General features: G+C 71.5%; 58 protein-coding genes and 1 pseudogene (1 of these 59 cut by a window edge). 35 read left to right on the top strand and 24 right to left on the bottom strand.

The annotated features are described in order from the left end of the window. Window positions 1-169: the beginning of a ferrochelatase gene (locus FLW16_RS11210; RefSeq protein ID WP_142559939.1), read on the bottom strand. It extends 818 nt beyond the left edge of the window; 169 of the gene's 987 nt are visible here — the first part of the coding sequence; it begins with the start codon at window positions 167-169; its stop codon lies beyond the left edge, outside the window. A 117-nt stretch (window positions 170-286) separates the two neighbouring features. Between FLW16_RS11210 and FLW16_RS11205 the strand changes: the two genes are divergently transcribed. The 3 genes from FLW16_RS11205 to FLW16_RS43585 all read left to right on the top strand — a co-directional run bounded on the left by FLW16_RS11205 (window position 287) and on the right by FLW16_RS43585 (window position 3,460). Further along, on the top strand, window positions 287-2,233 hold the full coding sequence (locus FLW16_RS11205; RefSeq protein ID WP_142560168.1) for a S9 family peptidase: 1,947 nt from the start codon (window positions 287-289) through the stop codon (window positions 2,231-2,233). 112 nt (window positions 2,234-2,345) lie between these two features. Beyond that, a complete protein-coding gene (locus FLW16_RS11200; protein ID WP_142559938.1) occupies window positions 2,346-3,167 on the top strand; it encodes an inositol monophosphatase family protein in 822 nt (273 codons plus the stop codon). A gap of 116 nt (window positions 3,168-3,283) precedes the next feature. Further along, on the top strand, window positions 3,284-3,460 hold the full coding sequence (locus FLW16_RS43585; protein WP_185949364.1) for a hypothetical protein: 177 nt from the start codon (window positions 3,284-3,286) through the stop codon (window positions 3,458-3,460). 119 nt (window positions 3,461-3,579) lie between these two features. Here FLW16_RS43585 and FLW16_RS43580 read toward each other — a convergent pair whose 3' ends face one another. Next, a complete protein-coding gene (locus FLW16_RS43580) occupies window positions 3,580-3,744 on the bottom strand; it encodes a hypothetical protein (RefSeq protein ID WP_167530612.1) in 165 nt (54 codons plus the stop codon). Window positions 3,745-3,985: 241 nt separating this feature from the next. Here FLW16_RS43580 and FLW16_RS11195 point away from each other — a divergent pair, with 241 nt between their 5' ends. The 5 genes from FLW16_RS11195 (at window position 3,986) to FLW16_RS11175 (ending at window position 9,270) form a co-directional block, all read left to right on the top strand. Beyond that, window positions 3,986-4,639 (top strand): response regulator transcription factor, encoded by a 654-nt coding sequence (locus FLW16_RS11195; RefSeq protein WP_142559937.1) that lies wholly within the window; start codon window positions 3,986-3,988, stop codon window positions 4,637-4,639. 39 nt (window positions 4,640-4,678) lie between these two features. Continuing rightward, complete coding sequence (locus FLW16_RS11190) at window positions 4,679-6,133, top strand: cell wall metabolism sensor histidine kinase WalK (protein WP_260615166.1); 1,455 nt, start codon at window positions 4,679-4,681, stop codon at window positions 6,131-6,133. 258 nt (window positions 6,134-6,391) lie between these two features. Beyond that, window positions 6,392-6,691, top strand: coding sequence for a DUF4193 domain-containing protein (locus FLW16_RS11185; RefSeq protein ID WP_030454398.1), 300 nt, complete (start codon window positions 6,392-6,394; stop codon window positions 6,689-6,691). A gap of 19 nt (window positions 6,692-6,710) precedes the next feature. Then, window positions 6,711-7,463 carry a hypothetical protein gene (locus FLW16_RS11180; RefSeq protein WP_260615164.1) on the top strand — a complete coding sequence of 251 codons (753 nt, stop codon included), beginning with the start codon at window positions 6,711-6,713 and terminating at the stop codon, window positions 7,461-7,463. A 409-nt stretch (window positions 7,464-7,872) separates the two neighbouring features. Continuing rightward, window positions 7,873-9,270 carry a trehalose-6-phosphate synthase gene (locus FLW16_RS11175; protein WP_142559936.1) on the top strand — a complete coding sequence of 466 codons (1,398 nt, stop codon included), beginning with the start codon at window positions 7,873-7,875 and terminating at the stop codon, window positions 9,268-9,270. Here the strand turns inward: FLW16_RS11175 and FLW16_RS11170 are convergent. Beyond that, the gene (locus tag FLW16_RS11170) at window positions 9,260-9,577 is read right to left on the bottom strand and encodes a DUF4235 domain-containing protein (protein WP_185949363.1); all 318 of its coding nucleotides are present in this window, start codon (window positions 9,575-9,577) and stop codon (window positions 9,260-9,262) included. The genes FLW16_RS11175 and FLW16_RS11170 overlap by 11 nt on opposite strands. 69 nt (window positions 9,578-9,646) lie before the next feature. On the opposite strand from FLW16_RS11170, the gene valS reads away from it, so the two are divergent. The 6 genes from valS to FLW16_RS11140 all read left to right on the top strand — a co-directional run bounded on the left by valS (window position 9,647) and on the right by FLW16_RS11140 (window position 16,136). Next, entirely contained in the window at window positions 9,647-12,181 is a 2,535-nt protein-coding gene (valS, locus tag FLW16_RS11165; protein ID WP_260615163.1) for a valine--tRNA ligase, read from the top strand. 251 nt (window positions 12,182-12,432) lie between these two features. Continuing rightward, on the top strand, window positions 12,433-13,668 hold the full coding sequence (locus FLW16_RS11160) for an AI-2E family transporter (protein WP_142559935.1): 1,236 nt from the start codon (window positions 12,433-12,435) through the stop codon (window positions 13,666-13,668). A 49-nt stretch (window positions 13,669-13,717) separates the two neighbouring features. Further along, window positions 13,718-14,155, top strand: a complete 438-nt coding sequence (dut, locus tag FLW16_RS11155) for a dUTP diphosphatase (RefSeq protein ID WP_030505484.1) — start codon at window positions 13,718-13,720, stop codon at window positions 14,153-14,155. 48 nt (window positions 14,156-14,203) lie between these two features. Beyond that, the gene (locus FLW16_RS11150) at window positions 14,204-14,884 is read left to right on the top strand and encodes a DUF3710 domain-containing protein (protein ID WP_142559934.1); all 681 of its coding nucleotides are present in this window, start codon (window positions 14,204-14,206) and stop codon (window positions 14,882-14,884) included. 174 nt (window positions 14,885-15,058) lie between these two features. Then, window positions 15,059-15,451: an OB-fold nucleic acid binding domain-containing protein gene (locus FLW16_RS11145; protein ID WP_030505482.1), complete on the top strand. Its 393-nt coding sequence runs from the start codon at window positions 15,059-15,061 to the stop codon at window positions 15,449-15,451. Window positions 15,452-15,467: 16 nt separating this feature from the next. Then, window positions 15,468-16,136: a DUF3159 domain-containing protein gene (locus tag FLW16_RS11140; RefSeq protein WP_142559933.1), complete on the top strand. Its 669-nt coding sequence runs from the start codon at window positions 15,468-15,470 to the stop codon at window positions 16,134-16,136. A gap of 60 nt (window positions 16,137-16,196) precedes the next feature. Here FLW16_RS11140 and FLW16_RS11135 read toward each other — a convergent pair whose 3' ends face one another. After that, window positions 16,197-16,865: a TrkA family potassium uptake protein gene (locus FLW16_RS11135; protein ID WP_142559932.1), complete on the bottom strand. Its 669-nt coding sequence runs from the start codon at window positions 16,863-16,865 to the stop codon at window positions 16,197-16,199. Then, entirely contained in the window at window positions 16,865-17,533 is a 669-nt protein-coding gene (locus FLW16_RS11130; protein WP_142559931.1) for a TrkA family potassium uptake protein, read from the bottom strand. Before FLW16_RS11130 ends, FLW16_RS11135 begins: the two co-directional genes overlap by 1 nt. 106 nt (window positions 17,534-17,639) lie before the next feature. On the opposite strand from FLW16_RS11130, the gene FLW16_RS11125 reads away from it, so the two are divergent. After that, window positions 17,640-19,682, top strand: a complete 2,043-nt coding sequence (locus FLW16_RS11125; protein WP_142559930.1) for an APC family permease — start codon at window positions 17,640-17,642, stop codon at window positions 19,680-19,682. Beyond that, window positions 19,679-20,947, top strand: coding sequence for a class I SAM-dependent RNA methyltransferase (locus FLW16_RS11120; RefSeq protein WP_260615161.1), 1,269 nt, complete (start codon window positions 19,679-19,681; stop codon window positions 20,945-20,947). Before FLW16_RS11125 ends, FLW16_RS11120 begins: the two co-directional genes overlap by 4 nt. Window positions 20,948-20,960: 13 nt before the next feature. Here the strand turns inward: FLW16_RS11120 and FLW16_RS11115 are convergent, their stop codons facing one another. Beyond that, entirely contained in the window at window positions 20,961-21,509 is a 549-nt protein-coding gene (locus tag FLW16_RS11115) for a TetR/AcrR family transcriptional regulator (protein WP_142559929.1), read from the bottom strand. A gap of 197 nt (window positions 21,510-21,706) precedes the next feature. Continuing rightward, window positions 21,707-22,576 (bottom strand): LysR family transcriptional regulator, encoded by an 870-nt coding sequence (locus FLW16_RS11110; RefSeq protein WP_142559928.1) that lies wholly within the window; start codon window positions 22,574-22,576, stop codon window positions 21,707-21,709. A 70-nt stretch (window positions 22,577-22,646) separates the two neighbouring features. Between FLW16_RS11110 and FLW16_RS11105 the strand changes: the two genes are divergently transcribed. The 3 genes from FLW16_RS11105 to FLW16_RS11095 are packed head-to-tail and all read left to right on the top strand — an operon-like array spanning window position 22,647 to window position 24,722. Beyond that, entirely contained in the window at window positions 22,647-23,063 is a 417-nt protein-coding gene (locus tag FLW16_RS11105) for an ester cyclase (RefSeq protein WP_142559927.1), read from the top strand. Further along, window positions 23,053-23,811, top strand: coding sequence for an SDR family NAD(P)-dependent oxidoreductase (locus FLW16_RS11100; RefSeq protein ID WP_142559926.1), 759 nt, complete (start codon window positions 23,053-23,055; stop codon window positions 23,809-23,811). Before FLW16_RS11105 ends, FLW16_RS11100 begins: the two co-directional genes overlap by 11 nt. Before the next feature lie 2 nt (window positions 23,812-23,813). After that, window positions 23,814-24,722, top strand: coding sequence for a S9 family peptidase (locus FLW16_RS11095; RefSeq protein WP_221891019.1), 909 nt, complete (start codon window positions 23,814-23,816; stop codon window positions 24,720-24,722). Window positions 24,723-24,726: 4 nt separating this feature from the next. Here FLW16_RS11095 and FLW16_RS11090 read toward each other — a convergent pair whose 3' ends face one another. Continuing rightward, window positions 24,727-25,884 carry a hypothetical protein gene (locus FLW16_RS11090; RefSeq protein ID WP_142559925.1) on the bottom strand — a complete coding sequence of 386 codons (1,158 nt, stop codon included), beginning with the start codon at window positions 25,882-25,884 and terminating at the stop codon, window positions 24,727-24,729. 92 nt (window positions 25,885-25,976) lie between these two features. On the opposite strand from FLW16_RS11090, the gene FLW16_RS11085 reads away from it, so the two are divergent. The 3 genes from FLW16_RS11085 (at window position 25,977) to FLW16_RS11075 (ending at window position 30,906) form a co-directional block, all read left to right on the top strand. Further along, a complete protein-coding gene (locus FLW16_RS11085) occupies window positions 25,977-26,894 on the top strand; it encodes an LLM class F420-dependent oxidoreductase (protein ID WP_142559924.1) in 918 nt (305 codons plus the stop codon). 83 nt (window positions 26,895-26,977) lie between these two features. Further along, window positions 26,978-28,423, top strand: coding sequence for a 3' terminal RNA ribose 2'-O-methyltransferase Hen1 (locus tag FLW16_RS11080; protein ID WP_142559923.1), 1,446 nt, complete (start codon window positions 26,978-26,980; stop codon window positions 28,421-28,423). Further along, window positions 28,420-30,906, top strand: a complete 2,487-nt coding sequence (locus tag FLW16_RS11075) for a polynucleotide kinase-phosphatase (protein ID WP_142559922.1) — start codon at window positions 28,420-28,422, stop codon at window positions 30,904-30,906. Before FLW16_RS11080 ends, FLW16_RS11075 begins: the two co-directional genes overlap by 4 nt. Before the next feature lie 121 nt (window positions 30,907-31,027). Here the strand turns inward: FLW16_RS11075 and FLW16_RS11070 are convergent, their stop codons facing one another. Next, on the bottom strand, window positions 31,028-32,515 hold the full coding sequence (locus tag FLW16_RS11070) for an MDR family MFS transporter (RefSeq protein ID WP_142560161.1): 1,488 nt from the start codon (window positions 32,513-32,515) through the stop codon (window positions 31,028-31,030). A gap of 198 nt (window positions 32,516-32,713) precedes the next feature. On the opposite strand from FLW16_RS11070, the gene FLW16_RS11065 reads away from it, so the two are divergent. Then, window positions 32,714-33,310, top strand: coding sequence for a TetR/AcrR family transcriptional regulator (locus FLW16_RS11065; protein WP_142559921.1), 597 nt, complete (start codon window positions 32,714-32,716; stop codon window positions 33,308-33,310). A 46-nt stretch (window positions 33,311-33,356) separates the two neighbouring features. On the opposite strand, the gene FLW16_RS11060 is transcribed toward FLW16_RS11065, so the two are convergent. Next, entirely contained in the window at window positions 33,357-33,929 is a 573-nt protein-coding gene (locus tag FLW16_RS11060; RefSeq protein ID WP_142559920.1) for a TetR/AcrR family transcriptional regulator, read from the bottom strand. A gap of 88 nt (window positions 33,930-34,017) precedes the next feature. On the opposite strand from FLW16_RS11060, the gene FLW16_RS11055 reads away from it, so the two are divergent. From FLW16_RS11055 to mug, 3 genes are read left to right on the top strand one after another with little or no spacing between them, the layout of a single operon-like run. Then, window positions 34,018-34,389, top strand: coding sequence for a DUF4267 domain-containing protein (locus FLW16_RS11055; RefSeq protein ID WP_142559919.1), 372 nt, complete (start codon window positions 34,018-34,020; stop codon window positions 34,387-34,389). A gap of 42 nt (window positions 34,390-34,431) precedes the next feature. Then, entirely contained in the window at window positions 34,432-34,605 is a 174-nt protein-coding gene (locus FLW16_RS11050) for a hypothetical protein (RefSeq protein ID WP_221891018.1), read from the top strand. A 9-nt stretch (window positions 34,606-34,614) separates the two neighbouring features. Next, window positions 34,615-35,154, top strand: coding sequence for a G/U mismatch-specific DNA glycosylase (mug, locus tag FLW16_RS11045; RefSeq protein WP_142559918.1), 540 nt, complete (start codon window positions 34,615-34,617; stop codon window positions 35,152-35,154). 18 nt (window positions 35,155-35,172) lie between these two features. Here the strand turns inward: mug and FLW16_RS11040 are convergent, their stop codons facing one another. Then, window positions 35,173-36,141, bottom strand: a complete 969-nt coding sequence (locus FLW16_RS11040) for an alpha/beta hydrolase (protein ID WP_142559917.1) — start codon at window positions 36,139-36,141, stop codon at window positions 35,173-35,175. Window positions 36,142-36,251: 110 nt separating this feature from the next. On the opposite strand from FLW16_RS11040, the gene FLW16_RS11035 reads away from it, so the two are divergent. Beyond that, window positions 36,252-36,695, top strand: a complete 444-nt coding sequence (locus FLW16_RS11035; RefSeq protein WP_142559916.1) for a MarR family winged helix-turn-helix transcriptional regulator — start codon at window positions 36,252-36,254, stop codon at window positions 36,693-36,695. Window positions 36,696-36,726: 31 nt separating this feature from the next. Here FLW16_RS11035 and FLW16_RS11030 read toward each other — a convergent pair whose 3' ends face one another. The 8 genes from FLW16_RS11030 to FLW16_RS11005 all read right to left on the bottom strand — a co-directional run bounded on the left by FLW16_RS11030 (window position 36,727) and on the right by FLW16_RS11005 (window position 42,704). Continuing rightward, window positions 36,727-37,356: a DUF6879 family protein gene (locus tag FLW16_RS11030; protein ID WP_142559915.1), complete on the bottom strand. Its 630-nt coding sequence runs from the start codon at window positions 37,354-37,356 to the stop codon at window positions 36,727-36,729. 104 nt (window positions 37,357-37,460) lie between these two features. After that, window positions 37,461-37,589: a hypothetical protein gene (locus tag FLW16_RS45100; protein WP_260615157.1), complete on the bottom strand. Its 129-nt coding sequence runs from the start codon at window positions 37,587-37,589 to the stop codon at window positions 37,461-37,463. A gap of 80 nt (window positions 37,590-37,669) precedes the next feature. After that, on the bottom strand, window positions 37,670-38,308 hold the full coding sequence (locus tag FLW16_RS11025; protein WP_142559914.1) for a DUF6879 family protein: 639 nt from the start codon (window positions 38,306-38,308) through the stop codon (window positions 37,670-37,672). Then, complete coding sequence (locus FLW16_RS11020; protein WP_142559913.1) at window positions 38,283-39,497, bottom strand: hypothetical protein; 1,215 nt, start codon at window positions 39,495-39,497, stop codon at window positions 38,283-38,285. The genes FLW16_RS11025 and FLW16_RS11020 overlap by 26 nt, the downstream gene beginning before the upstream one ends. Before the next feature lie 369 nt (window positions 39,498-39,866). Further along, entirely contained in the window at window positions 39,867-39,992 is a 126-nt protein-coding gene (locus tag FLW16_RS45095) for a hypothetical protein (protein ID WP_256863343.1), read from the bottom strand. A gap of 80 nt (window positions 39,993-40,072) precedes the next feature. After that, complete coding sequence (locus FLW16_RS11015; protein ID WP_142559912.1) at window positions 40,073-41,182, bottom strand: ThiF family adenylyltransferase; 1,110 nt, start codon at window positions 41,180-41,182, stop codon at window positions 40,073-40,075. 86 nt (window positions 41,183-41,268) lie between these two features. After that, complete coding sequence (locus tag FLW16_RS11010; RefSeq protein WP_185949361.1) at window positions 41,269-41,967, bottom strand: DUF1707 domain-containing protein; 699 nt, start codon at window positions 41,965-41,967, stop codon at window positions 41,269-41,271. Window positions 41,968-41,969: 2 nt separating this feature from the next. Then, window positions 41,970-42,704, bottom strand: a complete 735-nt coding sequence (locus FLW16_RS11005) for a PadR family transcriptional regulator (protein WP_142559910.1) — start codon at window positions 42,702-42,704, stop codon at window positions 41,970-41,972. A gap of 371 nt (window positions 42,705-43,075) precedes the next feature. Here FLW16_RS11005 and FLW16_RS11000 point away from each other — a divergent pair, with 371 nt between their 5' ends. Together FLW16_RS11000 and FLW16_RS10995 are read left to right on the top strand one after the other, a co-directional pair. Then, window positions 43,076-43,798 (top strand): metal-dependent hydrolase, encoded by a 723-nt coding sequence (locus tag FLW16_RS11000; RefSeq protein ID WP_142559909.1) that lies wholly within the window; start codon window positions 43,076-43,078, stop codon window positions 43,796-43,798. A gap of 253 nt (window positions 43,799-44,051) precedes the next feature. After that, window positions 44,052-46,826 carry an aconitate hydratase gene (locus FLW16_RS10995; RefSeq protein WP_142559908.1) on the top strand — a complete coding sequence of 925 codons (2,775 nt, stop codon included), beginning with the start codon at window positions 44,052-44,054 and terminating at the stop codon, window positions 46,824-46,826. A 70-nt stretch (window positions 46,827-46,896) separates the two neighbouring features. Here FLW16_RS10995 and FLW16_RS10990 read toward each other — a convergent pair whose 3' ends face one another. Continuing rightward, window positions 46,897-47,229, bottom strand: a complete 333-nt coding sequence (locus FLW16_RS10990; RefSeq protein WP_142559907.1) for a type II toxin-antitoxin system PemK/MazF family toxin — start codon at window positions 47,227-47,229, stop codon at window positions 46,897-46,899. Next, window positions 47,219-47,545: a ribbon-helix-helix protein, CopG family gene (locus tag FLW16_RS10985; protein ID WP_142559906.1), complete on the bottom strand. Its 327-nt coding sequence runs from the start codon at window positions 47,543-47,545 to the stop codon at window positions 47,219-47,221. The genes FLW16_RS10990 and FLW16_RS10985 overlap by 11 nt, the downstream gene beginning before the upstream one ends. A gap of 177 nt (window positions 47,546-47,722) precedes the next feature. On the opposite strand from FLW16_RS10985, the gene FLW16_RS10980 reads away from it, so the two are divergent. Further along, window positions 47,723-48,448 (top strand): sulfite exporter TauE/SafE family protein, encoded by a 726-nt coding sequence (locus FLW16_RS10980; RefSeq protein ID WP_142559905.1) that lies wholly within the window; start codon window positions 47,723-47,725, stop codon window positions 48,446-48,448. A gap of 79 nt (window positions 48,449-48,527) precedes the next feature. Continuing rightward, complete coding sequence (locus FLW16_RS10975; RefSeq protein ID WP_142559904.1) at window positions 48,528-48,806, top strand: hypothetical protein; 279 nt, start codon at window positions 48,528-48,530, stop codon at window positions 48,804-48,806. 25 nt (window positions 48,807-48,831) lie between these two features. Here FLW16_RS10975 and FLW16_RS10970 read toward each other — a convergent pair whose 3' ends face one another. The 3 genes and pseudogenes from FLW16_RS10970 to FLW16_RS45085 form a co-directional block, all read right to left on the bottom strand. Beyond that, complete coding sequence (locus tag FLW16_RS10970) at window positions 48,832-49,080, bottom strand: hypothetical protein (RefSeq protein ID WP_142559903.1); 249 nt, start codon at window positions 49,078-49,080, stop codon at window positions 48,832-48,834. Next, entirely contained in the window at window positions 49,077-49,358 is a 282-nt protein-coding gene (locus FLW16_RS45090) for a hypothetical protein (protein WP_260615200.1), read from the bottom strand. Before FLW16_RS45090 ends, FLW16_RS10970 begins: the two co-directional genes overlap by 4 nt. A 23-nt stretch (window positions 49,359-49,381) precedes the next feature. Further along, window positions 49,382-49,765: pseudogene (locus tag FLW16_RS45085) on the bottom strand (ATP-binding cassette domain-containing protein); the annotation flags it as partial. Between the two features lie 379 nt (window positions 49,766-50,144). Between FLW16_RS45085 and FLW16_RS10960 the strand changes: the two are divergent. The 4 genes from FLW16_RS10960 to FLW16_RS10945 all read left to right on the top strand — a co-directional run bounded on the left by FLW16_RS10960 (window position 50,145) and on the right by FLW16_RS10945 (window position 54,782). Further along, window positions 50,145-51,266: a sugar ABC transporter substrate-binding protein gene (locus tag FLW16_RS10960; RefSeq protein WP_142559901.1), complete on the top strand. Its 1,122-nt coding sequence runs from the start codon at window positions 50,145-50,147 to the stop codon at window positions 51,264-51,266. 207 nt (window positions 51,267-51,473) lie between these two features. Beyond that, complete coding sequence (locus tag FLW16_RS10955) at window positions 51,474-52,250, top strand: ATP-binding cassette domain-containing protein (protein WP_142559900.1); 777 nt, start codon at window positions 51,474-51,476, stop codon at window positions 52,248-52,250. Continuing rightward, entirely contained in the window at window positions 52,247-53,494 is a 1,248-nt protein-coding gene (locus FLW16_RS10950) for a sugar ABC transporter permease (RefSeq protein WP_142559899.1), read from the top strand. Before FLW16_RS10955 ends, FLW16_RS10950 begins: the two co-directional genes overlap by 4 nt. Window positions 53,495-53,576: 82 nt before the next feature. After that, window positions 53,577-54,782, top strand: a complete 1,206-nt coding sequence (locus FLW16_RS10945; protein WP_142559898.1) for an ROK family transcriptional regulator — start codon at window positions 53,577-53,579, stop codon at window positions 54,780-54,782. Window positions 54,783-54,913 lie beyond the last annotated feature (131 nt).

The raw sequence follows: 54,913 nt of genomic DNA, 5'->3' as shown, positions 1-54,913 counted from the left end.
GGCTGATCCCGCCGAACCCCTGGTAGTGCGCCTCGACCTCCAGCAGCCGCTCGCGCGGCACGCCCCGGCCGCGCACGACGTTCTCCAGGAACGGCATGACGTCCTCGGGTTTCTCCGGCCCTCCGAAGGAGACGACCAGCAGGGCGTCGTATCCGTTGGTGCTCCCCATGCGCCACACCTTACGCGGACGGTACGACGGTTCCGCCCGCGCCTGTATGGCTTGGGCGGTGCGCGCGTCAGCGAGTAGGTTCGAGCGGTGAGCCAATTTCCGGACATCCGCGAGTACATGGCCCTGCCGCGCGTGAACGCCCTGCGGCTGTCGCCCGACGGGACCCGGCTCGTGTCCGTGGTCCAGTCGCTCAACTCCGACGGCAAGTCGTACGGCACCGCGCTGTGGGAGATCCCCCAGGACCCCGGAGGCGAGCCCCGCCGGCTGACCCGGTCGGCGAAGGGAGAGGCGGGGGCCGAGTTCGCCCCCGACGGGACCCTGTTCTTCGTCTCCCGGCGGCCCGACGAGACGGCGAAGGAGAGCGGCGGCGACACGGCCGCCCTGTGGCTGCTGCCCGAGCGCGGCGAGCCGGTGCGCGTCGCCACCCGCCCCGGCGGGATCGGCGGCGTCCGGGCGGCCGGCGGCACGGTCGTCTACGCCTCCGAGGTGCTGCCCGGCGACGCCGCCACCGAGGAGGAGCGCCGCAAGGCCCGCGACGAGGCCGGGGTCAGCGCGATCCTGCACGAGGGCTACCCGGTGCGCTACTGGGACCACGACCTCGGCCCGGCGCAGACCAGGTTCTTCGCCGGCCGCGCCGCGCGCGAGGGCCTGGAGGACGTGCGGGACCTCACGCCGGAGCCCGGCGGCGCGCTGGACGAGCACCTGTCGTTCGACGTCACCCCGGACGGGGAGACCGTGGTCACGACCTGGCGGGTTGCGCTCCCGAACGGCGACGTCCGCTGGGACCTGGTCGCCGTGGACGTCGCGGACGGGTCGCGGCGCACGCTCGCGACGTCCGAGGGGCACGACTTCGCCGGGCCGGTCACGGTGTCGCCCGACGGGCGGCACGTCGCCTGCCTGCGTGAGCACCACGGCACCGAGGAGACGCCGATCGCGCTCGACCTGTGGGTGGTCGACCTGTCCACCGGTGAGGGGCGCGCGGTCGCCGGGGAGGTCTTCCCCGCCTCGGTCGCGTGGGCGCCCTCCTCGCGGGAGCTGTTCTTCGCCGCCGACCACCGGGGCCGCCGGCCGATCTTCCGCGCCACCCTGGACGGCGCGGTCACCGGGCTGACCTCGGACGACGGCGCGTACGCCGAGCTGTGCCCGGCCCCCGACGGCTCGGTCTACGCCCTGCGTGGCGCGATCGACTCGCCGCCGCGTCCGGTGCGTGTGGCCGCCGACGGGTCGGTCACCACGCTGCCCTCGCCCACGCCGCCGCTCGACCTGCCCGGCACGCTGACCGAGGTGACCGCGACGGCCGAGGACGGGACCGAGATCCGGGGCTGGCTGGTCGTCCCCGCGGACGCGACCGCCGAGGACCCGGCGCCGTTCCTGCTGTGGATCCACGGCGGCCCGGTGTCGAGCTGGAACGACTGGAGCTGGCGCTGGAACCCCTGGATCATGGCCAGGCACGGCTACGCGGTGCTGTTGCCCGATCCCTGCCTGTCCACCGGGTATGGCCAGGACATGCTCCAGCGGGGCTGGGGCGACTGGGGACCGGTGACCCACGCCGACCTCATGGCGATCACGGACGAGTGCCTCAAGCGGCCGGAGATCGACGAGCAGCGGACGGCGGCGATGGGCGGCTCGTTCGGCGGCTACATGGCGAACTGGGTCGCCGGGCACACCGACAGGTTCCGGGCCGTCGTGACGCACGCCTCGCTGTGGAACCTGGAGCAGTTCGCGGGCACCACCGACGGCGCGAACTTCTGGCAGCGCGAGTTCGGCGCCCTCGGGTCCGCCCGCTACGCCCGGCTGTCGCCCCACCGGTCGCTCGGCGATATCAGGACGCCGATGCTGGTGATCCACGGCGACAAGGACTACCGCGTGCCGATCGGCGAGGGCCTGCGGCTGTGGTGGGACCTCCAGCGCTCGGGGGTCGAGTCGAAGTTCCTCTACTTCCCCGACGAGAACCACTGGGTGCTCAAGCCCGGCAACGCCGTCGCCTGGTACGAGACCGTCCTGGCCTTCCTGGCGCAGCACGTCCTGGGCGAGGAGTGGACCCGGCCACCGTCCCTCAGCTGACGGGTGAATGGCGGTACATCCTGGTTTGGGAGGATGTCATCCGTGCGGCCGACGCCCGAGCCGGGCGCCGGCCGCTTCGGTGTGAGCACGTACGAGGAGGGGGCAGGCCAGGATGGACGAGCGGGAGTACCGGCATGACCGGGCGCGGGTGGAGGAGCTGCTGGAGCTGGCGACCGGCATAGCGGAGGAGGCCGGCCAGATGCTCCTCGCCAAGCGGCCCGCGCGGCCCGAGGTGCTCGCCACCAAGTCGAGCCCCACCGACGTCGTCACCGCGCTCGACCGGGCCGCGGAGGAACTGATCCGCGCCAGGATCGCCGAGGCCAGGCCGCACGACGCGGTCCTCGGCGAGGAGGGCGGCGACACCCCCGGCGAGGGCGGCGTCCGGTGGGTCGTCGACCCCATCGACGGCACGGTCAACTTCCTGTACGGCCTGCCGGACTGGGCGGTCAGCATCGGCGTCGAGGTGGACGGCGAGATCGTCGCCGGAGTGGTGCACAACGTGCCGCGCGGCGAGTTGTTCACCGCGTCGAAGGGCGGCGGCGCCTGGCTGAGGGGCGAGCGGCTGCGCTGCAACACCGGCGTTCCGCTGGCCAAGGCCCTCGTCGCCACCGGGTTCGGCTACGCGGCGGGGCGGCGCCGGGTGCAGGCCGAGGTGCTGGCGCAGGTGGTGCCCCAGGTCAGGGACATCCGGCGCGGCGGCTCCTGCGCGGTCGATCTCTGCTCGGTCGCCGCGGGCCGCGTCGACGCCTACTACGAGCGCGGCGCCAACTACTGGGACCACGCGGCGGCCGGCCTGATCGCCGCGGAGGCCGGAGCCCGCCTCGGCGGCCTGAACGGCAGGCCGGTCAGTCCCGACATGGCGCTGTGCGCGGCCCCGGGGCTCTTCGAGGAACTGCACGACCTGCTCGTCCCCCTCGACCCCGAGCGCGACTGAGGACCCCGACCGCGACCGGGGCCTCCGCGCGCGCGAGGGTGATTGCCCTGGTCACGGCGGCATGCCCGGCCGCCTCGCGGGTACGCGGCGCGAGACGACGGGAGAAGGAGCAGAACATGACCGTTCCCGAAGAGAACGCCCCCAAGACCGATCAGAACGACCAGGCCCTGTCACGGCAGGCCGCGCCCGCCCGGGAGGGCGACTCGCGACACGAACCTCAGGACACCGAGATGGCCGCCAAGCTCAAGGAGGCCATGTCCGAGGCCGACGTGGACCGCGACGACTTCGCCTGACAGAGCCTTGGGGCCGGTGAGTTCGCGCAGAGTTCGCGAAGAGTTCGCGCCGGCTTCGCCTTACGTACAGGCGAGGGGGCCCGCCGTACGGCGGGCCCCCTCGTCAGTGTCGGTTCCGGTCAGCGCTGGATGTCGATGCCGTGATCCTCGGCGAGGCGGTGCAGGTCCTCGATCTCGGCGGTGAGGGTGTCGGCGAGGAAGTCGTCCCCGCTCGTGGTGGCCTCTTCAAGACCCTTGTAGGCCTGGTCGAGCCTGGTTTCGATCGTGGTCGTGAACTCGCCCATCTCACCTTCTTTCTCAGGGGGCGAAACGTGTCACGGGGGGCTCGGCACGAATCCTGCGGAGAGGAGCGCCCTTCCCCGGCACACGACAATGGAGGGTGTCACGGGCCTTACCCATGTCCGGGTCGGACGTAAACCTGTGAATTTCTGTGCTCTACGTCACGTAGAGCGCCGGAACCGCTTACCGGCGGCTTACGTCGAATATGGCCACAATGAGGGGCGTCGTACCAGCTAGGAGGACTTGATGCGCGTGCTTGTGGTGGAGGACGAGCGGGTGCTCGCGGACGCGATCGCAACCGGCCTCCGCCGGGAGGCGATGGCCGTGGACGTCGCCTACGACGGCGCCGCCGCCTTGGAGAAGACCGGCTACATCGACTACGACGTGATCGTGCTCGACCGCGACCTGCCCAAGGTGCACGGCGACGAGGTGGCCCGCCGCCTGGTCGCCCAGCGGTCGGCCTCGCGGATCATCATGCTGACCGCCGCGGGCGACGTGGACGACAAGGTCGAGGGGCTGGAGCTGGGCGCCGACGACTATCTGGCCAAGCCGTTCGTGTTCATGGAGCTTGTGGCCCGGGTGCGCGCGCTCGGCCGCAGGTCCGCGCCGCCGCTGCCGCCCGTGCTCGAACGCGCCGGCATCCGCCTCGACCCCGGCAAACGCCAGGTGACGAGGGACGGGGTCGAGGTCCACCTCACCAAGAAGGAGTTCGCGGTGCTGGAGGAGCTGATGCGGGCCGAGGGCGCCGTCGTCAGCCAGGAGGACCTGCTCGACAAGGCGTGGGACGAGAACATCGACCCGTTCACCAACGTGGTCAGGGTGACCATGATGACGCTGCGCAAGAAGCTGGGCGATCCGCCGGTCATCGAGACCGTGCCCGGGGTCGGGTACCGGCTGTGACGACCCGCGCCACCGCCACGTCCCGGGGGAGGGGGCCCTGTGAGCGAACCGCGTGACGCCTCCGAGAGGAGGACGCCCCAGATCCTCCCGGCGCCCGGCGAATCGGACGCCGCCGCGACCTCGCCGGACGTGGCGGCTCCGGCCGCCGGCCAGGCCCCGGCGGGTCGCACCCGGCGGATGTCGAACCCGATGGGCACCGGTCCCTATCGCAGCCAGGTGCCGCCGCCGCCCAGCGGCCCGCCCGCCTGGGACGGCCCGCCTCCCCTGGTGGCCCACCCCGTGCAGCGGGGCAACCTGCTCAACGAGATCAAGTCGCTGCAGAACCGCATCAGCATCCGCTGGCGTCTGACCCTCACGTACGCCGCGCTGGTCTTCGTCGCCGGCGCGCTGCTGGTGCTGGTCATGTACGTGCTGATCGGCCAGGCCATCGACATCGGCTGGCAGAGTGTGCCGCAGATCATATTCCCGCGCGGGAGCGTGCCGCAGGAGTGGATCGACGAGGCCAACCACCAGTTCGCCCAGTCGCAGGCGGAGGTCACCGCGGTGGCCCGGGCCGAGCTGCTGAAGCGGGCCCTGCTGGCGCTGCTTGGCGTGGGGATCCTGGCGCTGATGCTGGGATACGTCGTGGCGGACCGGGCGCTGCGGCCCGTCATCAAGATGACGGCGACCGCGCGGAAGCTGTCGGAGACCTCGCTCGCCCACGAGCGCATCGACCTCCAGGGCCCCGACGACGAGCTGAAGGAGCTGGCCGACACCTTCGACGCGATGCTCACCCGGCTCAACACCGCCTTCGACGCGCAGCGGAGGTTCGTGGACAACGCCTCGCACGAGCTGCGGACGCCGCTGGCGATCAATCGCACGGTGCTGGAGGTGGCCCTGTCCGACCCCGAGGCGTCGGACGACCTCAAGGTGCTCGGGCGCACGCTCCTCGGCACCACCGCGCGCAACGAGCGGCTGATCGAGGGCCTGCTGCTGCTCGCCCGCAGCGAGCGCGAGCTGTCGGTGCGAAAGCCCGTGGACGTCCAGGAGGTCGCCAGGACGGCGGTGGAGCAACTGGCTCCCTTCGCCGAGGAGGAGGGCGTGACGGTCGAGCACGACCTCCACCCGGCGGCCACGACGGGCGACCCCGTCCTCATAGAACGCTGTGTCTCCAACCTCGTCGAGAACGGCATCAAGCACAATGTCGGCGAGTCCGGAAAAGTATGGGTCCGGTCGGGAATTGTCGACGGGGGTGCGGTTGTTCAGGTCGCGAACACGGGACCGCACGTTCCCGCGTACGAGGTGGAGAGCCTGTTCGAGCCGTTCCGGCGTCTGAATGCCGACCGGGTCCAGTCCGCCAAGGGCGCGGGTCTCGGCCTGTCCATCGTGCGCGCGATCGTTCGCGCGCACGGCGGAACGGTCGCCGCCGTCCCCCGCGACGGGGGCGGTCTCGTGGTGACGGTGCGTCTCTCAGGAGCCGGGGCATCTCCGGGGACGCCGCAGTCGGCGCGCTGATGGAGCGTGCACGCCGCACATGTGGTTGGATGTGCCGTCGAACGCGGTGGGGATACCGCCGATACTGTGGTTTTCGCCATATTTGGCTAACCGCAGCCCCCGGTGGGATGCCCCTCGCGTGTCGGAAGGTTCAGTGTTCGTTCAAGCGGGTACCGAATGCACAATTTAGCGGCTCCCGCGGGCACAACACCGGCCTTCCGAGCGTTATCCACGCGCGACACAGGCGCAGGCAGATAGATGAGGGGGATGGAGTAGCAGATGGCTACCGACTACGACAGCCCGCGTAAGACCGACGACGACCTCAGCGAGGACAGCCTCCAGGAACTCCAGGCGCGCAGGAGCGACAAGTCGTCGGGCAGCATCGACATCGACGAGACCGATCTGGCCGAGTCGCTGGAGCTGCCGGGGGCGGATCTGTCGAACGAGGAGCTCTCGCTGCGGGTGATTCCTCGGCAGGCCGATGAATTCACCTGCTCGCGGTGCTTCCTGGTGCACCACCGCAGCCAGCTGGCCTCGGAGAAGAACGGCCAGCAGGTCTGCCGCGAGTGCGCCGCCTAGGAGACCCTTGGGAGGGTCCGTGACTTCAGCAGCGGATGAATCAAACAACGAGGTGGCCGACCTGGTCGGCAAACTCGTCGCCCCTGAGGAGACGGACGGGGCCGAGCGGCGTCGGCTGCTCGGCCGCCTCAGCGGGGCCTTGGCAAGGTCCGCAAGGAAGGCGCGCGAACGGGGGGTCGGCCGCGGCCGGTGGCTGGCCGACGTCTTCATGAACATCGCCCCGCGGTTACCGGTCAGAGACTACGAGACGCTGCGGGAACACCACTACGGGCTCACCGGCGAGCAACTCGCCGACGATCTCGTCCGCACCGCCGCGAAGGCGACGATGGCGGTCGGCGCGGTCGGCGGAGCGCTCGCCGCGGCCGAGTTCGCCGCCCCGCCGCTCCTGCTGTCCGCACCCGCCCAGATCGTGGCCGAGACGCTGGTCGTCGCGGCCATCGAAGTGAAGCTCCTCGCCGAACTGCACGAGGTGTACGGCGTGAAGGTCCCCGGCAACGGCACCCAGAGGGCGGCCGCGTTCGCGCTCGCCTGGTCGAAGCAGCGGGGCGTCAACCCCCTCGCCCCCGGCTCGGCCACGATCGCACTCGGGACCGCCGCCAAGACCGCCCTGCGCAACCGCCTGATGCGCACGCTCGGCCGCCACCTCACCACGCTCGGCCCCTTCCTCACCGGCGCCGTGGCCGGCGGCGCGCTCAACCGGGTCGCCACCAGGAAACTCGCCACCGCCGTGCGCGCGGATCTGCGCCGCCAGCGCGCCCTGCCGCCCGGCTGACGCCCTGCCACCCGGCTGACGCTTTGCAGGCCGGCTGCCGCCCCGCGGGCCGGCTGATCTCCCTCTCGCCGGGCCCTTTCGCGGGGCCCTTTCGCGGGCCCTTTCGCCGGGCCGATCCCCGCTTCCGCGCCGGTCCCCGTCCCGCGATCCGGGTCCTTGCCCGGCCGGTCTCCGTCCCCCTGGTGACACGCGGCCGCCCCGGTGCCCGTCCCAATCGCCACTCTCCGGCCGTCCTGATCTTCCAGATAGAGAAGTGTCACCGATTGGTCTAAACCTCTTGCCGACCCCGTATGAGCTGCGTGAGATCATTCTCACAGGCACAGGCGTGGATTGTGCACGTTCTTACGGGTATGGGGGTCACTGGTGACTTTCCGTATGGTGGTCACAGGCGACCACCTGGAGGGGATTCATGCGTGGCACCAGCTCATTTCTGATCGTCGCGAACCGGCTGCCGGTCGATCGCGTGGGCGAGAACGAGTGGCGGCGTAGCCCGGGCGGGCTCGTGACCGCCATCGCGCCCGTCATGCAACGCCGTGACGGGGCCTGGCTCGGCTGGACCGGGGCGGCGGGAGAGGAGCTGAAGCCCTTCGACCACGACGGGATGCACCTGATCCCCATCCCGCTGTCGCAGCTCGAGGTCGAGCTGTACTACGAAGGCTTCTCCAACGCCACACTGTGGCCGCTCTACCACGACGTGGTCGCCACGCCCGTCTACTCGCGCGTGCTCTGGGACGCCTACCGGGCGGTCAACGACCGGTTCGCCCGCGCGGCCGCGGACGCCGCCGCGCCCGGCGCGGTCGTGTGGGTGCAGGACTACCAGCTCCAGCTCGTGCCCGCGATGCTGCGGAAGCTGCGGCCCGACCTGAAGATCGGGTTCTTCCTGCACATCCCGTTCCCGCCGGGCGAGCTGTTCTACCAGCTGCCCTGGCGCAACGAGATCCTCGAAGGACTGCTCGGGGCCGATCTCGTGGGCTTCCAGCGGCCGGGCGGCGCCGCCAACTTCCTGCGCCTGTGCCGCCGCCTGCTCGGCGTGCAGTACCTCCGCAACGAGATCCAGCTCGAGGACCGGACGGTCCGTGCCGAGTCGTTCCCGATCTCTGTCGACTTCGGCGAGCTGGACCAGCTCGTCCGCGAGCCGCGCATCCAGCAGCGGGCCAAGGAGATCCGCGCCGAGCTGGGCGATCCCGAGCACGTGCTGCTCGGCGTCGACCGGCTCGACTACACCAAGGGCATCGGCCAGCGGCTCAAGGCGTTCGGCGAGCTGCTCGACGACGGCGCGATCAAGCCGGACGAGGCGGTCTTCGTGCAGGTCGCCACGCCCACCCGCGAGCGGGTCGCCGAGTACATCCGGCTGCGCAACGACATCGAGCTGAGGGTGGGCCGCATCAACGGCGAGCACGGCATGCTCGGCCGCATGCCGATCTCCTACCTCCACCAGTCGTACAACAAGGAGGAGCTGGCGGCGCTCTACTGCGCGGCCGACGTCATGGTCGTCACGCCGCTGCGCGACGGCATGAACCTCGTCGCCAAGGAGTACGTCGCCTGCCGCCACGACCTGCGCGGGGCGCTCGTGCTGAGCGAGTTCGCCGGAGCGGCCGACGAGCTGCGCCAGGCCTACACGGTCAACCCGTACGACATCGCCGGCATGAAGCGGGCGATGCTGGCGGCGATGCGGGCGACCCCGCACGAGCTGGCGCGCCGGATGCGCTCGCTCAGGCGCAGGGTCGCGACCTACAACGTGGACAGGTGGGCCAGCGACTTCCTCACGGCCCTGGAGTCCGGGGAGCCGGCCGCTCCTAGGGAGTGAGGTCCCGGGCGGCGTCCTTCCAGGAGCGCCACTTCTTCGCCGCCGACCGCGTGACGACGATCCGCGTGATCTCCATGCCCAGGCCCATCACCACGGCGTACGCGATCGCCTCGCCGAGTCCGATGTCGGGGGAGTCGGCGCTCGCCGGCGGCTTCTTGCCGGTCGCCCTCTCCCACGCGAACGACAGCAACTTGCGCGAGCAGAAGCCCACCGCCAGGCCGAGCAGGCCGCCGACGATCCGCCACTGCATGTCGGGCTTGTCCGTCGCGCCGAGTTCGCGCTTGGCCTCCCGAGCCATGTCCGCCATGATTCCTCCTCGATAACGACCTTAGTGTCTCCCCGCGGGGTGACGGTCCACGCCATACCATGTGGTGGCATGACCGAACAGCGACTCCCCGCAGCCATGCCCGAGAAACCAACACTCGACGGCTTGGAAGCGGTATGGGTAGCGCGCTGGGAGGCCGAGGGCACCTACCGGTTCGACCGGTCCCGGGGCAGGGACGAGGTCTACTCCATCGACACCCCGCCGCCCACCGTGTCCGGGTCCCTTCACGTGGGGCACGTCTTCTCCTACACGCACACGGACACGATCGCCCGCTACCAGCGGATGCGGGGGCGCGAGGTCTTCTACCCGATGGGGTGGGACGATAACGGCCTGCCGACCGAACGCCGCGTGCAGAACCACTTCGGCGTGCGCTGCGATCCCTCCATGCCGTACGACCCGGACTTCACGCCGCCGGAGAAGCCGGACGCCAAGCGGCAGGTGCCGATCTCGCGCCGCAACTTCATCGAGCTGTGCGAGCGGCTGACCGCCGAGGACGAGAAGGCGTTCGAGGAGCTGTGGCGCCGCCTCGGCCTGTCGGTGGACTGGTCGATGACGTACGCGACCATCGACGCCGACGCGCGGGCGGCATCCCAGCGCGCGTTCCTGCGCAACCTCGCCCGCGGCGAGGCGTACGTCGCCGAGGCCCCGACCCTGTGGGACGTGACGTTCCGCACGGCCGTGGCCCAGGCCGAGCTGGAGGACAGGGAGTGGCCCGGCGCCTTCCACCGCATCGGGTTCGAGCGTCCTAACGGCCATGGCGCCGAGGGCATGGTGTGGATCGAGACGACCCGCCCCGAGCTGATCCCGGCCTGCGTGGCGCTGGTCGCCCACCCCGACGACGAGCGCTACCTGCCGTTGTTCGGCACCACCGTCCGCACCCCGGTCTTCGGGGTCGAGGTGCCGGTCGTGGCCCACCACCTCGCCGAGCCCGACAAGGGCTCCGGCATCGCGATGATCTGCACGTTCGGCGACGTCACCGACGTCACCTGGTGGCGCGAGCTCGACCTGCCCACCCGGCCGGTCATCGGCTGGGACGGCCGCCTGCTCCCCGAGCCGCCGCAGGGCGTGCCGGCCGAGCCGTACGCCGAGCTGGCCGGCAAGACCGTGCACAGCGCGCGCGAGCGCATCGTGGAGATGCTGCGCGAGTCCGGCCACCTGGACGGCGAGCCGCGCAAGATCCAGCGGCCGGTGAAGTTCTACGAGAAGGGCGACCGGCCCCTCGAGATCGTCACCACCCGGCAGTGGTACATCCGCAACGGCGGCAGGGACGCCAAGCTGCGCGCCGAGCTCCTGGAGCGCGGCCGGGAGCTGGAGTGGCACCCGCCGCACATGCGGGTCAGGTACGACAACTGGGTGGAGGGCCTGGCGGGCGACTGGCTGATCTCCCGCCAGCGGTTCTTCGGCGTGCCGATCCCGGTCTGGTATCCGCTCGACGCCGAGGGCGAGCCGATCTACGAGGCGCCGGTCGTCCCGCCGGAGTCGGCGCTGCCGGTGGACCCGTCCAGCGACGTCCCGCCCGGCTTCTCCGAGGACCAGCGGGGCAAGCCGCTCGGTTTCACCGCCGACCCCGACGTCATGGACACCTGGGCGACCTCCTCGCTGACCCCGCAGATCGCGGCCGGGTGGGAGCGCGACGACGACCTGTTCCGCCGCGTGTTCCCGATGGACCTGCGGCCCCAGGCCCACGAGATCATCCGCACCTGGCTGTTCTCCACGGTCGTGCGGTCGCACCTGGAGCACGGCGGGCTGCCCTGGCGGCACGCGGCGATCTCCGGGTGGATCCTCGACCCCGACCGCAAGAAGATGTCGAAGTCCAAGGGCAACGTGGTCACGCCCATGGGCCTGCTGGAGGAGTACGGCTCCGACGCGGTCCGCTACTGGGCGGCGAACGGGCGTCCCGGCACCGACACGGCGTTCGACACCGGGCAGATCAAGATCGGCCGCCGGCTGGCCATCAAGATCCTCAACGCGTCGAAGTTCGTGCTCGGCTTCCGGTCCGAGGGCGGCGGCGAGGTCACCGAGCCGGTCGACCTGTCCATGCTGGCCGCGCTGGGGGCGGTCGTCGCCGAGGCCACCGAGGCGTTCGAGTCGTACGACTACACCCGGGCGCTGGAACGGACGGAACGCTTCTTCTGGTCGTTCTGCGACGACTACGTGGAGCTGGTCAAGGCCCGCGCGTACGACGGGGACGCCTCGGCCGTCGCGGCCCTGCGGCGGGCGCTCGGCGTGCTGCTGCGGCTGTTCGCGCCGTTCCTGCCGTTCGTGACCGAGGAGGTCTGGTCGTGGTGGCGGGAGGGCTCGGTGCACCGCGCCGCCTGGCCGTCCCCGGAGGAGCTGCCCGAGGCGCGGCACGGCGATCCCGCGGTGCTGGACGCCGTGGCGGAGGTGCTCCGCCGGGTGCGGCGGGCCAAGTCCGAGGCGCGGCTGTCGATGCGGGCCGAGGTCGCCCGGCTCACCGTGTCGGGGGACCAGGCGGACCTCGTCCGGCAGGCCCAGGACGACCTGTGCGCGGCCGGCAACGTCGAGGAGTTCGTCCTCGAACCCGGTGACGGCCCGCTCGACGCGGTCGCCGAGCTGACCGCGTGAGGCCACCGCCGGCCACCGCCGTGCCCCGTGGTGCGGCGGTGGCCGGTGATGTTTTGGGACGTTCCAGGCTGTTCCTGGGCGTTTCGGTACGGAGACGGCCCGCGGCCGGGGACCTGCGGCGGGAGCGCGGCGAGACGACCGCCACACCCGGGTAAAACGACTGCGCATCCCGCCCGCCGACATGCCAGGCTGGATCCGTGATCCCGTCTAACCGCAGTACCACGGAAAGGGTTCCGCCGACGCTGGCCACGATGGCCGCGTGGAGCTGGCGGCTGTTGCTGCTCGGCGGGATGATCTACGTCCTGTGGCTGATCATCGAAAAGATCAGCTTCGTCGTCATGCCGGTGGTGGTCGCGCTGCTGCTCGCGGCCCTGCTTCATCCGCTGACCCGGCGGCTGCGCGCCGCCGGGCTCCGGCCGATCTACGCGACGTGGATCACGATGCTGCTCGGACTCGCGCTGATCGTCGGCATCGGGTTCCTGATCGGCGTGCGGGCGAACGAGGAGTTCCCCCGGCTGGTCCTGCAGATCCAGGTGACCGTGCGCAACGTCCAGGACTGGCTGCTGCACGGCCCCCTCCACCTGAAGGAGGCGCAGATCGCCGACTTCGTGGACCAGCTCAGCAGCCAGGTGACCCAATACCGCAGTCAGATCACCAGCACGCTGCTGAGCGGCGCCACCGCGGTCGTCGAGGTGCTCACCTCCATCATCCTGATCCTCTTCGTGACCTTCTTCCTGCTGAAGGACGGCGACCGGATCTGGGGCTGGTTCCTGCGCGCCTTCGGCGGCGCCGCGACGCGCGTCGACGGCGCGGGCCGCGCCGCCTGGGCGACGATCTCCCACTACGTGCACGGCACGGTGGCGGTCGCCGCCATCCACGGGCTCGTGATCGGAGTGGTGCTCGCGGGGATGCAGGTGCCGCTGTGGGCGCCCCTCGCGGTGCTGGTCTTCGTGGCCAGCTTCATCCCGATCGTCGGCATCCTGTTCGCGGGCACCATCGCGACGCTGGTGACCTTCGGCTCCCGGGGCTGGTTCCTGGCGCTGATCTTCGTGGGCATCCTCGTGGTCGAGCAGCAGCTGGAGAACCATGTGCTCCAGCCGCTCATCGTGGGCCGGGCCCTGGAGTTCCACCCTCTGGCGATCATCCTCGTCCTCGCGGTGGGCGGCGTGCTCGGCGGCATCGCGGGCGCCGTGGTGGCCGTGCCGCTCACGGCGGTCATCTACCGCGCGCTGCCCGAGCTGCGCCGCGGCCGGCCCGCCGCCATCGAGCCACCGGCAGAAAGCGGCCCGCCCGGCGCCGCGGAGGCCGGAGACGGGGACGTGCCCCCGCAGCCGGAGCCCGGCGCCGCGGAGCCCGCGCCCTCTCACGCGTCCCAGCCCGCCGCCTCAGCGCCCGGCGAGCAGAGCGGACAGGGCGGGCAGGAGCCGGAGACGGCACGCCCGTCGTCCGGAGCGGGAGAGGCGGTGTCCCCCCAGCGCAACGGGTAGGGTCTTGCCTCATGAGCGACCGAATCAGGGAACACGCCGAGGCCGCCCGGTGAGCGTCGAGATCCTGATCCACCGGCTCGACCCGGACCTTCCGCTCCCGTCGTACGCGCATCCGGGCGACGCCGGGGCCGACCTGTACGCGGCGGAGGACGTCGAGTTGCTGCCCGGCGAGCGGGCGGTCGTGCGGACCGGCGTCGCCATCGCGCTGCCGGACGGGTACGCCGCCTTCGTTCATCCGCGTTCGGGCCTGGCGGCCCGGCACGGCGTCACGCTGGTCAACGCGCCGGGCACGATCGACGCCGGCTACCGGGGCGAGATCAGGGTGACGATGATCAACACGGACGCCAAGGATCCGGTACGGCTCCGGCGTGGTGACCGCATCGCCCAGCTCGTCGTCCAGCGGGTGGAACGGGCGGCGTTCTACGAGGTCGACCGGTTGCCCGGCTCCGTACGGGGCACGAACGGGTTCGGCTCGACGGGGAGCTGACACCGCGGGGCCCGGGAACCGGGCCACGATGCGAGGAGAGTGAGAGAAGTGTTGCGACGCCGGCAACGCGCGGAGGAGGAGACCGCACCAGCCGTCGTGCGGGGGGAGAGCCCCGCCCCGGCGCGGACGACGGGCCCCTGGGACGCCGATGACGACTACCCGGAGGCCGAGCGCGTGGATCTGGGGGGCCTGCGCCTGCCCGTCGGTCCCGGATTCGAGATCCAGCTCAGCATGGCGGGCGACCAGGTCGACGGAGTGATCGTCCTGGTCGAGGAGAGCGCCCTGCAGGTGAACGCCTTCGCCGCGCCCAAGCGCAGCGGGATCTGGGACGAGGTGCGCGCCGAACTCGCCCGTGAAGTGGTGGCCGCCGGCGGCTCGGCCGAGGACCGGGACGGTTCGTTCGGCCCCGAGATCGCGGCCGAGGTGCCCGCGCAGGGCCAGGCGCAAGGACGGCAGCCGGTGCGCTACGTCGGCGTCGACGGGCCGCGCTGGTTCCTCCGCGCCGTGATCAGCGGCAGGGCGGCGGTCGACCCGGAGGCGGCGCGGATCCTGGAGGACGTCGTGCGCGGCATCGTCGTCGTGCGCGGCGACGAGCCGATGCCGCCCAGGGAGGCGATCCAGCTCCGTCTGCCCGCCGAGGCCAGGCAGGCCATGGAGGAGCAGCAGGGATCCCGGGGGGAGGAGTTCCGGCCCTTCGAGCGCGGTCCGGAGATCAGCGAGATCCGCTGACGCCGTCCGGGACGCGCCGGTTGACCGAATCGGGAGGCAAGCCCTGCCCTGACCGTCCTTCTGGCCCGCAAGCGGCTCACGTATGCTGCGGTGGAAACGACCGGCCTAGGCTGGAGTCAGGACGACGAATCCCTCCAAAGGGGATCGCGAACGAGGAAGCTGGGTGAGTGACCGATGGGCACGCCGGAGCCTGCCAGACGCGGCGGACTGCGGGGCTTCTTCCGAAGGCTGACCACCAGCCAGGCCGAACTGGAGGCCGCCGAGCTCCAGGAGGATCTGGAGCAGCAGGGGGCCACTCCCATCGCGCGGTGCGGTGAGCGCCAGCGGACGTGCGTGGCGGGCACGCTGCGCACCGTGACCCTCCGCCCGCGCGGCGGCGCCCCCGCCCTCGAGGCGGAGCTGTACGACGGGTCGGACGTGATCGACCTGGTCTGGCTCGGCCGCCGGAAGATCGCCGGCATCGAGCCGGGCCGGGTGGTGCGGGCCGAAGGGCTGGTCAGCGTCCAGGACGGCCGCAAGGTCATGTTCAACCCCCGCTACGAGCTACGCCCGGCCGGTGGCCCTTGATCTCTCAGGAGACCGTATGAGCACAGCGGACATGACGGCCCCCGCGGCGCACGCCACCGTCGAGGCGGCGGTTCGCGCCCAGATGAGCAAGGCGCTGGGCGGCAGGCGCGGGATCGTCGAGGCGGCGGTGCCCACACTCGCCTTCACCGGCACGTGGATGGGCACCAACGAGCTGAAGCCCTCGCTGATCGTCGGCATCGCCTCGGCGGTGGTGCTCCTGCTGGTGCGGCTCGCGCAGCGTACGACGCCGCAGTTCGTGCTCAACAGCCTCGTCGGCATCGGGATCGGCGCGTTCTTCGCGGCCCGCACCGGCGACGCCAAGGACGTGTTCCTGCCGGGGATCCTCTACAACGCGGCCTACGCCGCCGGCATGCTGCTGTCGATCGTGGTCCGCTGGCCGATCGTGGGCTTCCTGATCGGCTCGGTGACCGGCGACCCGACGGCCTGGCACAGCGACTCCGCGCTGGTCCGGCTGTGCTCGCGGCTCACGTGGCTGCTCATGCTGCCCTGCCTGCTGCGGGTGGTGGTCCAGCTGCCGCTCTACTGGGCGGACCAGGTGACCGCTCTCGGCGTGGCCAAGATCGCTCTGGGCTGGCCGCTGCAGGTCGCGGGGCTCGCCGCGATGGTGTGGGTCCTCGCCCGGGGCCGCACCCCGATCCAGCCGCCGGCGCAGCCGCCCGTCTGACGATCACGCGGAAACGACTCAGGCCCCGGGCGCGTGCCCGGGGCCTGAGTCGTGTGCGGGTCAGGGACGTTCGTGGGCCGACAGCAGTTCGGTGAGCTCGTTCTCGACCTCCTGGCTGGCCACGAACAGCAGCTCGTCGCCGGCCTCCAGCGGGTCGTCGGCCGAGGGGACCAGCACCCGGCCCTCGCGCAGGATCGCCACGAGGGCGGCGTCCACCGGCCACGGCACCGAGCCCGCCCGCTGGCCCACCACGGGGGCGTCATCGGCCAGCGTGAGCTCCACCAGGTTGGCCTGGCCCTGCCGGAAGGTCATCAGGCGAACCAGGTCGCCGACGCTGACCGCCTCCTCGACCAGGGCCGACAGCAGGCGCGGGGTGGAGACGGCGACGTCCACGCCCCACGACTCGTTGAACAGCCACTCGTTCTTGGGGTGGTTGACCCGGGCGACCACCCGCGGCACGCCGTATTCGGTCTTGGCGAGCAGCGAGACCACGAGGTTGACCTTGTCGTCGCCGGAGGCGGCGATCACGACCTGGCAGCTGTTCAGCCCGGCCTCGTCCAGCGAGGAGATCTCGCAGGCGTCGGCGAGCAGCCACTCGGCCCGCGGCACGCTGTCGATCTTGATGGCGCGAGGGTCGATGTCGATGAGCAGGACCTCGTGGCCGTTCTCCAGGAGCTCCGCCGCGATGGAGCGGCCGACGGCTCCGGCGCCGGCGATGGTGACGCGCATCAGTGCTCCTCGTCGGACGGCGCGGTGGACAGCACCTTGTTGATGCGGTCCATGTCGTTCTCGGCGGCGACCAGGTGGAGGAGGTCGCCCTCTTGGAGGACGGTGGCGTCCTTCGGCACGAGGGCCTCGCCCATGCGGTTGACGAAGGCCACGCGCGCGCCGGTGACCTCCTCGATCACCCTGGCCCGGGTGCCGATCCAGCCCTGGTGGAAGGCCACCTCGGCGAGGACGACCGTGCCGGTCGGGTCCCGCCAGAGGGGCTCGGCGCCCTCGGGCAGCACCCGGCGCAGGATCTGGTCGGCGGTCCAGCGGACCGTCGCCACAGTGGGGATGCCGAGCCGCTGGTAGACCTCGGCGCGGCGCGGGTCGTAGATGCGGGCGACCACGTTGTCCACGCCGAACATCTCCCGCGCGACCCGGGCGGAGATGATGTTGGAGTTGTCCCCGCTGCTCACGGCGACGAACGCGGCGGCCGAGGCGATGCCGGCCTCTTCGAGCACGTCGCGGTCGAAGCCGATGCCGGTGACCCTGCGGCCCCGGAAGCCGGCCCGCAGCCGCCGGAAGGCCTGCGGGTCGCGGTCGATCACGGCGACCGAGTGCCCGTTGTCCTCAAGGATGTGCGCCAGGGTCGAGCCGACCCGTCCGCATCCCATGATCACAATATGCATGCTCCCCCGCCGTGGGTTGTGGCGGTCTCCTAATGCAGACAGTATGTCGCCACTGCCGCACACCGCATGACCCGGGCACGGCGCCGGGGGACTAGGCTCAACAGACGTGTCGAAGGTGCCAGATCTTGTCAAGCGGCTCCTCGTGGGGCGGGCTCTGCGGAGCACCGCGCTCCACCATCAGCTGCTGCCCAAGCGCGTGGCACTGCCGGTGTTCGCCAGTGACGCGCTGTCCTCGGTGGCGTACGCGCCGCAGGAGATCCTGGTCATCCTGTCGATCGGCGGGGTCGGGCTCTACAGCGTCAGCCCGTGGGTCGCGGCGGGGGTCGTCCTCGTCATGCTCACGGTGGTCGCCTCCTACCGGCAGAACGTGCACGCCTATCCCAGCGGCGGCGGCGACTACGAGGTGGCGACGACGAACCTGGGACCGACCGCGGGGCTGACCGTCGCGAGCGCCCTGATGGTCGACTACGTGCTGACTGTGGCGGTGTCGGTCGCCAACGGCGCCGACTACGTGGGTGCGACGATCCCCTTCGTCGCCGAACACCGTCCACTGATCGCGATAGCCATCGTCGTACTCCTGACGATCACGAATCTGCGCGGCATCCGGGAATCGGGTGTCGCGTTCGCCATTCCCACCTACGCCTTCATGATCGCGGTCATCGGCATGGTCGCGTGGGGCCTGTTCCGGCTGATCGTGCTCGGCGACGACCTGCGCGCCCCCACCGCCGACTACCGCATCATCGGGGAGCAGGCCAATCTCGCCGGGTTCGCGATGGCCTTCCTGGTGCTGCGCGCCTTCTCGTCGGGATGCGCCGCGCTCACCGGCGTCGAGGCGATCAGCAACGGCGTCCCGGCCTTCCGCAAGCCCAAGAGCAAGAACGCCGCGACGACGCTGCTGATGATGGGCCTCATCGCGGTCACGATGTTCAGCGGGATCATCTTCCTCGGCCTCAAGTCGGGCGTGAAGCTGACCGACCCGGCGACCGTGGCCAGGGACGTCATCATCAACGGGCAGCCGGCCGGGCCCGGCTACTACCAGCAGCCGATCATCGCGCAGGTCGCCTCGGCCGTCTTCGGTCACGGCTCGTTCCTGTTCGTCGTGATCGCCGCGGTGACCGCTCTCATCCTGTTCCTGGCGGCCAACACCGCGTTCAACGGTTTCCCGGTGCTCGGCTCGATCCTCGCCCAGGACCGTTACCTGCCGCGTCAGCTCCACACCCGGGGCGACCGCCTCGCGTTCAGCAACGGCATCGTCATCCTCGCGGCCGGGGCCTGCCTGCTGATCTGGGCGTTCGATGCGGACGTGAGCAAGCTGCTCAACCTCTACATCGTCGGCGTGTTCGTCTCGTTCACCCTCAGCCAGATCGGGATGGTCCGGCACTGGACCCGTCACCTGAGGACCGAGACCGACGCGAGGGCGCGCTTCCACATGATGCGCTCGCGGGTGATCAACGGCTTCGGCGCGGTCATGACCGGGCTCGTGCTCGTCGTCGTGCTCGCCACCAAGTTCACGCACGGCGCGTACATCGTCTGCATCGCGATGCCGGTGCTCTTCCTCATGATGAAGGGCATCAGGCGGCACTACGACCGGGTCGCCGAGGAGCTCGCCGCGCCGGAGGGGCACGAGGTCGACGAGTCGCTGCTGCCCGCCCGCAACCACGCGATCGTGCTCGTCTCGAAGATCCACAAGCCGACGCTCCGCGCGCTCGCGTACGCCCGGGCGACCCGCCCGTCGAGCCTGGAGGCGGTGACCGTCAGCGTGGACGCCGACGAGGCCAACAGACTCAGGGAGGAGTGGGATCGGCGCGGCATCGAGGTGCCGCTGAAGATCCTCGACTCGCCGTACCGGGAGATCACCGGCCCGGTGCTCGAGTACGTGAAGTCGCTGCGGCGGCGCTCGCCGCGCGACGTCGTGACGGTCTACATCCCCGAGTACGTGGTCGGCCGCTGGTGGGAGCACCTCCTGCACAACCAGAGCGCGCTGCGGCTCAAGGGGCGGCTGCTGTTCAAGCCCGGGGTCATGGTCACGAGCGTGCCGTTCCAGCTCGCCTCCTCCGACCGCCTCAAGGGCCGCAGGGAGCCGGCCGCTCCCGGCGCCTCCCGCCGTTCCTACCAGCCCCCACCGAAGGACACGCAGGTCAAGGCATGACCGACACGAAAGAGGCCGACATGGGCGGCGAACGGCTCGAACTGACGGTGGACGCCGTCGCCAACGGCGGCTGGTGCGTGGCCAGGCACGAGGGCCGGGTGGTCTTCGTCCGGCACGCCCTGCCCGGCGAGCGGGTGGTCGCCGAGGTCACCGAGGAGACCGCGCGGTTCCTGAGGGCCGACGCGGTCGAGATCCTGGAGCCCTCACCCGACCGGGTCACGCCGCCCTGCCCGTTCGCCGGCCCCGGCCGCTGCGGCGGCTGCGACTGGCAGCACGCGTCGCTGGAGGCGCAGCGCCGGCTCAAGGCCGACGTGGTCGCCGAGCAGTTCCGGCGCCTGGCGGGCCTCGACCTCAAGGTCGTGGTCGAGGAGGTGCCGGGGGCGGAGGACGGCCTCGGATGGCGCACCCGCGTGCGGTTCGCCGTGGAGCGGGACGGCACGGCGGGGCTGCGGCGCCACCGGTCGCACGAGATCGAGCACGTCACCGAGTGCCTCATCGCGCACCCCGCCGTCGAGGAGGTCGGCGCGGAACGCCTCGCCTGGCCGGGGGCCGCCTCGGTCGAGGTGGTGGCGGCCTCCGGCGGCGACCGCGCCGTGATCGTCGAACCCGTCCCGCGCCGCCGGGCGGAGATCCCGGAGGTGGACGCCGCGGTCCTGCTCGACGAGGGCAGGCGGGGCACGCGCGCGCTGCGTGGCCGGGCCTCGCTGACCGAGCGGGTGGGCGAGCGGGACTTCCGGGTCACCGCGAGCGGATTCTGGCAGGTCCACCCGGGCGCCGCGGCCACGCTGCTCGGCGCGGTGCTCGACTTCGGCCGGCCCGAGCCGGGGGAGTGGGCGCTCGACCTCTACTGCGGCGCCGGCCTGTTCGCCGCCGGGCTCGCCGAGGCCGTCGGCCCCGAGGGGGCGGTGCTCGGCATCGAGTCCGAGCCGCAGGCGGCGCAGGACGCCCGGTTCAACCTGCGCGACCTGCCGCAGGCGCAGGTCGAGCGGGGCAGGGTCGAGGAGGCGCTCGACCGGCTGCGGATCGAACGGGCCGACCTGGTGGTGGCCGACCCGCCCCGCGCGGGTCTCGGCCGTCCGGTGGTCGAGCGCGTCGTCGGCCTGGAGGCCTCGCGCGTGGTGTACGTCTCGTGCGACCCGGCCACGCTGGCCAGGGACGTCGCCTGGTTCGCCGGGCACGGCTACCGGCTGGAGGACCTGCGGGCCTTCGACCAGTACCCCATGACCCACCACGTGGAGTGCGTCGCGCTGCTCGTGAGGGTCTGATCCCGGCGCCGCCTCACGGGTGGGGGCGGGCCATGCCGGCGACCAGGAGGTCGGCCAGCCTCCGGACCGCCACGGCCGCGCTCTCGGGCGAACCGGCGCGGAGGGAGGCGATGGCCCGCAGGCCGATCATCACGTCCTCGATCGACAGCTCGGGACGGACGCCGCCCGCGCTCCGGGCCCGCTCGACGAGCTGCTCGAGCCTTCGGGCCTGTGCGCGGCGCTGCCCGGCGAAGGCGGCGCCCGCGGGATGGGAACCGAGCAGCGCTTCGTTCAACCCGCGGTGCAGCACCTGGTGTTCGGCGAACCGGTGGACGGTTCCGCGCAGCGCGTGCCAGGGGTCGGGGTCGTCCAGGGCGGCACGCATCTGCGCGCGGCACACGGCCACCTGCTCGGCGAGCACCGCGCCGACGAGGTCCTGTCGCGACGGGAAGTGCCGGTAGACGGTCGCGACGCCCAGGCCCGCACGCCGGGCGATCTCGTGCACCGGCAGGTCGAGCCCGTCCGCGGCGAACGCGGCACGGGCGACCGTCACGATGTGCCGCCGGTTGTGCTCCGCGTCCATCCGGGGTTTCCGAGTCAATGTCGTCCGCGTCCCTCTCACTCCCGGCGGTCCGACACAGCCGCTCCCGTTCGTCCGCCTACCGTGGTCGGCGGCCAGTCGGAACAGCCGGATGGGTGATTATGTTCCCGGCGAAGCCGCCCTCGATGTCGTGGGAGGAGGCCGGCGCCGCGATCTCGCGCCGAGCCGACCTGAGGTGATCAACCGCGTAGGCAGTCACGGGCCGACGTGCGGAACGAGGCCACCAGTCTGCTGCGGTCCGCGGCCCGGGTCGCTACGACGACGTGGCCAGGTTCGACGCCGCGCAGCGGGACGGCGGTGAGGTCGGGCCGGGCGCCGCCGGCGTGCAGGGCGGCCGGGATGATGGCCACGGCCTGCCCGGCGGCGATGTATTCGAGCTTGTCCTCGATGGTCTCGACCGGGGGGCCGCCGGGTGCGGGGCGGCCTCCCGGCCGCGGGTCGACGCGCCAGTACGCGTCGAAATCCGGATCCGGGAAGCGGGGGATCGGCTCGTCCTCGATGTCGTCGAGCGTGACCGACTCCTTGCCGGCCAGCCGGTGCCCGACCGGCACGAGCAGCATCTTCGGCTCGTCATAGAGGATCGTCACATGCAGGCCGTCGGTCTGCAGCGGCAGCCGGGTGATCGCCGCGTCGACCCGCCGGTCGAGCAGGGCCTCGCGCGGCTCGTTCCACTCCAGGTGCAGCGTGCGTACGTCGGCGTCGGGGTGTTTGTGCCGCAGATTCCGCACCGCCGGGGTGACGATCAGACCCGCGGTGTAGCCGACGGTGATCCGGGTGGGCCGCGCGGCGGCCCGGGCGGCGGCCGTGGCCTGCTCCGACGAGCGCAACAAGGCGCGTGCCTGGATGAGGAAGATCTCTCCCGCTTCGGTGAGCCGTGTGCCTTGCCGCGTGCGGTCGAGAAGCCGCGCACCCACTTGGGCCTCAAGTTTGCCGATCTGCCGGCTCAGCGACGGTTGTGCGATGCGCAGTTCGGCCGCGGCTCGGCCGTAATGCAGGTGTGACGCGACGGTGGTGAAGTAGCGCACCAGCCGAAGGTCGAGATCCGTCATGCCTGAAGCGTATTACGTGTTGCGTAACAGGTCTTTGATCACCGCGAGTGCGCGTCCCTACCGTGGATCCATGCCAACTGACAACGAGATCGCGGTCCGGCGCTTCTACGAGGCCCTCTCCACCGGTGACACCGCGCTGGTCGACGAGGCCCTCGCCGCCGATTGGGAGGCCGTCCCGCCCATGCGCACGGGGGGCGGCCCGGAGGGATGGAAAGCGAGCATCACCCACCTTCGCGGTGTCTTCAGCGACCTGACCATCGAGATCGAGGACGTCGTCGTCGACGGGGACATGGTCGCGGTGCGGGCGGTCAACCGCGCGAAGCAGACCGGGGAACTGCTCGGCGTCGAGGGCACCGGCCGCGAGGTCGAGTTCCGGGCGGCCGACTTCCACCGGGTGGTCGACGGCCGAATCGTGCGCACCTGGCACCTGGAGGACTACTTCGCGATCGCCACCCAGATCGGATTGGAGTTCACCCGTGGCGCTTGACGGAAAGACGGCGGTGGTGACCGGGGCGGCTCGGGGCATCGGGTACGCGTACTGCCGGCGGCTCGCCGCGGACGGCGCGAACGTGGTCGCCGTCGACATCGACGATCCGGCGGACGGCGTGCGGGAGTTGGAGGGCGGCGGCGACAAGCTGGGGCTGGTGTGCGACATCAGCGAGCCGTCGCAGGTCGACGCCGTGGCCGGCACGGTCCTCGACCGGTACGGGCGCTGCGACATCCTCGTCAACAACGCCGGAATCTTCCCCTTCACCGACCTCGACCACGTGACGATCGAGCTGTGGCGCGCGGTGCAGGCGGTCAACGTCGAGGCGATCCTGCTGTTCGCCCGGGCGTTCGCACCGGGGATGCGCGCCGCCGGCTGGGGGCGCATCGTCAACACCGGCTCGGGCATCACCATGACGCAGAACCGCGACCTCGCGTACATGACCAGCAAGGGCACCGTGCACGCGCTGACCCGGGCGCTCGCCAACGAGCTCGGCGAGAGCGGCATCACGGTCAACGCGATCGCGCCCGGACTGGTGGCGACCGAGGGTTTCCTGGGCCGCGCCCGGACGAACGGCCCGACCGCCGACGAGGTGGTCGCCCGGATGACGGCCATGCAGACCATCAAGCGCCAGTCGGTCCCGGCGGACCTCGGCAACGCCCTCGCCTTCCTGGTCTCGGACGACGCCGACTTCATCACCGGCCAGATCCTGCACGTCGACGGCGGCCTGACACGTACGGGAGCCTGACCGTGCTCGACGCGATAGCCGACCGTTTCAGCACATCGCCGCGCTCGCCCGTGCTGCGCTCTCCGGCCGGGCACGGGTTGGACGTCGAGGACGTCACCTTCCCCTCCGAGGACGGGACTCCGCTCGAAGGCTGGTTCGTGCCGGCCCCGGGTGCCGACCGGATCGTGATCGTCAATCACCCGCGGTTCTTCAGTCGCTCAGGGCTGCCGTCCCACCTGGAGCCCTGGCGTTCGATCAACGGCGAGACCGGCAACGACATCGAGGTCGACCTGGTCCCGGACATCGCCATCCTGCACGCCGCCGGCTACCACGTCCTCGCCTACGACCTGCGCAACTTCGGCCTCAGCGGCGCCGCCAACGGCGGCGTGACCACCAGCGGCAGGTTCGAGTCGCGCGACGTCGTGGGTTCCCTGCGCTACGCGCGGTCGCGTCATGACCTGCGCGGGGCGAGGATCGCGCTGTTCAGCCGCTGCCTGGGCGCCGACGCCACGCTGTTCGCGATGCAGCGGTCACCGCAGGAGTTCGCTGACGTCCGTTGCCTGGTCGCGTGCCAGCCGGGGTCGCCGCGTGCGCTCCTGGAGCGGACGCTCGAGCGGCGCGGCATCCCGGCCGAGCGGATGGACGAGCTGGATCGGCTGATCAGACTCCGCACCGGGTTCGGCCTCGACGAGATGTCCCCCGTCGTGAGCGGCGCTGCCCGCAGCGTCCGGGTGCCGACGCTCGTGTACCAGGTCCACGACGACCTCATGACAAGACCGGCCGACGTCCAGTCCGTCTTCGATGCCATCCCCTCGGACGTGCCGAAGGAGCTGTTCTGGATCCACGGGACCACGCGCCGCTGGGACGGATACCTGCACTTCCAGAAAGACCCGGGCCGGATTCTGGAGTGGCTCGCCCGTCACACGGGCTGAAGGGTCACCAGGGGCGGACGGGACGGGCGCCGGGTGCGACCTCGGGGCGGGCGACGCCCGCGTCGGGGCGCGACGGCCGGGTCAGGATCCGTACGACGTCGTCGGCCGGCCTGGCGCCCCGCAGGGACAGCCAGCCCAGGCCGTTGCGTGCCCGGAACGCCGCCAGCCGCCCGGCCTCGCCGGGGCCGAGATCGCCGGTGCCGGCGAGCACCGGTGCGAGGCCCATCCGCCGCCACGCCCGGTCGGGCGGCACGTCCAGCGCCGCGGCGATCTGGAGGCGTGCCGCCCGCGCGGCGACGGCCAGGTCGTGGAGGTTCGAGACGCCGGAGGCGATCGGCACGAGCAGGCCGACGGACTCGATCTCCGCGCCCTCCTCTCGGGCCGCCCGCAGCATCTCCTGGTCGGCGGGCTCCAGGCCGCGCCGGGAGGCGGGAAGCGTGAACGTGATCCGCAGCGGGCGGCCGCGCGCCCACGCCTCGCGCTGCAACCGGGCGACGGCGGCGGCGCGGCGGCGGACGGTGCCGGGCCCGGCCGCCCCACCGGCCTCGAAGTCGACGCCGGGAGGGTCGAGCACCGTCACGACGTGGCGGTAGGCCGCGAGCAGCCGGTCCGGGTTCTCGCAGGTGACCGCCAGCTCCTGCCCGTACGGCCCGCCGAACGCCGGCCACACCTCGCCGCCGTCGGCCCGCAGCCGTTCGATTCGTGCGGCGACGGAGTCCCCGCCCCGCGGTTGCGCCCCCGCCCAGTGGGGAGCGCAACCGCTCGGGCCGGCGACGATGTGACCGATGGCGAACGAGCGCACCCCCGCCCGCAGCAGTTCCGGGCGCGGCTCCCCTGCGGCGTCGAGGAACCCCCGATAACCGGTCGCGGGCTCGTCGGCGGGAGGAGCGGCGGCGGACGGGGCCGGAGAGGCGACCGTCTGGCGCGCCGCGACCAGCGTCTCCGGCACCGGGGAGACCGGAGCCCGCCCACCGGTGGGCGTGGCCGTGGCACCGGGCCTGCCCCCTGGGTTGACCCCGGGCGTCGCGTCCCAGCCGCCGGGCGGGGCGGCGGGCAGCGCCCACAGCGCCGCGCCGGTGCCCGCGACGAGCGCGGCCGACGCCAGGAGGACGAGGGAGCGCGGGGGGCGGCCCGCTTCGCGGGAATGACGTGCGGAGTCCACGCTCACCACCCTGAGTTGCGATGCGAACACGTTGCGCACAGGCGGCTCGCACTCTAGCAAGTCGAGGACGCAGGGGCGGGGATAATGGACGGATGAAACTGAGGATCTTCACCGAACCCCAGCAGGGGGCGAGCTACGACGAGCTGCTCAAGGTGGCGCAGGCGGCCGAGCGGCTCGGGTTCGACGCGTTCTTCCGGTCCGACCATTACCTGCGGATGGGCGACGGCGACCCCGCCCCGGGCCCGACCGACGCGTGGATCACCCTGGCCGGTCTCGCGCGGGAGACCTCGCGCATCCGGCTGGGCACGCTGGTGAGCGCCGCGACGTTCCGGTTGCCCGGGCCACTGGCGATCAGCGTCGCCCAGGTCGACCAGATGAGCGGCGGCCGTGTGGAGCTGGGTCTCGGCACCGGCTGGTTCGAGGAGGAGCACACGGCCTACGGGATTCCGTTCCCCTCCCTGGGCGAGCGGTTCGAGCGCCTGGAGGAGCAGCTCGAGATCGTGACCGGGTTGTGGGCGGCGGCCAAGCCGTTCTCCTTCGAGGGCGCGCACTATCGGCTGGAGGACTCCCCGGGGCTGCCCAAGCCGGCGCAGCGGCCCCGGCCGCCCGTCATCATCGGCGGCGGGGGAGCCAAGCGCACGCCGCGGCTGGTCGCGCGGTTCGCCGACGAGTACAACGTGCCGTTCCACCTCCCCGAGGACACCGCCGCGGCCTTCGACCGGGTCAGGCAGGCGTGTGACGCCGTGGGCCGGGAGACCGTCCTGCTGTCGGCGGCGCAGGTCGTCTGCGCCGGGCGGGACGAGGCGGAGATCGCCCGGCGGGCCGCCAACATCGGCCGCAAGGTCGACGAGCTGCGCGTCAACGGGCTGGCGGGCACGCCGCAGGAGATCGTGGACAAGATCGGCCGATTCGCCGAGATGGGCGCCGAGCGTCTCTACCTGCAGGTCCTCGACCTGCACGACCTGGAGCACCTGGAGCTGATCGCGGCCGAGGTGCTTCCGCATGTGTGAAAGGGCGCCGCTGTGAAAAGGGCGCTGCCGCACCTCTGAAAAGCCATAGCCGGTCGAAGGGGGCATCCGGCACACTTTGCCGGGTGCTCCTCACGATCTCGACGACTCTACGGCCCGCCACGGACCTCGGCTTCCTCCTGCACAAGCATCCCGACCGGGTGCAGGAGTTCGAGCAGTCGTTCGGCACGGCGCGGGTCTTCTACCCGGAGGCGGGCGAGGACCGGTGCACCGCGGCGCTGCTGCTGGAGGTCGACCCGGTGCGGCTGGCCCGTTCCCGGGGCTCGTCCTCGCCCGACTTCTCGCTGGGGCAGTACGTCAACGACCGGCCGTACGCCGCGTCCTCCCTGCTGGCGTCGGCGCTCGCCGACGTGTTCCGCACGGCGAGGACCGGGCGGTGCGCCTCCCGGCAGGACCTCGCGGACGGGCCGATCCCCCTGGAGATCGCCCTGCCCGCGCTGCCGTGCCGGGGAGGGGCCGATCTCGCGCACCGGCTGTTCGGGCCGCTGGGCTGGGAGGTCGGCGCCGAGGCCGTGCCGCTGGACCCCGGCTTCCCCGAGTGGGGCGAGTCCCGGTACGTACGGCTCACGCTCCGCGGCGACGTGCGCCTGGCCGACGCGCTCAACCACCTGTACGTCCTGCTCCCGGTGCTGGACGACGCCAAGCACTACTGGCTGGCGGGCGACGAGGTCGACAAGCTCGTCCGCGCGGGAGAGGGCTGGCTGGCCGGCCATCCGGACAAGGGACTGATCACCCGCCGCTATCTCGGCCGGCGGTGGGCGCTCACCCGCACCGCCTTCGCCCGTCTCGCCGAGCTGGGCGACGACGTGGAGGAGAGCCTGGACCCGCCGGTGGAGGAGGAGCCGGGCGCCGAGGCTGCCCCCGGCGACGGGCCCGGCGACGGGGCGGGTGAGGAGCGGGTGCCGCTGAACACGCTGCGCCGGGAGGCCGTCGTGGCGGCGCTCGAGGAGGTGGGCGCCCGCACCGTGCTCGACCTCGGCTGCGGCTCGGGGCAGCTGCTGTCGGCGCTGCTCGCCAAGCCGGCCTTCGCCAAGGTGGCCGGCATGGACGTGTCGGCGCGCGCGCTCGCGCTGGCCAAGCGCCGCCTGCGCACCGAGCGGATGCCGGACGCCAAGCGGGCCAGGCTGGAGCTGTTCCAGGGCTCGCTGACCTACACCGACGCGCGCCTGGCCGGGTACGACGCCGCGGTGCTCATGGAGGTCGTCGAGCACGTGGACCCGCCGCGCCTGGCCGCGCTCGAACGCGTGGTCTTCGGCACGGCGCGGCCCGCACACGTGATCGTCACCACGCCCAACGTGGAGCACAACGTCAGGTACGAGCTGCTCGCGGGGGCGCGCCGCCACCCCGACCACCGGTTCGAGTGGAGCCGGGCGGAGTTCGCCCGGTGGGTGGCGGGCGTGTGCGAGACGTACGGCTACGCGGCCGAATCGCGGCCGGTCGGCGAGGACGACCCCGAGGTGGGCCCGCCCACCCAGATGGCGGTCTTCAGCAGGAGGGAGGAGCGGCCGTGACCGAGATCAGCGTGCCGGAGCTGTCGCTGGTGGTGCTCGTCGGCATCTCCGGGAGCGGCAAGTCGACGTTCGCGGCCCGGCACTTCGCGCCCACGCAGGTCGTCTCGTCCGACTTCTGCCGCGGCCTGGTCGCCGACGACGAGAACGACCAGACGGCCACGCCCGAGGCGTTCGATCTGCTCCACCACATCGTGGGCATCCGCCTGAGGCGGGGCCTCCTCACGGTGGTGGACGCGACCAACGTGCAGTGGGAGGCCCGCAAGAAGCTCATCGAGCTGGCCAGATCTCACGACGTGCTCGCCGACGCGATCGTGCTCGACGTGCCGGAGGAGGTGGCGCGCGCCCGCAACGAGGCCCGCCCCGACCGGGCCTTCGGCCCTCACGTGATCACACGGCAGCGCAAGGAGCTGCGCCGGTCGCTCGGCAAGATCGCCAAGGACGGCTTCCGCCGGGTCCACGTGCTGCGCGGCGACGAGATCGACGACGTGAGCCTCACGTACGAGAAGGCGTGGACCGACAAGACCGACCTCACCGGGCCGTTCGACATCATCGGCGACGTGCACGGCTGCCGGGCCGAGCTGGAGTCCCTGCTGGTGAAGCTCGGCTGGGAGGTCGGGCCGGACGGGGCCGTCCACCCCGAGGGGCGTACCGCGGTCTTCGTCGGCGACCTGGTCGACCGCGGCCCGGACACGCCGGGCGTGCTGCGGCTGGTCATGGGCATGGTCGAGGCCGGGACCGCGCTGTGCGTGAGCGGCAACCACGAGCAGAAGCTGGTGCGGGCCCTCGACGGCCGCAAGGTGCGGGTCGCCCACGGCCTTGAGCGGTCGCTGGAGCAGCTCGCCGCCGAGCCGGAGGAGTTCCGCGCGGCCGCCAGGACGTTCATGGACGGTCTCATCAGCCACTACCGCCTCGACGGCGGCAGGCTGGTGGTCGCGCATGCCGGGCTCAAGGAGGCCTACCACGGGCGGGCCTCCGGGCGGGTGCGGGCGTTCGCCCTGTACGGCGACACGACCGGGGAGACCGACGAGTACGGCCTGCCGGTGCGCTACCCCTGGGCGAACGACTACCGGGGGCGTGCCATGGTCGTCTACGGGCACACTCCGGTGCCCGAGCCGGAGTGGATCAACAACACCATCTGCCTCGACACCGGCGTGGTCTTCGGCGGGCGGCTGACCGCCCTGCGCTACCCCGAGCGCGAGCTCGTCTCGGTCCCGGCCGAGAACGTCTGGTACGAGCCGGTGCGGCCGCTGGCCGCGGCCGCCCCCGCCCGCGACCCCGGCGTGCTGGACATCGGCGACGTGGACGGCACCCGCTTCGTGGAGACGCGGTTCGGCGGCCGGATCAGGATCGCGGAGGAGAACTCCCGCGCCGCGCTGGAGATCATGAGCCGGTTCGCCGTGGACCCCCGCTGGCTGGTCTACCTCCCGCCGACCATGGCCCCGCCGGAGACCTCCGCGCTGGAGGGCTACCTGGAGCACCCGGCCGAGGCGTTCGACGAGTTCGCCCGGGCCGGGGTGACCCGGGTGGTGTGCGAGGAGAAGCACATGGGCTCCCGGGCGATCGCCGTGCTGGCGCGGACGCCGGAGGCCGCGGCCCGCCGCTTCGGCGTCGCCGACGGCACGACGGGCAGCGTCTACACCCGCACCGGGCGGCCCTTCTTCGACGAGCGCGGGCCGGAGCTGGTGGCTCGGCTGCGCGAGGCGGCCGCGCCGCTGTGGGAGGCGCTGGAGACCGACTGGGTGGTGCTCGACTGCGAGCTGCTGCCGTGGTCGGCCAAGGCGGAGGGACTGATCCGCGACCAGTACGCCTCGGTGGGCGCGGCCGCCCGGGTGGCGCTGCCCGAGGCGGTCGCGGCGCTGGAGTCGGCGGCGGGACGTGGCCTGGATGTAGGCGCTCTGCTCGACCGCACCCGCCGCCGTGCCCACAACGCTGCCCGGTTCCGCGACGCCTATGCCCGCTACTGCTGGCCGGTCTCGGGTCTCGACGGCGTACGGCTCGCGCCGTTCCAGGTCCTCGCATGCGAGGGCAGGGCGACGGCGGTGGAGGAGCCGCACGAGTGGCACCTGAAGACGCTCGGCCTGATGGACTCGCCGCTCGTCACGCCGACCCGCCATGTCTTCGTCTCCCTCGACTCGCCGGAGGAGCGGGAGGCGGCGGTGGCGTGGTGGACGGCGCTGACCGAGGCCGGGGGCGAGGGCATGGTGGTGAAACCGGTCGCGCACCAGGAGGGACGGGTGCAGCCGGGCGTGAAGGTGCGGGGCCGTGAGTATCTGCGGATCATCTACGGCTCCGACTACACCGAGTCGCTCGACGTGCTGCGGCGCAGGTTCACCGGCAGGAAGCGGTCGCTGGCGCTGCGGGAGCACGCGCTCGGCCTGGAGGCGCTGACGCGCCTGGCCGAGGGCGAGCCGCTGTGGCGGATCCACGAGGCGGTCTTCGCCGTCCTCGCACTGGAGTCCGAGCCGGTCGATCCCCGTCTGTGAGACGAGACGGTCCCCGGGTGCGGCCTCCCGCTCACGCGACGGGAGCCCGTACCCGGGGGCCGGGTTCAGGGAGCCCGGTTCAGGGAGCAGGGTCAAGACGGCCCTGCTCGGAAGGCGGGGCTCAGCGGGACTCGGCCGCGGCGGGCGCGTCCGCTCCGGCGGCGGCCGGCTCGGCCAGGTCCACGCTGTCGCGCAGCCGCACCTGCGGGAGGAACAGCACGGCGAGGATGCCGACGACCGCGATGCAGGCCGAGATCAGGAAGATGTGGCCGGTGGCGTCGCCGTAGGCCGCGCGCACGATGGTGCGGATCGGCTCGGGCATCGCCTTGATGTTGAGGGTGCCGCCGCCCTGCGATCCGGTCGGCCGGATGCCGGCCTTCGCGAGGCCCGCGACGATGTTCTCGGTGACCCGGTTCGCCAGCACGGCGCCGAGGATCGAGACGCCGATCGTGCCGCCCAGGGAGCGGAAGAACGTGACGGCGCCGCTGGCCGCGCCCAGCTCGCGCAGCGGGACGGTGTTCTGCACGGCCAGGACGAGGTTCTGCATGGACATGCCGACGCCGGCGCCGACCACCAGCATCCCCGCGCCGACGAGGACCAGCGAGGTCTCGTGGTCGATCGTGGACAGGGCCACGAAGCCGAGCGTGAGCACGATCGAGCCCACGAGGATGTACGGCTTGACCCGTCCGCTGCGGGACACCATCCGCCCCGAGATCGTGGACGACACGAGGACGCCGAACATCATCGGGATCGTGAGCAGGCCCGCCTCGGTGGGGCTGTAGCCGCGGCCGATCTGGAAGTACTGGCCCAGGAAGACCGCGCCGCCGAACATCGCCATGCCCACGGCCAGGCTGGCCAGGATGGCGAGGGCGGGCACGCGCCGCCGCACGACGTGCAGGGGGACGACGGGCTCCCGGACCACGGACTCGACCCACACGGCCAGGACCAGCAGCACGATCGCGGCGCCGACCATGACGAGGGTCTGCCAGGAGATCCAGTCGAAGGAGTTGTTGACGAACGTCACCCAGACCAGCAGGACGCTCACGCCGGCCGCGATCAGGAGGGCGCCCACGTAGTCCACCTTGGTCTCCGGACGGCGGATGGACGCCACGTCGAGCGTGCGGTGCAGGACTACCAGGGCGATGAGGGCGAACGGGATCGGCAGGAAGAAGCACCACCGCCAGCCGAGCCACGAGGTGTCGGTGATCAGACCGCCGAGCAGCGGGCCGCCGACCGTGGCCACGGCGATGACCGCGCCGAGGTAGCCGTTGTACTTGCCGCGTTCCTTCGGCGGGATCATCGCGGCGATGACGACCTGGACCAGGATCTGCAGGGCACCCATGCCCAGGCCCTGGACCGCGCGGAAGGCGATCAGCATCGGGGTGTTCTGGGCGAAACCACAGGCGAACGAGGCGACCAGGAAGATGCCGATGGCGACCTCGATCAGCAGCTTCTTGCTGAACAGGTCGGCGAGCTTGCCCCAGATGGGGGTCGAGGCGGTCGTGGTGAGCAGCGCCGCGGTGACCACCCAGGTGTACTGCGACTGGGTGCCGTTCAGCGCGCCGATGATCTGGGGGAGCGCGACCGACACGATCGTGCTGCTGATCATCGCGATGAACAGGACGAGGAGCAGGCCGCTCAGCGCTTCGAGTACCTGCCGGTGGCTTTTCGGCCCGGCCTCCGGCAGCGTTGGTGCGCTCACGCGCAGTCTCCAATCGGATGGATGAGGACAACTGCCCCAAGATTACATGCCCACTGGGCAACTTTGCGCAGCGGGCAATGTTTAAGCGGCTAAGCTGAGCCCACCATGGAGACGACGGCGGGATTGCGCGAGCGTAAGAAGGCCGAGACGCGGCAGGCCATCCACAAGGCCACGCTGCGGCTCGCCGTGGAACGCGGGCTCGACCACGTCACCGTCGACGACATCGTGGAGGCCGCCAACATCTCGCGCCGGACCTTCTCCAACTACTTCGGCAGCAAGGAGGACGCCCTCCTGTACGGGGAGGAGCAGCGCGTCCGGTCCCTGGTGCGGGCGATCCGCGAACGGCCGGCGGGGGAGTCGGGCTGGCAGGCGCTGCGCGGCGCCGTGCGCGACGAGCTGGAGGACGTGGGCGAGCCCGACAGGGAGTGGGCGGTGCGCACCTCGCTCACCAAGCGCCACCCGTCCCTGCTCGCCCGGCAGCTCGCCAACCACGCCGCGCTCGAACGGGAGCTGGTCCAGGCGATCTTCGACCGCGACGGGGCGGGAGAGGCGGCCGCCGACCTGAAGTGCCGGATCATGGCCGCCGCCTTCCTCGTCGCGTTGCGCATCGCGACGCACGTCTGGATCGAGGAGCAGGAGGCCCGCCCGCTCTCCCAGATCATGGAGCAGGCCCTCGACGAGGTGGCGCGGCCTTTCGGCTGAGCCGGCGGTCTTCTCCCAGGCCCCCCGATGCTCATCGGGGCCGGGCTCAGCCCGTGAAACGGGCCAGGAGCAGCGCGAGCCTGAGGTCGTGGTGCTCACGCGGGAGCCGGCCGCCGCGCATGAGGGTCACCAGGCCGTGCAGGGCGGCCCAGAAGGTCTCGGTCAGCGCGCCCAGGTCGTCGCCGCCCGCGTGCGGGCGGACGGCCTCGGCCAGCTCGCCGAAGGCCGCCTGCAGGGCGGGCGGGGCCTCGGGGGTGGCGAACGGCAGCGGGACGACCAGGCTGAATATCACGTCGTAGAGGGCCGGGTGCCGGTCGGCGAAGGCCACGTAGGCCGCACTGACGCCGGCGATGGCGCGGACGGCGTCCGGCGCCGCGGTCCTGGCCGCGCGCAGCTCCACGGCCAGGTCGGCGCAGCCCTCCACGGCGACGGCCGCCATGATCGCGTCCTTGCCCTTGAAGTGGCTGTAGAGCACCGGCTGGCTGTACTCGACGCGCTCGGCCAGCCGCCGGGTCGTGACCGCCTCCCAGCCCTCGGCCTCGGCCAGCTCCCGTGCCGCCGTGATGATCAGCTTCTCTCGCTCGGCGCGCTCGCGCTCCCTGCGTGACTGGATCGACATACGTGGAACTCTAGCAGCGCTAGCGTTTATGGCACTGCTCTGCTAGCGTCATTCTCGTTCCTAGCGCTGCTAGTTCTCGGAGAGAGACATGCTCACCCCCATCGCGTACGGCCTCGCCATCGTCCTCAACCTGTTCGTCCTGTTCATCGGAGCCCGTTTCCTGCTCGTGCCCCACGCGGCGGCCGCCGGCTACGGCGTCCCGGCCAAGAAGGACGGCGACGTCGCCTACCTGACGATCAAGGGCCTGCGTGACGGGGGCTACGGTCTGCTGGGCCTGGCCCTGCTGGCCTTCGCCGGCGCCCGCGCCGAGGCCTGGTACATGCTGATCGTCGCCCTGCTGCCCCTGGGCGACACCCTGATCGTGCTGCGCAACGGCGGCACCCGGGCGGTCGCCTTCGGCATCCACTTCGCGACCGCCGTGATCGTTCTGATCAGCGCCGCCCTGCTCTTCGCCGTCTGACCCCCGTACCCGTCGCACCACCTCAGGGAAGAGGACTCCCAAATGTCGCTGATCGTCCCCGACTTCGCCGAATCCGTGATCGTGCGCTCCGCCGACGCCGAGGTCATCGGCCGGATCCCCACCACCATCCGGCCGCTGGGCGACAGCAGCGCCACGGGCGGCGCCCTGCGCACCAGCGCCGCCCGGAATGCGACCAGGAGCGGGCGGGCCGTCTAGCATCGCGGCATGGCCCCCACCAAGGCCGACCTCGAGGCGGCCAAGAACGCGACGATCGAGGACGTGCTCGGCCCCGGGCTCGACGTGCTGTTCTGCGGGATCAACCCCAGCCTCTACTCGGCCGCGACCGGTCACCACTTCGCGCGGCCCGGCAACCGGTTCTGGCCCGCCCTGCACCTGTCCGGTCTCGTGCCGCGCAGGCTCGCGCCGTCCGAGCAGCACCTGCTCCCGTCGTACGGGCTGGGCATCACCAACATCGTGGCCCGGGCGACCGCCAGGGCCGACGAGCTGGCCGCGGAGGAGCTCCGCGTGGGCGGCGAGCGGCTCGCGCGGCTGGTGGCGGAGGTCCGCCCCCGCGTCCTGGCGATAGCGGGGGTGTCGGCCTACCGGGTCGCCTTCGCGCGCCCCGCCGCCCTGATCGGCCCGCAGGAGGAGACGATCGGCGGGACGGCGCTGTGGGTGCTGCCCAACCCCAGTGGGCTGAACGCCCACTGGAGGCTGGAGGCCATCGCGGCCGAGATGGCCCGCCTGCGCCCCCCGCGTGCCTGACGGGATCGACCGCGCCGGTCAGGGACGGCCCGCACCGGGGTCCTCAGGGTCCTCAGGGTCCTCCGGGTCCAGAGGCCGGTCCGCCTGTGCCCCGTGCCCGGACTGCACCCGCGTGGACAGGAAGAGGGCGGCCTCGTCGAGCGCCTCGTCGGCCTCGTCGAGGTGGCCGAAGTGGTTCTGGAAGACGTGCGGCACCTGCGGCCAGACCCGCAGCGTCACCTCCACCTCGTCGGCGGCCGCGCGCCCGGCGAGCCGGACGGCGTCGTCCAGCAGGAGTTCGTTCGAGCCGGCCTGCACCAGTAGCGGGGGCAGGCCCCGCAGGTCGGCGAACACGGGGCTCGCCGGCGGCTGAGCGGGATCCTGGCCGGCCAGGTAGAGGGTGGCGAACGCCTGGATCGCCTCCCGGGTGAAGATCGGGTCGGCGTCCTTCTTCGTGAGCATGCTCTGCCCGCCGAGTGTCAGGTCGACCCACGGGGAGAAGACGACGGCGCCCGCCGGCTGCGGCAGGCCGGCGTCGCGGGCCGCGACCAGGGTGGCGACGGCCAGCCCGCCGCCCGCGGAGTCCCCGGCGAGCACCAGCTCCTCCGGTCGCACACCCCCGTCGAGCAGCGCCCGGTAGGCGGCGAGGCCGTCGTCCACCGCGGCGGGGAAGGGATGCTCGGGGGCCAGCCGGTAGTCCAGGGACGTCGCCCGCAGCCGGGCACGGCGCGCCAGCTGGGCGGCGACTCCCGCATGCGTGGAGGGCGACCCAAGGACGTAGCCGCCGCCGTGGAAATGGAGCAGCAGCCCGCGCCCGGTGGCGCCGGCCGGGATCAGGTCGAGCGCGGGACGGCCGGCGAGCACCGTCTCGTGCGCCGCGACGTCGCCGGGCAGGGGCCGGGAGAGTGCCTGGGCGAATCCGGCGCGCTGCTCCGCCAGCGTCGGGTTCGGGTGGACGGGGGCGTTGCGGTGCAGGGCGTCGACGGCCTCGCGCTGCCGGCGGGTCATCAGGACCTCCATGATGTCGGGGTGAGAGGATGCATTCCGTGGAATGCACATGTGATCCTCAATCCGATTACGCGGAAGATGATTCCCTGGAATCTACTGAATCGGCAGATATGACGGACATCACTCGCCTGTTCGTCGATCTCGTCCGGGTCGAGACCCGGCTGTACAACGCGGTGAGCGACCGGCTGCGCGCCGAGCACGGCATCGGCCTGGGTCAGTTCGAGTTCCTGCAGATCATCGACGACCGTCCGGGGTGCCGGGTGCTCGACATCGTGCGGGAGGTGGGGATCACCGTCGGAGCCGTGAGCAAGGCCGTCGACCGGCTCGAGAGCGCGGGCCTGTGCGTGCGCGCGGCGCATCCGGAGGACCGGCGGTCCTCCGTCCTCAGCCTCACGCCGGAGGGTTCCCGGCTCCTGGCCGCGGCCCGCCCGACCTTCGAGGCCGAGCTGGCCGCCCGCACCGCCGCCGTCCCGGCCGCCGAACTCAATCGGACCGCCGCGACGCTCGCCACCCTGCGCGCGGTGCTGGAGGAGCACCGGCGGGACGGGGCCTGAGCCCTGCCCCGCCGGCCGGGGCGGGCGCGGGTCAGGGGTGGCCGGGGCGGGACAGGATCCGCCGGGCGACCGGCGGCGGCAGGTGCGCCACCTCGCGGTCGTGAAAGGCCACCATGTCCTCGGCGTCGGCGTACAGCTCGGCGACGGCTCGGGCGCACTCCTCGACGACCCGCGTGTCGGTGATCCGTCGCCCGCCCACATGGGCGCCGATCTCGTCGTAGAGGACCTCGTACATCAGGTCCCTGTCGAGGATCAGCAGTTCGGGCAGCGGCGCACGGCTCTCCAGGTCGCGTACGGACCGGGCGTGCAGCGCCCGTGCCCGCTCGCCCGCCCGCGTGCGCGCCGCGAGCAGGACGATCTCCCACTGCAGATACGGCGTCGGCGGCATCTCGACGATCCGCAGCCGGCGCAGCTCCGCCCGGGGCGGCAGGTCGTCGGCGAAGCGCATCTCGTCCATCAGCGCGAGCGACCGGTCCCAGTCTCCGCTCATCATGGCGACCCAGCTCGGGGTGTCGGGTTCGTGGAAGTGCTGGGCGCGTTCCAGCTTCCATACCACGCCCTCGATCCGGCGTAGGTGGTCGTAGAGCTCGGTCCGGTACTCCACCGCGGGAAGCACCTCTCCCGCGGCCTGTCTGACGTGCTCGAACGCTTCTCCGGGCATGAAGTCTCCTTCGGCCGAAGCCGAATCGCTGGTAGGAGCGCGCCAGGCTCCGGCCCGGATCTGGAAACGTGGCGCGCGTGGGTCTTCCACGGACGTCTGGTGAGTCAGTTCCCCGTCGAGTTGCTGCACACGGCCGTCTCCGTCGCGTCCAGCAGCCTGATCCTGATCTGCCTCGTCCCCGCCGTTGCTTCGGTCTCCTGCACCACCTCGGGTTCTGGCTCGGCCGGATTCATCTCACCCTCCGTTCGTCGGCGTGGCCGCAGACTCTCCCCCGAGGGCGACATGTCGATCGTTGGCCGCTCCCGTTCAGGGGTCAAGGCCCAATCTGGGCGGGCTTCTCCGACAGGCCGGGCGGAGGCGGCAGCGGGGCCACCTCACGTTCGAAGAACGGCAGCAGGTCTTCGCCCTCGCCGTACAGGGAGACCAGGGCGGACAGGCAGGGGGAGACGACGCCGGGATCGGTGACCCGGCGGGCGCCGACCGCGGCCCCGATCTCGTCGTAGCGGACCTCGTACAGCAGGCCCGGCCCGAAGACCACCAGTTCGGGCAGCGGCGCCCGGGTCTCCAGCGGTGCGACCGCCGCCGCCGCGAGCACCCTGATCTCCTCGCCGGCCGCCACCCGTACGGCGAAGATCTGCGCCTCCCACTGCAGGTAAGGGGTCAGGGGGAGCTCGACGACGCGCAGCCGCCGGAACGGGGCCCGCTCGCGGTACATCGCCGTCAGCGGGGTCCGCATCTCCTCGATGAGCTCGACGGCCAGCGCCCAGTCGCCCGCGTCGGCGGCCCGCCAGCTCGGCACGGCCGGCTCGTGGAAGTGCTGGGCGCGCTCCAGCTTCCACACCACCTCCGCCGCGTCGCGGTAGACCTCCTCGAACTCGGCCTGGTAGGCGTCCAGTCCCAGGAACTCGCCGTCGGCGGCCCTGACGTCATCGAACACTTCGCTCGGGATCACGGTTCCTCCTCAGCAGTCCGGCGGCACGGCGCGCCTTCGGGCCGTGCCTGCGCCACCACGTCGTGGCCCAGAGGACGTGGAACCCGGTGACGACCAGCACCGTGACCACGCCGTCCGCGGCGGCGACCCAGCCGGGCGGGTCGAGCAGCGCGCGCACGGAACCGGCGAGCAGGCCCAGGGTCGCGGGAATCGTCACCGCGACGGCGAGGCAGAGGCACAGCGCGGTCCCGGCGAGGAGCAGCGCGGTGTACGCCCGGACCCACCGGCCCTCGGCCCGCGGCAGCCGGGCGAGCGGATCGGCCGACCGGCGCAGCAAGGCCCGGCGGCACACGTGCGCGGCGTACGCGGCGGAGTCGCCGTACAGGTTCCTGCAGCCGGTCATGTCCTGCAGGACGAAGTAGAGATCGGTGCGCATGAACACCAGGAACTGCGTCGACAGCATGACCAGCGCCGTCATCGCGACGACGGACAGGGCCGGATGCGGACCGGCCGGCACGGTCAGCAGGAGGCAGACCGCGCACACGGCGGCGTCCAGCGCCATGCCGGACAGGTAGACCGTCAGCCGGACCCGGCGCTCCGCCAGCCAGATGCCCGACACCTCGGTCTGGGCCGTGAGGAACTGCAGACGGGTGCCGAACCTGATGCGCCCCGGCACGCCGGCGGCGCGAGCCGTGCACAGATGGGCCAGCTCGTGCAGGAGGATCAGCAGCCACCCGGCCGCCGTCTGCGCGAGCAGGACCGGCGTCCCGCGGTCGCTCCAGAGCAGGTCCCGCCAGCCGGGTACGACACCGGGCCGCAGCAGTGCCACCGCGGCCCCGGCCAGGATCACGGTCGCCAGGGCGGCGTGCAGGAACGGGTTGAGCGTCCACCGCACGTGGCGGGGCAGCAGCCGGGGAAAGGTGGGCGGCGGGGGAGGGTCCGCGGGAACGGGGGTCCCGTCGACCGCCGCCACCAATCCCGCACGGACCAGCCCGTCGACGAATCCGCCCACGTTCATCCGGGTTCCGGTCTCCGCGCCGAGCCGCCGCTCCACCTCGGGGACCGTCGCCCCCTCCTGGAACAGGCGGATGACCCGCATGCCCTGCGCGGGCACGGCGATGACGTCGCCGGTCTCCACCCGCCCGACGATCCACTCCTCGCGATCCCGGCGTACCCCGAGATCGTGCAGGGTGACCCGGGTCGGTGTCATGACGAGTGGCCCGCGGGGCGCACCGGGGCGGGCGAACGGCCCGCCCCGGTCCCGGTGCCCGGCAGATCACGCCCTGCCGCGCGTGGCCCTGGCGGGGCCTCGCCGCGCATCACCCATGGGGAACTCCTCGAAGGCACGGGCTTTCCGCCGGGCCCGGAATCGTCGCCCCGCCCGTGGGAATTCCCCGCGTACTCGGAATTCCTCCGGGGCCCGAAATCCCGCTCGCGAAAATTCCCCGCAGGCTCGGACTTTCCGCGGGACCCGGGAAAGACGCCCATGGCTCCGCTGCGGCCTCCTTCGCCTTGCGATGCGTCCACCCGGATCCCCGCTCCTGACGGGCAGCATGTGTCAGGCACTCGCGGGCCGGCCTCAGGTCGAGTTCCCCTGGCTGAAGGCCGTCGTCTCGATCTTGTCCAGTCTGCGGATCGCGATCTCGGCCGCGGCGGGCTCGGCCGCTTCCTCCGGCTGGGTCTGGTTTTGCTCTTGAGGGGTCATCGAGCACCTTCTGTTGTGGATTGTTGGTGCGGACCTCGCGCGAGAAAACATCTAAATGTTCGGATGTCACACATGATCGGTCAAGTCCTATTTTCTGACTCGGTCGATTTCCGCTGACTTCCACAGACCGGGCATTCCGGACGAGGCGGATGCCGGACCCAGACGTGCTGGTCCGGTGCGATGAGGTTCAACCCGACGACCGTTCCGGTGGTGGGCTCGGGCACTCCGGTGATCAGCGAGATCACCGAGTGGGCGACCAGGTGGCCCGAGACGCCGGCGGAGGCGGCGACCACGCCCGGTCCTCCGAGGTCCACGGGAAGACCCGGCCTGCGGCGGCGCGCCTCGCCCGCGGCCAGGCACTCGTAGCAGGCGCCCCGACCGGGGGCGAAGGCGCCCACGGTCACGAGGGGACCGTTGTAGCCTCCGCCGACCCACGGCACGCCGGCCCGCGCGCAGATCCGGTTGGCCCAGATCCGGATGCCGGGCTCCCTCGGCTCGTCGGCGCACAGCGCGAGGACGTCGGCCCCCGCCACCACGGACAGCAGGTCCCCCTCGCTGCCGATCGCCCGCCGCTCGCCGGTGACCTCGATGTCGGAGTTCAGCCGGCGCAACCTGCCGACGGCCGCGTCCACCTTGGCGCGGCCGAGGTCGTCCTCCGTGTAGAGGACCTGCCGGTTCAGGTTCGACAGCTCCACCACGTCGGCGTCGACGCAGTGCAGGCGACCGACGCCGGAGGCGGCGAGCGCCCACGCGGCGTGGCTCCCCGTGCCGCCGAGGCCCAGCACCACGACCCGGGCGGTCCGCAGCCGCATCTGCGCGTCCCACCCCTGCCGTCCCGGCGCGAGGTCGACCTGGTGGAAGAACGCCTGGCTCCTGTCGTACCGCTCGCGCTCCCGCTCGCTGAGCTCCCCCGGTATCGGGGCCGAGGCGTCCTCCACATGTCCCGATGCGATGAGGGCGGCGACGATCCGCGACGCCTGGGGCGCGGAAACGCCGGGCAGCCGCCGGCACACGGCCTCCGCGACGTCGGCGGGAGACCGGGTGCCGTCCATCAACGTGAGCGCGGCCCACGCGCCGCCCGTCGGATCGCTGATCTCGGTGGCCAGCCCGTAGATCTCGCCTCCGATGCGCACCGTTCCGTCGTCGAAGCGGTGCGGCTCGTGCTTCCGCTTGACCCGTGGCAACAGCACGTGTCCCGGTTCCTCCTCGGTAGACGGCTGGACGCGGTCCTACCGAGAAGTCATCACCTGGAGCTCCTTTGTGCAAGACCCGGATGTCAGTGCCGGGTGTGGTACCGGTGGTGACGACGGTGGTGCGTCAGGCCGAGCACCACCTTCACCAGCAGGGCGACGAACAGGAGCTTGAGCACCAGGAACGGCGGCCACATCGGACCGGCCGCCAGCACGACGATCGCGGCCACCGGGATGAGGAACATCGCCGGATGCCGATGGTGGCCGTGCCGCCGCTGGACCATGCCGCGTCCCCAATTGCCGGGTGTCCATTGGGGGCCGTACGGGGCGTACGGCCCGCGCGCGCCCATGGGGGAGCCGGAGAAGGAACCGGGGAAACCGGGCACGCCGACGGACGGGAAGCCGGGACGCCACGGGCCCCCGGCCCGCGGGTCGCCGGCCCAGTGCCCGCCGCCCGGCGCGCTCCCCGTCCGGGCGTCGCCCGGCCACGCGCCGGGCAGGTCGGCGGTCACCCGCCGCAGGTCCTCGGCCGTTCGCGCCGAGAGCGTCGCATCGAGGCGCTCGTCGAGTTCCTCACGGGTGATGCGGCCCTGCGCGAACGCGTCGTGCAGGAGCCGCGTCACCTCGTCGCGCTCCCGGTCGCCGATCCGCAGCACGCCGTGCGCGGACGCGCCGCGGGCCGGACCGCTCGACGGGGCGTGGCCCGTGGCCCCGGCACCCGGCGCGTCGCCGCCGCGGGGGGCGTGTGCGCCGCCTGCGGCGGCGGGCTCGTCGGGGGAGACCATCGTCATTCCTCCACAGGGTCGCCGTCGGCGAGGATCTGGTACAGCTGCCGCCTGGTCTCGGTCAGGACCTGCCTCGCCTGCCTGACCTGCCCCTCGCTGCCCGAGTGGGCGATCTGGAACAGCGCCGACGCCGCCTGCCTGGACAGGTCGAACAGCTCGTGGACGTTGTCCCCGATGTCCGGCGTCATCTCCTCCCAGGGCGCCCGGACCTCGTCCCCATGCTCCTCGACGTAGGCGCGGCCGGCCTCGGTGAGCTGGAACGTCTTGCGCCCGTCGGTCTCCTCCGCGCGCACCAGGCCCTCGTCGGTGAGCTGCTGCAGCGCCGGGTAGACCGCGCCCGGGCTGGGCTTCCATCCGCCCTGGCTGCGCTCGGCGATCTCCTGGATGATCTGGTAGCCGTTGCGCGGCTCCTCGGCGAGCAGGGCGAGGATCGCCGCCCGTACGTCACCACGCTTGGCCTTCCTGGGCCGTCCGAAGCCCCGGGGGCCGAACGGGAAGTTGCCGCCCGCCCACGGCGGTCCGAACGGGCCGGGCCCGAAGCCGCCCCAGGGGCCGCGCCCCCGCATGCCGCCCCTGTGCCGGTGCTCGTGAGGGCCCCCGCCCTCGTGATGTTCCTGGTGCCACATGACTGCCCCCTTCACCAGCGCCTCGCGCAGCGCGCGCCGCATCTCGTGTCTGAACCGGTGTCCGAACTCCGGACGGGCCCAGGGCCCGCCTGCCGCGTGTGCCGAACTCATCGCAGTGCCCCCTTCTGGTTCACGATTCGTCTGGTTCACGATCCGTTCTCGATGTCTCAACGATATATCGCGATTGTTCTGGCGACAATCCCCGGGTAAGAGTGACATAGCTCACGCGGAAGTTTTTTGAGTACGGGGAACAGGCCCCGAGACCGTAGCGTTATCTCTCACGAAGACGGGATCGTTCTGCTCTGAGAGGGCTGGGGGGTGCTCTTGGAGCGGGACGATCCCGTCTTTGTCTTTCCCGGCCGCCGTCGCGCGGAACGTTCCTGCCGTCGCCGTGCCGGTGGGTACGACACGGGCCCGGGCCGCTGGGCGCTTCGCGGAATTTGTCGGTGCTTTGCCGTAGAGTCTCAAAGCGTGATCTTGTCATGATGGGGCACTCGCACGCCCTCAGCGGGGCGGCGGTGTGGCTGGCGGTCGCGCCGGCCCTGGTGGCGCTGCCGGACGCGCTGGGACATCCGGAGCTGGCGACGTTGACGGGGCCGATCCTGACCCCGCCCGAGCTCGTCGCGGGCGCCGTGGTGTGCGCGGGCGCGGCCATGCTGCCCGATCTCGACCACCCCAGCGCCACGATCGCCCAGACGTTCGGACCGGTGACCTGGCTGCTCAGCAAGGGTGTGAACTTCGTGAGCGGCGGGCACAGGCACGCCACCCACTCGCTGCTGTTCAGCGTCCTGATGGGAGTGGGCGCGCACCTGCTTGGCGACCGCTACGCCATCGGCCGCGACATCCTGGTCGTGCTGATGATCGGCCTGGCGATCCGCGCTGTCGGCATCGGCGTGCCCGGCAAGACGCTCACCTCCGCGATCGTGAACGTGGGACTCACCGCGGGGCTGTTCCTGACCTTCATGACGCTCGGGGTCACCTATTCCTGGCTGGGGCTGGCCATCGGGGTCGGCTGCCTGGTGCACGTGATCGGCGACTGCCTGACGGAGCGCGGCTGCCCCGTCTTATGGCCGATCAAGGGGCGCTGGCTCCTGCCGTGGGACATCGGCATCAAGACCGGCAAGGCGTTCGAGAAGCAGTTCCTCGGCCCCGCCCTGTCGATCGTGGTGATCGCACTGTTCTGCCTGCGGCTGATGCCCGCCTGAGCGGGGGCGCGCCCACGCGTCCGCAGGAACTTCCCGAAAGCTGAAAAACCCGGCTGTTTGCCGACGTCAGCGCTATGGCCGATGACCTACCTGTCAGTAACTTGATGTCGAGATATCTTGAGGGATATCTTGACGTCGAGACATCCGTCGACCCGCACAGGTTAGGGCAACCTAATTGCCAGGAGTGTCCCGGGCGTGCGGGAGGATGCACACGAAACCTGAGACAAGCCCGGAACCTGGGGAGGCGAACTTCGTGTCCGCGAACAGCTTCGGCAGCCGTGACACGCTGCGCGTCGGTGACGCGTCATACGAGATCTACCGGCTGGACGCCGTCGAGGGGTCGGCGCGCCTCCCGTACAGCCTCAAGATCCTGCTGGAGAACCTGCTCCGCACCGAGGACGGCGCGAACATCACCGCCGACCACATTCGCGCCATCGCGGGCTGGGACCCGAACGCCCAGCCGAGCGTGGAGATCCAGTTCACCCCCGCCCGCGTGATCATGCAGGACTTCACCGGCGTGCCCTGCGTCGTCGACCTCGCCACGATGCGCGAGGCCGTACGCGACCTGGGCGGCGACCCGGCGAAGATCAACCCGCTCGCGCCGGCCGAGATGGTCATCGACCACTCGGTCATCGTCGACTTCTTCGGCCACCCCGACTCCTTCCAGCGCAACGTCGAGCGGGAGTACGAGCGCAACCGCGAGCGCTACCAGTTCCTGCGCTGGGGCCAGACGGCGTTCGACGAGTTCAAGGTCGTCCCGCCCGGCACCGGCATCGTCCACCAGGTCAACATCGAGCACCTGGCCCGCGTGGTCATGACCCGCGACGGCAAGGCGTACCCGGACACCTGCGTGGGCACCGACTCCCACACCACGATGGAGAACGGCATCGGCGTGCTCGGCTGGGGCGTCGGCGGCATCGAGGCCGAGGCCGCGATGCTCGGCCAGCCGATCTCGATGCTGATCCCGCGGGTGGTCGGCTTCAAGCTGACCGGCAAGCTGCCGGCCGGCGCCACCGCGACCGACCTCGTGCTCACGATCACCGAGATGCTGCGCAAGCACGGCGTGGTCGGCAAGTTCGTGGAGTTCTACGGCGAGGGCGTCTCCAGCGTGCCGCTGGCCAACCGCGCCACGATCGGCAACATGAGCCCCGAGTTCGGCTCCACCTGCGCCATCTTCCCCATCGACGGCCAGACCGTCGACTACCTCAAGCTCACCGGCCGCTCGCCGGAGCAGGTCGCGCTGGTCGAGGCGTACGCCAAGGAGCAGGGCCTGTGGCTCGACCCCTCGGCGCCCGAGCCCGTCTTCAGCGAGTACATCGAGCTCGACCTGTCGACCGTCGTCCCGTCGATCGCCGGGCCCAAGCGCCCGCAGGACCGCATCCCGCTGGCCGACGCCAAGTCGGCCTGGCGCGCGGCGGTCCGCACGTACGTCACGGACGAGTGCATCGAGGGCCCCGCCGACGAGGCGTCGGCCGAGTCGTTCCCGGCGTCGGACGCTCCGGCCATCTCCCACAGCGGGGCGGGCGACGTGCCGCACGCCGTGCGGCGTAACGGCGAGCGGCCGCACCGGCCGACCCCGGTCACGCTGTCGGACGGCACGTCGTTCGAGATCGACCACGGTGTCGTCACGATCGCCGCGATCACGTCCTGCACGAACACCTCCAACCCGTACGTCATGCTCGGCGCGGCCCTGCTGGCGAAGAACGCGGTGGACAAGGGCCTGTCGCGCAAGCCGTGGGTGAAGACGTCGCTCGCCCCGGGCAGCCAGGTCGTCACCGGCTACTTCGAGCGGTCCGGCCTCCAGCCCTACCTGGACAAGCTGGGCTTCAACCTCGTCGGCTACGGCTGCACCACCTGCATCGGCAACTCCGGCCCGCTGGAGCCGGAGATCTCCGCCGCGATCCAGGAGAACGACCTCGCCGTCACCGCCGTGCTGTCGGGCAACCGCAACTTCGAGGGCCGGATCAACCCCGACGTCAAGATGAACTACCTGGCCTCGCCGCCGCTCGTGGTGGCGTACGCGCTGGCCGGGACCATGGACATCGACCTGAACAACGAGCCGCTCGGCGTCGGCTCCGACGGGCAGCCGGTCTTCCTCAAGGACGTCTGGCCCGCGCCCGAGGAGGTCGCGGCGGTGGTGTCGGAGTCGATCAGCCAGGACATGTTCCAGCGTGACTACGCGGACGTGTTCAAGGGTGACGAGCACTGGCAGTCGCTGCCGATCCCGACCGGCGACACCTTCGAGTGGGACCCGGAGTCGACGTACGTCCGCAAGGCGCCGTACTTCGACGGCATGCCCGCCAAGCCCGAGCCGGTGACGGACGTCCGGGGCGCCCGGGTTCTCGCCAAGCTGGGCGACTCGGTCACCACCGACCACATCTCGCCCGCGGGCTCGATCAAGGCCGACACCCCGGCGGGCCGCTACCTGCGCGAGCACGGCGTCGAGGTCAGGGACTTCAACTCCTACGGCTCCCGCCGCGGCAACCACGAGGTGATGATCCGCGGCACGTTCGCCAACATCCGGCTGCGCAACCTGCTGCTCGACGGCGTCGAGGGCGGCTACACCCGCGACTTCACCAAGGGCGGGGAGCAGGCGTTCATCTACGACGCGTCGCAGAACTACCAGGCCGACGGCATCCCGCTGGTCGTCCTGGCCGGCAAGGAGTACGGCTCGGGGTCGTCGCGTGACTGGGCGGCCAAGGGCACCGCGCTGCTCGGCGTGCGCGCCGTCATCGCCGAGTCGTACGAGCGCATCCACCGGTCGAACCTGATCGGCATGGGCGTGCTGCCGCTGCAGTTCCCCGAGGGCGAGAGCGCCGACTCGCTGGGCCTGACCGGCGAGGAGACCTTCGACATCGTCGGCGTCGAGGAGCTCAACACCGGCTCGACCCCCGCCACCGTCACCGTGCGGGCCGGGGACGTCGAGTTCCAGGCCGTGGTGCGGATCGACACGCCCGGCGAGGCGGACTACTACCGCCACGGCGGCATCATGCAGTACGTCCTGCGCTCCCTGCTCGCCAAGAGCTGAGCCCACTTCATATCGGACATGACGCTGTCCTGGACGGGATCTCAGTCCCGTCCAGGACGACGCCGCCGTTCTACAGCATGTCGACGACCCAGTCGGCGATCTCCGACAGTATGTCGGGCGGCACGACTCCGATCCTTGTGCCGAATCGTTCAGGTGAGAGCGCGCGTAGCTGTTCGACCATCGCCCAGCTTGTCTTCGGCAGCCCCGTTTCCTCAGGCGCTATCTCGATGTGCGTGTCCCAGCCGCGGAATCGTGTCGTCAACGGGACGGCAAGCACGGGGTCCCGTACGAGCCTGTTGAAGATGTCGTTGCTGACGATGAGGGCAGGCCGGTCGTACCCTTGCTCGCGGCCGATCGGCTCGCCGAGGCTCGCCCACCAGATGTCGCCTTGCCTAACCCTCATCCCTCTCCTTGGGCTCGTTGGGGAGATCCTCGGGCAGATCGATCAGACCTTCCCACTCGGGGGCGACGCGGTCTGACGGAGGGCCGAGCCACAGGTCACGTTCTGCGACGTACTCCGCCCAGCTCTCCGGGTCCTCTCTTCGTGTCCGCTCCATCTGCTCTGCGACACGCTGCCAGCGGAGCTTCTTCCTGTGCTCCCTCACGGCGTCCTCGACCAGTGCGGTCATGCTCTTGCCTTCCTGCTCCGAGAGTTGCGCTATCAGGTCTCTGATCTCGACGCTGACCCGGATCGTCGTGTGGCGTTGCTCGCTCCCCATACCGCGAGGCTACGATCCTGTCTACAAAAAGCGCTATGGCGATGTCGCCACGTGGGAGTCTAAGAAGGCTCTGATTACTATCGCAACATATTCCAATTACTGACGGTGATTGTCCGAGTTCCTGGGCTTGGATAACCGGTTGCCGGGCGGCACGGGGGCACCGCTAGGGTCCCGCGCATGGATCACGAGGTGGCGTTGCTGCTCATCGCGGGCGTGGCCGTCTTCATCGGGGCGGTCGTGCAGGGCGGGGTGGGGTTCGGGCTGGGCCTGGTGGCCGCACCCCTGATCACGCTGCTCGATCCCTCGGTCATGCCGGGGGCGGTCCAGGTCGTCAACATGGCGATGCCGCTGTTCACCCTGGCCAGGGAGTGGCGCAGGGCCGAGTGGCGGGGAGCGGGGTGGGCCCTGCTGGGCAGGCTGCCGGGCAGCGCGATCGGCGCCCTCGTGGTCGTCTACGTGAGCGCGGCGACGCTCGGCGTGCTGGTCGGCGTGATGGTGCTGGTCGCGGTCGTGCTGACGGCCCGCGCCGTGTCCGTGCCGCGCAACGGCGCGACGCTGACGGCCGCCGGGTTCCTCTCGGGGATCACCGGCACGGCCACCGGGATCGGCGGACCGCCGATCGCCCTCGTCTACCAGAGCGCCCGCGGCCCGCAGATCCGGGCGACGCTGGCGCTGTTCTTCTGCGTGAGCGCCGCCCAGTCGCTCGTCATCCTCGCCGTCCTCGGCAGGCTCCCGGGGCGCGCCCTGGCCGCGGGAGCGGCGCTGGTTCCCTTCGTCCTGCTCGGCTTCGCGGCCTCGGGGCCGCTGCGCCGCTACCTCGACGGCGGGCGGGTCCGTACGGCAGTCCTGGCGGTGGCCACCGTCTCGGCCTGCGCCCTGCTCGGGCAGAGCCTCGCCCACTGAGCGCGCCTGTCCGAGATCCGAGGGCTGGACAGTCCCTCTCAAGATCGGCAGTCTTGTGTCCTCACACGTAGGGGGACTGATGATCAGCAGCGTCATGGGGGTGCTCGTCTCGCTCGCCATTTCGGCGACCGTGATGTTCTTCGTCATCTACTGGGCCGTGCGGCTGGGGCTGCGGCACGAGCGGGTCAGGGCGCAGCACGCTCAGGTGGTTCAGCAGCCCGCATACGCTGCGCCGCAGCAGCCTTACGGGCCGCCTCCCGGTTACGGCACAACGCAGCCAGCGCAGCCGGTGCATCCCGTCCAGCCTGTGCAGTCCCCGCCGCCGCCCTACGGGCCGCCTCCGGGTCACGGCGGGTAGCCGTACGGCGCAGGCGCGGGATCGGTCAGGCGGACGACTCCCGCAGGCGCTCGACACGGACGCCGCGCAGGAGCGGTTCGGCGGTCGCCGCGGCGGCGACCAGGCAGGCGGCCAGGGCGGCGGCGGCCACGAGGACGGCCGGTCCGGGGACGATCGCGTACGCGAGCGCCGGCGTCAGCGGCGGCTCGGCGAACTCGGGCACCCGGGGCAGCGCCACGCGGGCGGCCGTCACACCGGCGAGCACGCCGGTGACGGCGGCCCACGTCAGCGTCACGGCCTGCTCGACGAACGGCAGTCCCGCCGCACGTCCAGCCTCATGACGCCGAGGTCGCCCGGCGGATGCTCGAAGTCGGCGGTGCCGGTGGGCGTCGCCTCGACACGCAGCCCGCGCAGCTCGCACGTCCCCGTACGGCAGGCCGGGGGCAGCCCCCACTCGTAGACCGTGCGCCCGTGCTCGGGCCGGGCAAGGGGGAGCACCGAGGGCTGGTCCTGCCCAGAGACCCGCACGTTCGCGAACAGGACGATCGTCCAGCCGGGAGGGATGTCGCCCACGGCTCCTCGCCGAGGTGCTCGGCGTAGGCAGTGAGACGCATGCGCGCCAGCGCCTCGGCCGCCTCCGCCCCGGCCTCCCGGGTTGTACGGCCGGCGGCGCGCAGGGCGACCTCCACGTTCTCCGCGGCGGTCAGCAGCGACAGCAGGCCGTAGGACGGGAAGACCAGCGCGGTCTCCCCGCGCAGGCCGGGGCGCTCGCCGAGCGGCACTCCGCCGGCCGGCACGCGACCGGCGGCGGGCTTCAGCAGGCCGGCGAGCGTGGTCAGCAGGGTGGTCTTCCCCGAGCCCGAGGGGCCGACGAGGGCGACGCGCTCGCCCGGTGCGATGTCCAGCGACAGGTCGTGCACGACCTCACGGCCGCCGGCGCGGCAGCTCAGCGACCGGCAGGACAGGACGGGCTGGGGCATCACCGGCCTCCGCATCGGCCGGCCCCACCGCCACACACGGGGGGCGTCCCTGCCGACAGTAGGAGTCGCGGGGTCACGAACATGTCACGATCATCCGTCGAGCCGGGTGGTACGCGACGCCGTCCAATGTTGATCGTGCGTTTCTTCATTGTTACCGCGGACAACAAACGTTACCGTCCTGTGTCTTTCACCACCTGGGCTTTGGGCTTACGTTGTCTCAAACAACATTCCTGGAGCGGTGAACGCCGTGACCCGGCCCCTGCCGTACCGGGTGGCCAAGGTGCCTACAGCCCACAAGATCTGCCCAGACGGCGGGAAGGGGCACCGGCTCGGCCGCACCCCCTCATAGACCCCCAGCCAAAGAAAGGACCCACGCATCATGCGCAAGGGGATCCTCAGCATCGGCGCCGCCGCCGCGGCGCTCACCCTCGGTCTCACCGCCTGCGGGGGCGAGAGCGGTGACACCTCCGCGCAGTCCAGCGGCGCCCCCTCGGCCGCCGCCGGTGACGCCAAGCCCGGCAAGATCGGCGTCATCCTGCCGGACAGCAAGTCCTCCGCCCGGTGGGAGACCGCCGACCGCAAGTACCTGGAGGAGGCGTTCAAGACGGCGGGCGTCCAGTACGACATCCAGAACGCCCAGGGCGACAAGACCGCGTTCCAGACGATCGCGGACCAGATGATCACCAACGGCGCGACCGTCCTGATGATCGTCAACCTCGACAGCGGCACCGGCAAGGCCGTGCTGGACAAGGCCAAGTCGCAGGGCGTCGCGACGATCGACTACGACCGCCTCACGCTCGGCGGCAGCGCCTCCTACTACGTGTCGTTCGACAACACGGCGGTCGGCAAGCTGCAGGGCGAGGGCCTGGTCAAGTGCCTGACCGACAAGAAGGCCGACAAGCCGATCGTCGCCGAGCTGAACGGCTCGCCGACCGACAACAACGCGACGCTGTTCAAGCAGGGCTACGACGGCGTGCTGCAGCCGAAGTACGACTCCGGCGACTACAAGAAGGGCCCGGACCAGTCGGTTCCCGACTGGGACAACACCCAGGCCGGCACGATCTTCGAGCAGATGCTGACCCAGGAGCCGAAGATCGCCGGTGTCCTGGCCGCCAACGACGGCCTCGGCAACGCCGCGATCTCGGTGCTGAAGAAGCAGAAGCTGAACGGCAAGGTCCCGGTCACCGGCCAGGACGCCACCGTGCAGGGCCTGCAGAACATCCTCGCCGGCGACCAGTGCATGACGGTCTACAAGGCCATCAAGAAGGAGGCCGACGCCGCCGCGCAGCTGGCCGTCTCGCTGGCCAAGGGCGAGCAGCCGCAGGCGAGCGGCTCGGTCAAGGACACCGAGGGCAACCGTGACGTTCCCTCCGTGCTGCTGGAGCCCCAGGCCATCTTCTTCGACAACGTCAAGGACGTCGTGGCCGACGGCTTCGTGAGCAAGGACGAGCTGTGCACCGGCGACTTCGCCGACAAGTGCACCGAGGCCGGCATCAGCTAAGCACATCCATCCACCGGGTGCGTACGGCGACGCGGACCCCCCTGAGCGGGTGACGTGCTGAGCCGCGACGAGCACCGTGCGGGGCGCCCCGACCTGACAGGGCACCGTTCTGACCAGGCACAGGGCGCCCCGCACCGCCCGGAGCGACGAGAGGCGGCCCGGAGAACGGCGCCGTACCGGCCCCATCGATCTACGGAGTAGCCCATCGTGTCCCAGGGACCGATCCTGGAACTGCGCGGCATCAACAAGAGCTTCGGCCCCGTGCAGGTCCTTCACGACGTCGCCTTCTCGGCCTATCCGGGTGAGGTGACAGCACTCGTCGGCGACAACGGCGCCGGCAAGTCGACGCTGGTCAAGTGCATCGGCGGCATCCACCCGATCGACTCGGGCGAGTACTTCTTCGAGGGCGAGCGGGTCCACGTGAGCGGGCCCAGGGACGCGGCGGCGCTGGGCGTCGAGATCGTCTACCAGGACCTCGCCCTCTGCGACAACCTCGACATCGTGCAGAACATGTTCCTCGGCCGCGAGCGTCGCAGCGGTCTGGTCCTGGACGAGGACACGATGGAGGAGATGGCGGCCAAGACCCTGGCCGGCCTGTCGGTCCGCACCGTCAAGTCGCTGCGCCAGCACGTGTCCAGCCTTTCCGGCGGTCAGCGGCAGACCGTGGCGATCGCCAAGGCCGTGCTGTGGAACAGCAAGGTCGTCATCCTCGACGAGCCGACCGCCGCCCTCGGCGTCGCGCAGACCGCCCAGGTGCTGGAGCTGGTCCGCCGCCTGGCCGACAGGGGTCTCGCGGTGGTGCTCATCTCCCACAACATGAACGACGTCTTCGCCGTGTCCGACCGGATCGCGGCGCTGTACCTGGGCCGGATGGCGGCCGAGGTCAAGGCATCCGAAGTGACCCACGCGCAGATCGTGGAACTGATCACCTCCGGGCGCAGCGGGGAGCTCGGCCTCAAGAACGGCAACGGAGCGGCATCATGACAACCGAAACGCTCCCCAAGCAGGAGAACGCCGAGTCCGCGCTCGGCGGGCACGTCAAGGGCTACCTCGAGCGGGTCAAGGGCGGTGAGCTGGGGGCGCTTCCCGCGGTCTTCGGCCTCGTCATCCTCTGCGTGGTCTTCTCGGTCCTGCGCCCGGCCTTCCTGTCGGCGGTCAACTTCGCCAACCTGTTCACCCAGGGCGCGGCGGTCGCCGTCATCGCCATGGGCCTGATCTTCGTGCTCCTCCTCGGCGAGATCGACCTGTCCGCCGGTTTCGCGAGCGGCGTCTGCGCGGCGGTGCTCGCCGTGCTGCTGACCCTGCAGGGCTGGCCCTGGTATCTCGCGGTCCTGGCCGCGATGGTCACCGGCGCGGTCATCGGCCTGGTGCTCGGGTCGCTGGTGGCCAAGCTCGGGATCCCGTCCTTCGTGGTCACGCTGGCGGCGTTCCTGGCCTTCCAGGGCGTCGTGCTGCTGCTGGTGAAGGACGGCACCAACATCTCGATCCGCGACGAGACGATCCTCGCGATCGCGAACAAGAACGTCCCGCCGGTCGCCGGCTGGGTGGCGCTCGTCGTGGGCGTCGCCGCGTACGCCGCCATCCAGTTCGTGCAGGCGCGCCGCCGCGCGTCCCGCGGCCTGGTCGCCACCCCCATCGCGGTCATCGCCGCCCGGGTCGTGACGCTCGCCGTGGTCGCCGGGATCGCGGTGTACGTGCTCAACCTGGAGCGCAGCCGCAACGCGGCGCTCGTGTCGCTCAAGGGCGTACCGATCGTCGTCCCGCTGATCGTGATCCTGCTGATCGTCTGGACCTTCGTGCTGCGGCGCACCGCGTACGGCCGGCACATCTACGCGGTCGGCGGCAACGCCGAGGCCGCCCGCCGGGCCGGCATCAACGTGGACCGCATCCGCATCTCCGCCTTCGTCATCTGCTCCTTCATGGCCTCGCTCGGCGGCATCATCGCGGCGTCGCGGGCCAACTCGGTCGACCCCAACACCGGCGGCAGCAACGTGCTGCTGTTCGCGGTGGGCGCGGCCGTCATCGGCGGCACCAGCCTCTTCGGCGGCAAGGGCCGGGCGCTCGACGCGCTGCTCGGCGGCGCGGTCGTCGCGGTCATCGAGAACGGCATGGGCCTCATGGGCTACAGCGCCGGCGTCAAGTTCGTCGTGACCGGCTCGGTGCTCCTGCTCGCCGCGGGCGTGGACGCGCTGTCGAGGAAGCGCGCGGCGGCGACCGGCAGAAGATGACGTGATCGGGACCGATAAGGTGATCTCCGACCCCTGACCTGCTCAGGTTCCCCCCGACCCCACGGAATCCGAGGCTGCCCCGATGATGCGCGCCGGTCCCTCACAGGAGGAGATCCGCAAGCACAATCTGGGGACGCTGCTGCGGCACGTCCATCTCGGAGGGCCGACCTCGCGGGCCGAGCTGACCTCGCTGATGGGGCTGAACCGGAGCACCATCATGGCGCTCACGGCGGACCTGACGGCGGCCGGCCTCGTCAGGGAGGAGCTGCCCAAGGACACCGGCCGGGCGGGACGGCCGTCGCTGGTCGTCCGCCCGGAGACGGCCCGCGTCTACGTGCTCGCCTTCGAGGTCGGGGTCGACCGGCTGGCGGCCGCGCGCATCGGCCTCGGCGGCGTGATCCTCGACCGCCGCGAGGCCGTGCGGGCGCGCGGGCCGTTCGACATGGCACAGGTCGTGGGGACGCTGGCGGGCTTCGCCCGGCAGATGCGGCGCAGGACGCGCGAGGACACGATCTGCGTCGGCGCGGCGGCGGCGGTCTCCGGAGTGGTCCGCGCCTCCGACGGCGTGGTGAGGATCGGGCCGAACATCGGCGCGTTCGAGATGCCGCTGGGGGAGGAGCTGACCAAGCGGCTCGCGCTCGGGCTGCCCGTGGCGGTGGGCAACGAGGCCAACCTCGGCGCGCTCGCCGAGCACACCCGCGGGATCGGCGCCGGCTGCCGCGACCTGATCTACCTGCACGGCGACGTCGGCATCGGCGGCGGCATCATCGTGAACGGCCAGCTCCTCGGGGGGTTCGGCGGGTACGGCGGCGAGGTGGGCCACATGGTGGTCAACCCCGACGGCCGCCCGTGCGCCTGCGGCTCGCGCGGCTGCCTGGAGGCCGAGGTGGGGGAGCCGGCCCTGATGGAGCACGCCGGCCGGTACGGCGAGATGATCGGCAGGGACGCGGTCCGCGCCGTCGTCGACGCCGCGGACCGGGGCGACGTGATGGCCCAGGAGGCCCTCGCCCACGTGGGCAGCTGGCTCGGGCTCGGCGTGGCCAGCCTGGTGAACATCTTCAACCCCGAGATGGTCGTCTTCGGCGGCATCCTGCGGGAGATCTACCTGGGCTCGGCCGCCCAGGTGCGCAGCCGGATCGCCACGGGCACCCTGCGCGCGACGCGGGAGCAGGTGCGGCTGCGCACCTCGGCCCTGGGCGACGACGCGACGCTGATGGGGGCGGCCGAGCTGGCCTTCGCGCAGGTGCTCGCCGACCCCCTCGAAGCGCTGTCCCGAGTAGCCCCCTGAGCCTCTAGACGAGTAAGTCCTAAGTCGCTGTGAGGCGGGCTGTGGGAAAGGGCGAAGGGTGTCGATGATCCGTTTGTGACGACAGACATCAACACCCTTCTCACCGCACTGTACGTCAAGATCGATGACTG

Source organism: Microbispora sp. KK1-11 (assembly GCF_006874435.1).
GTDB classification, from domain to species: Bacteria; Actinomycetota; Actinomycetes; order Streptosporangiales; family Streptosporangiaceae; genus Microbispora; species Microbispora catharanthi.
This window is presented reverse-complemented; position numbering and strand designations above follow the sequence as displayed.

Coding starts and splice junctions, on each gene's coding strand:
- FLW16_RS11205 (WP_142560168.1), top strand. CDS start 287: ATGGCCCTGCCGCGCGTGAACGCCCTGCGGCTGTCGCCCGACGGGACC.
- FLW16_RS11200 (WP_142559938.1), top strand. CDS start 2,346: ATGGACGAGCGGGAGTACCGGCATGACCGGGCGCGGGTGGAGGAGCTG.
- FLW16_RS43585 (WP_185949364.1), top strand. CDS start 3,284: ATGACCGTTCCCGAAGAGAACGCCCCCAAGACCGATCAGAACGACCAG.
- FLW16_RS43580 (WP_167530612.1), bottom strand. CDS start 3,744: ATGGGCGAGTTCACGACCACGATCGAAACCAGGCTCGACCAGGCCTAC.
- FLW16_RS11195 (WP_142559937.1), top strand. CDS start 3,986: ATGCGCGTGCTTGTGGTGGAGGACGAGCGGGTGCTCGCGGACGCGATC.
- FLW16_RS11185 (WP_030454398.1), top strand. CDS start 6,392: ATGGCTACCGACTACGACAGCCCGCGTAAGACCGACGACGACCTCAGC.
- FLW16_RS11175 (WP_142559936.1), top strand. CDS start 7,873: ATGCGTGGCACCAGCTCATTTCTGATCGTCGCGAACCGGCTGCCGGTC.
- FLW16_RS11170 (WP_185949363.1), bottom strand. CDS start 9,577: ATGGCGGACATGGCTCGGGAGGCCAAGCGCGAACTCGGCGCGACGGAC.
- valS (WP_260615163.1), top strand. CDS start 9,647: ATGACCGAACAGCGACTCCCCGCAGCCATGCCCGAGAAACCAACACTC.
- FLW16_RS11160 (WP_142559935.1), top strand. CDS start 12,433: ATGGCCGCGTGGAGCTGGCGGCTGTTGCTGCTCGGCGGGATGATCTAC.
- FLW16_RS11145 (WP_030505482.1), top strand. CDS start 15,059: ATGGGCACGCCGGAGCCTGCCAGACGCGGCGGACTGCGGGGCTTCTTC.
- FLW16_RS11140 (WP_142559933.1), top strand. CDS start 15,468: ATGAGCACAGCGGACATGACGGCCCCCGCGGCGCACGCCACCGTCGAG.
- FLW16_RS11135 (WP_142559932.1), bottom strand. CDS start 16,865: ATGCGCGTCACCATCGCCGGCGCCGGAGCCGTCGGCCGCTCCATCGCG.
- FLW16_RS11130 (WP_142559931.1), bottom strand. CDS start 17,533: ATGCATATTGTGATCATGGGATGCGGACGGGTCGGCTCGACCCTGGCG.
- FLW16_RS11120 (WP_260615161.1), top strand. CDS start 19,679: ATGACCGACACGAAAGAGGCCGACATGGGCGGCGAACGGCTCGAACTG.
- FLW16_RS11115 (WP_142559929.1), bottom strand. CDS start 21,509: ATGGACGCGGAGCACAACCGGCGGCACATCGTGACGGTCGCCCGTGCC.
- FLW16_RS11110 (WP_142559928.1), bottom strand. CDS start 22,576: ATGACGGATCTCGACCTTCGGCTGGTGCGCTACTTCACCACCGTCGCG.
- FLW16_RS11105 (WP_142559927.1), top strand. CDS start 22,647: ATGCCAACTGACAACGAGATCGCGGTCCGGCGCTTCTACGAGGCCCTC.
- FLW16_RS11085 (WP_142559924.1), top strand. CDS start 25,977: ATGAAACTGAGGATCTTCACCGAACCCCAGCAGGGGGCGAGCTACGAC.
- FLW16_RS11070 (WP_142560161.1), bottom strand. CDS start 32,515: ATGATCAGCAGCACGATCGTGTCGGTCGCGCTCCCCCAGATCATCGGC.
- FLW16_RS11065 (WP_142559921.1), top strand. CDS start 32,714: ATGGAGACGACGGCGGGATTGCGCGAGCGTAAGAAGGCCGAGACGCGG.
- FLW16_RS11060 (WP_142559920.1), bottom strand. CDS start 33,929: ATGTCGATCCAGTCACGCAGGGAGCGCGAGCGCGCCGAGCGAGAGAAG.
- FLW16_RS11055 (WP_142559919.1), top strand. CDS start 34,018: ATGCTCACCCCCATCGCGTACGGCCTCGCCATCGTCCTCAACCTGTTC.
- FLW16_RS11050 (WP_221891018.1), top strand. CDS start 34,432: ATGTCGCTGATCGTCCCCGACTTCGCCGAATCCGTGATCGTGCGCTCC.
- mug (WP_142559918.1), top strand. CDS start 34,615: ATGGCCCCCACCAAGGCCGACCTCGAGGCGGCCAAGAACGCGACGATC.
- FLW16_RS11040 (WP_142559917.1), bottom strand. CDS start 36,141: ATGACCCGCCGGCAGCGCGAGGCCGTCGACGCCCTGCACCGCAACGCC.
- FLW16_RS11035 (WP_142559916.1), top strand. CDS start 36,252: ATGACGGACATCACTCGCCTGTTCGTCGATCTCGTCCGGGTCGAGACC.
- FLW16_RS11030 (WP_142559915.1), bottom strand. CDS start 37,356: ATGCCCGGAGAAGCGTTCGAGCACGTCAGACAGGCCGCGGGAGAGGTG.
- FLW16_RS45100 (WP_260615157.1), bottom strand. CDS start 37,589: ATGAATCCGGCCGAGCCAGAACCCGAGGTGGTGCAGGAGACCGAAGCA.
- FLW16_RS11020 (WP_142559913.1), bottom strand. CDS start 39,497: ATGACACCGACCCGGGTCACCCTGCACGATCTCGGGGTACGCCGGGAT.
- FLW16_RS45095 (WP_256863343.1), bottom strand. CDS start 39,992: ATGACCCCTCAAGAGCAAAACCAGACCCAGCCGGAGGAAGCGGCCGAG.
- FLW16_RS11010 (WP_185949361.1), bottom strand. CDS start 41,967: ATGGTCTCCCCCGACGAGCCCGCCGCCGCAGGCGGCGCACACGCCCCC.
- FLW16_RS11005 (WP_142559910.1), bottom strand. CDS start 42,704: ATGAGTTCGGCACACGCGGCAGGCGGGCCCTGGGCCCGTCCGGAGTTC.
- FLW16_RS11000 (WP_142559909.1), top strand. CDS start 43,076: ATGATGGGGCACTCGCACGCCCTCAGCGGGGCGGCGGTGTGGCTGGCG.
- FLW16_RS10990 (WP_142559907.1), bottom strand. CDS start 47,229: ATGAGGGTTAGGCAAGGCGACATCTGGTGGGCGAGCCTCGGCGAGCCG.
- FLW16_RS10985 (WP_142559906.1), bottom strand. CDS start 47,545: ATGGGGAGCGAGCAACGCCACACGACGATCCGGGTCAGCGTCGAGATC.
- FLW16_RS10980 (WP_142559905.1), top strand. CDS start 47,723: ATGGATCACGAGGTGGCGTTGCTGCTCATCGCGGGCGTGGCCGTCTTC.
- FLW16_RS10975 (WP_142559904.1), top strand. CDS start 48,528: ATGATCAGCAGCGTCATGGGGGTGCTCGTCTCGCTCGCCATTTCGGCG.
- FLW16_RS10960 (WP_142559901.1), top strand. CDS start 50,145: ATGCGCAAGGGGATCCTCAGCATCGGCGCCGCCGCCGCGGCGCTCACC.
- FLW16_RS10950 (WP_142559899.1), top strand. CDS start 52,247: ATGACAACCGAAACGCTCCCCAAGCAGGAGAACGCCGAGTCCGCGCTC.
- FLW16_RS10945 (WP_142559898.1), top strand. CDS start 53,577: ATGATGCGCGCCGGTCCCTCACAGGAGGAGATCCGCAAGCACAATCTG.